Source organism: Atlanticothrix silvestris CENA357 (assembly GCF_016056295.1).
Taxonomy (GTDB): Bacteria; Cyanobacteriota; Cyanobacteriia; order Cyanobacteriales; family Nostocaceae; genus Atlanticothrix; species Atlanticothrix silvestris.
The window spans coordinates 1-42,561 of record NZ_JAECZB010000014.1 but is presented as its reverse complement, the minus strand read 5'-3'; the positions used below and the strand labels follow the sequence as shown (position 1 = coordinate 42,561).

The following is a 42,561-nucleotide window of genomic DNA, read 5'->3' as shown; positions in this document are numbered from 1 at the left end:
TTGGCTAATTCTTGGACTGCTGCACCTCGCACATATTCGTTATCATCCTGGGTAGCACGTTGTTTAAGGATGGATTTAGTTTCGGGATCATTTTTGAAGTTGTTGGCTAATTCTTGGACTGCTGCAAGTCGCACATATTCGTTATCATCCTTGGTAGCGCGTTGTTTAAGGATGGATTTAGTTTCGGGGTCATCTTTGAAGTTGTTGGCTAATTCTTCGACTGCTGCACCTCGCACATATTCGTGATTATCCTGGGTAGCGCGTTGTTTGAGCCAGGTTTTGGTGTCGAGAGATTCTTGCCAGGCCGTTGCAATTGCTCTAACTGCTTGAATGCGAATTTGCTGAACTAGCTTAGTTTCTTCTTCATCCTGATAGAGGACGTAATAGTACCAGAGGTCATATTTAGTTAAGTCTTGTAGCTCGTTAAGTAATTTATTAGCCGTTGACGCAATCACCGAGCGATTTCTCACCTCTACAAGACACTTAGCCGCTAAAAAGAGATTGACAAACTTTTCCTCTTCGCCATCTTGCGCCATTAAATAATCAAGAATCTCGCCAACAAATTTAGGCTCAATCATTCCCGCAATTAGCAGCAAGACCTCATGCCAAGTTTCATCCTGCCAGTGTTTGCCAAAAACTTCATTCTTAAGTTTCTCAATAGTCAGCGTTTGCGTTTCCTTAAACTGCCAGACAAACTCCCAAGCACAGAAATATTCTAAAAATGTCCGATGCACAAAAGCATAATAATCCGCACCCAGGAAACATAACATAAAGTTGCGAGTCCGCAGTTGATTAATCATCACCTGCGCCGCTTGTCTGGGTTTATCAAATTCTATGGTTTTGAGATAATCAGTCAGAACTTTGACTAAATCATTTTCATTAATCAAATTACCTGCCAAACCTTTATCACCAGTTTGCATAAAATAAGCAACCTGACGCATTATCGCTTGTTTATTTTTATGATCAATCGTCTTGGGATCTAATCTCTTATCTTCTATCAAAGCGCGTTCCACATCCCATCGATACAGCAGTAACTGCGATGCTTGATTATAAAGTTCGGCTCTATATCTTGGCAGTTCTTGATTCCAATTCAGAATTGCCATCATCGTCAACAACAGCGGATTTACCGCCAGTTCTGCAATAGCTTTGGAAGCAGCAATTCCTCTTTGCAGCCGTTCCCGTCTTCTCACTTTTTCTGCTTCATTAGGAAAATTTAACTCATGCCAACGGTAGATAAAATCCTGAATTTGTTCTGAGTCTAAATCTTGTAATATAAAGTGGCGAAACTCAGCATTAAGCAATCGTTGCGGTTTATAGCCAATAATCCGAGAAGTGACAATCACCTGCACATCAGGATATTCATTAGTAAAGCGATGAATATCAGTAATTACATCTTCTCGCTGACCTGGATCAAAGACCTCATCTAAACCATCAAACATCACCAATGCATTACCAGCTTTTAATTGTTTATCTAGTTCTAGTTCATTGAGATGCTGAATTGCACCACTACATTGATGAAAAAATTTCAGAAAATTCTTGCAATCTTTATCTTCCCGCTGCCGCATATAAGTGCGTAACTCAATTAGCAACGGAATTGGTAATGAGATAACATTATCCAGTGGTGACTGTGCCCAATTCAAAGCCAGAAATTGCAACAAACTAGACTTACCCGAACCAGGGTCGCCCAAAATGACGATATATTTATAATCTTGTTTTTTATTGACAACATCTAAAACACAAAGTATCGGCTTTTTCAAATAAACTCCTTTGTAGTGTTCTAATTCTTCTAATTCAATTTCTGCTTCTACTTGGTCGCTTTCTCGCAGTCGGCGTAGATGTTCTTTAGGCAGTTCAGGAATTTGTGGGAAAAATTTAACATCAGCTTCCCGCACATTTTGAGCAATAAAAATCCGCCATAATTTGAGTTTGTTATAGGCAGAGCCGCTAGTCTGTAAGCTATCTAATTTGAGATTGCCATAGCGTTCGCGGATACCTTCTTGATATTTAACTAAATTAAAATCTGGAATAACACCAGCAATTTCTTTTGTATTTGTTTCAATATCAGATAATTTTTGTAATTCTAGGATATGGTGTAATTCTTTTGCATCTAAAAGAAGTTCTTGAACTTGTGTTAAATACTGTTCTGTAATTGATTGCCAGTTAAACTTAGATGGCAGGGGTTTTAATTGCAGCTTGTTCCAACTATCTTCTAGGGTTTTAGCGTCTAGAGATTCACAATTAATATCAAAAGCCTGACCAAGAATTTCTGCAACTGACTTATGGCTGATAAATTTCTGGATGTCTTTGGTGTACTCTTGAATCTCAGCTTCAGCAAGTTTGCAACGAACCTTTAACTGCTGCTGCATAAGTTGCAAAAACTCCTTTAAGGCTTTACCAGCAGCAACTTCTATGTCTTCCTTCTTAAGCTTCTGGAAAATCTTGCCAGGGATGCCTTTTAATAAATCTTTAGCCCAATCTTTAGCAGCATCTTTGGCTAAGTCTTCCAGAATGGGTTTAAAAATCAACCCAGCGGTCTGAGTTACACCCCAAATAGCTAACCAGTTCAGCATAATACTCGCTTCTGTTGAGATTTTGATTACGAGTATATCCACTAACTTGGGTAATATTTCCGAATTTCAGTGTGATTGTAGAAACACACTGTTCATGACAAGGTGCAAAGATTTGCAGCACTATATGCAATGCAAGATATACGAAGACTAGTCATGCAGAAAATAAAAAATTTATGAAGTCTGCTATTGACTTAAAAATGTGATGAAGACCACTCAGTAAATCTTGCATACCCTTAAAAGGTTATGTAATTTTGTAGAAGTAAAGGACACGGTATCTACTGAACACTGACAATGATAGTCTTCTACCAAATTGGTTATATTAACCAATCTATTTAACTTATGAACACGGGACATTTTTATGCTCAGTTTACTAGTTTTGTTTTGTGTTCATAACTGATTAAAAATTGCTGAAAAACAAAATAATTCACTCGGTCTCGTAATTATTTATAGGAGCCTTCAATGATAATGACTACTTTTAAATCTAGAGTCTTAAATGCAGCTTTAGCAGCCGTTGCTGGAACATTTACTTTTGCTAATTCTGCCGAAGCAGCCGCGTTAAAGGGTGATTTTCAGTTAGTTAGTGGCTTAACTACCAGTCCTTTTAGCTTTAGCCTTGTTGAATTATCAAAAACATCCCTAACTTTTACTCCTCAGCCAATAACACCTATTGGACTTGCTCACACAACAGGAAGTTTTACATCTTTCAATTCAGGCAATATAGGTAATATCATCCAATTTTCTGCTTTGTCTGCGGATAATCCCTTTATTGACTTTGGCCAACTGACTATACCTGGTGTGATTCAACCTGGAGATAATACTGCCTCGCTAGTTGATAAAATCAATACTTTCACTTTGCAATCTGCTAGTTACTCGATCGCACCAAGCGGTAGCAACGTTAGTATAGATGTTGCACTTAATGGTTTCTTCACTAGTGCCCTTGGGGAGATATTTAAGGGTTCAGGCAACTTAACTTTCCAAGCAAACAGTACAACAGTTGGTAGTGTCAATTCAATTCTCAATAGCGGCGGCTCGCTTAAAAATATGTCTTTTTCTGGTGGTTTGTTTGCTACTGTTCCTGAACCAGCTACAGTGCTGGGTTTAGGGATAGTTGGGGCTGCAATGGTTATGTCTAGTCGCCGCAAAATTAAAGGTATGACAAATCTTTGATTTGACGAGTACTACAGTCTAGAGTATGGGGTATGCGGCATAGGGCATGGGGAATAGGAAAATTCTTACTCCCCTGCTCCTGTGCTTCTTTTTTAAGACTTAAACTGACTGCAAAGAATTTTTGGCTTCATTTGATATAGCTTCTACTTCATCGTTCACCAGAGTTTCTAATACAGATTTGGCATCTGCTCCACCCAAACGAGTCAAAGCTTGGACAACTCTATAACGGATTTGCCAATCTGCATTGGTGGCGTAGGGAGCTAAAAGCGAAACTGCTTGTAAATCTCCTAAATCACCAAGGGAACTAATAGCAGCAGTTTGTACTAATTCATTTTCGGAAGAAAGTGCTTCTTTTAGGAGTTGAAAAGCTCGCGGATCACCTAACTCTCCCAATGTGGCGATGATGCTAAACTGTACCAGCCATTCTGGGCTTGTATGGTATAGGTGTTCTAAGTCTTCAAAAGCAGTATGTAATTTTAAAGCACCTAAACAGTCTGCGGCTGCTGCTTGGACATCAGGTTCAGGGTCATTAATCAAGCGATCGCGTAATATATCCAACGATAAATCTAAATCCTGCGTTCCGAGGGTATCCATTTGACTGACTGCTGAGTATCGTACTCTGGAATTACTATCACCAATGGCAATTTGAACCAGTTCAAAAGCGATCGCAGGTTCTAGATCACGAGCTTGATTCACAGCACGCAAGCGATCGCCCAAATCTTCAGAACTGAGCATTTGCCGCACGGATTCAGGAGTAATACTCATCTATGTATCCCTATTTTTATAAAAAGTGCTAAAAAAAGAGTCAATAATCAACAGATGTTTGACCATTAACCATTGACTACTGACCATTGATTAATCTTAACTGGCTGCCATCGCTCGAATAATATCACCACGAGTGAGGATACCAATTACTTGACCCTCGCTATCAAGTACTGGTAAGCGGTTAACACTGCGATCATGCATAAGTTGCGCTGCTTCTTTAACAGTTTTGTCAGGGGTAATAGTTACGGGGTTTTTGCTCATAACTTCCCCAACAGTCTGCCCTAGTGCCTTGTGTAGGTCACGTTCATAAGTAGCAGGATTTTGTAAATAAATGACGCTATCTAGAAACATGATATAAGCCGGAGGCGTAACACCAGTTTCTTGCCACATCAAGTCTGTTTCTGAGATAACACCCACCAACTTACCGACATCATCCACAACAGGTAGTCCACTGATGCGTCGTTCTGCAATAATTTGGACGGCTTCCTTCAGTGGAGTTTCAGCCCGGACAACAATTGGGCTATGGCTCATCACATCGGCAACGGTTTTAGGCATTTGCTTGCTGACACCCTTAATCAAAGTCTCTGGGATTATTGTAGAAAATTGCGGGACTTAACCTGATTCGGTTAATACATTGTTACTGTATTGGGCATTGGGCTTGGGAAGAAGGGGTAAGGGGGAAGGGGGAAAGGGGAAGGGTTAAAGGGTTGGTTTTTATCATCTTTTACCCTTTACCCTTTAACCTTTTCCCCTCTTGCTGCTCCCCTGCTCCCTTACCTAGCCCCTAGCCCCTTTTTTAAAGCCGTAATAATTTGAGCATTTGCTTGGGGAAAAACAAATTGTTCTAAGTCATCCAAATTTACCCAGCGGATTTCATCACATTCTAGAGGTTGAGGAGTACCTGAAATTAGACGACAGTGATGTACTGTTAGGGTAACACGCAAGTGGGTATAGGCATGGTCGATGGTAATCAAATGGTCTTTGACTTCAATTCCTATTCCCAATTCTTCATAAATTTCCCTTTTAATACATTCTTCAACGGTTTCACCAGGCTCTATCTTGCCACCAGGAAATTCCCATAAGCCACCCATTGCACCTTCAAGACGACGGCGATCAATGAGAATTTGCTCCTGTTCGTTCCAAATTACACCAACACCAATAATTTTATGGGGTGGTAAAGAACTGGTTTCACTCGTCGTTTGTAGCATGGTTTATGTAAGAAGACGCAGGGAATAAACTACTTTGATTATGTCCACACGCCTGATCTTAATCTTAAGAGTGCAGTGAGTACGGACAATGTATTACATACAACAAAGCCCAAGCGATCGCAGCATTTTAGATTTCTCATGAGGATATCGCTAACGCATCGCTGGGGATTTAAGATTAAGGGAAGATAGGTTGTGGGGATTCCGCATGAGACTAACTTTTTGTGATTTATTTCTCTAGAACTGTGAAGAAACATAAATCCAAAAACACATTAAATTTTTCAGTGAAAATTTCAACTCACTAATCAATTTCACTATTATTTTCGGTTCCTTGCAAAGCTGTTTCTAAGTTCATTCTCTGCTCAGCATTACGCAAAAAATATCCACTCATCATTGCAGAAGCCAGCAGCCGACCGAGGCTTTCTCGACTTGTAGTTACGGTTACGCCAAAGTGTTCTGAGGGCAGATTTCCCAAAAGTCCTATAATGTTGCGTTCCATCACTTGAAAGACTTCGGAAGAGGTTGGTTTAGATAGCTGGGTAACTGTCTCTGGACTCATTGATTTAACATATTGCCACAGTAAATCCCCAGTTTCTGACTCACTATTAAAAAATTCTGAGACTCGATTGGATGGGTTACTCACGTTATACCTCCTGTTATTAACACTGCTAGCTACAGTGTTTGTGATTTGAACAACAAACGCCTGTCTTTTATTTGAATTAGCTTGTTATTAAGTGTTCCTGTCAAATAATGTAACAAGGTAATTCTCACATAGAAGTCGGTGTAACCGTACCAAAAGCAGCGTATTTTCTCGCCTTATGAGTCCAAAGTCAAAATTTTATAAAGTTTATACAGTAAGTAATATCTTTTGACCATTGACTCTACCCTACTGGCTCTCGAAACAAGTACAGGCAATGGCGATGAGCCTAACATCGCTACCGACGGCGCTCTAAGCGTATCGCTAAAGCAAAAGCTTTGTTAACGCGGAGCGTCTCGTAGAGAAGCTATGCCAAAGGCTTTAAGTAGTTTCTTAGGTTGAGAAATCCTACCCTTCTTCTAACGGAAACGCTACGCGAATACAGCGCTATCTCACCATTGACAATTGACTAGCTAGCCAAATATTCATCCATGCTAGCTTTAGATTTGCGAAGTTTGGTGAGAGCTTCGCGCTCAATTTGCCTGACTCGTTCACGGCTAATATTTAAGATTTCGCCTATTCTTGCTAGAGTTAGGGCTTGCCCATCAGTTAAACCAAAGCGCAATGTTATGACTTCTCGCTGTTGGGGGGTAAGTTCTTCCATTAAACGATCCAAGTCATAAGATAAGGAAGATTGCATGACAAACTCTTCTGGAGAAGCTCCTGGATCTTCCAGCATTTCTCCAAGTTCGGTATCATAGTTATCTCCAAGCCGTAAATCTAGAGACAGAGGCAACCGGGCTTTTTCTAAGTACTCGCGTACCTGCTTGGGTGTTAATTCTAATTCTTGAGCTAGCTCCGAAGCAGAGGGGGCCCTTCCTAGTCTTTGAGATAAATGGCGCTGTGCTTTTTTGATCTTATTTAATTTCTCGGTAATGTGAATCGGTAAGCGGATAGTGCGAGCTTTTTCGGCGATAGCCCGCGTGATGGCTTGACGAATCCACCAATAGGCGTAAGTAGAAAATCTGTAGCCTTTCGTGGGGTCAAACTTTTCTACGCCCCGCTGCATCCCAATGCTACCTTCTTGGATCAAGTCAAGTAAATCGACGTTGCGCTTAATATATTTTTTGGCGACAGATACAACTAGGCGCAAATTGGCTTCTACCATTTTACGCTTGGCAATTTCACCTTCGGCGATCGCGTCGTTCAACTCTGCTATTTCTAGTTTTGCTGCCGTCGCCCACTCTTCTATATTTGGTTGACGACCCAACTGGGTAGCAAGATTTTCCCTCACTTCATGCAACGTGCTAGAACGTTGCACTTGTTTGCCATAAAAAATTTCCTCCTCGTGGGTTAAGAGTGGCACACGGCCAATCTCACGCAGGTAAGTCCGCACGAGGTCTGTGGCTGTTTGAGCGGTCTTCATGGCGCTACTCTTTGGTAATGATGGATTGTTAGGTAGGGTCATTAATTGATAGATGCTCTTTGAGGGCGCTACCCAGTTGAACTGGGAACCCACGCGATGGTTGGCAATTTGTGCATCCGAGATTCTCGGCTGCTCATAATTCATCAAATTAGACTCTTAACTGCAAGACGTTACAGTTTTTGATTAGCTTTCACAAGTGTCTATGGTTAGATAAAAGGTAATAAGACTGACATTTTTTGTATTTAATCACTATTAATAATTGTAACATTTATGAGAGGATTTGAAATACTTAGTAACTTAGAATTTTGCGGATGTTCTCGTTGATGCATATAGAAAGATGGCAATAGTTGGGTGACTCTCAGCTTTTAACCAAAGGGACTGATGCTTAAGGTTAAGGCAGAAAGTTAACAGGGAAGGGCTTTGGTTTTATTTGTTTTTTGTGGTTGAAACCGTCCTCGTCTTAGGTGAAGTCTAATCTTGCCTTTAGCTTCTAGGTAACTTGAAGCCTGTTTAGATAAATGTTTGGCCAGAGAAAAATAACTTCCTCATATTTGTTAAAATATCTCAACGATAACAATAATGATTCTTCTATAATAATTGCTTAATTTTTCTAGTAAATACGGCTTAATGCAGATTCCAGGAATAGGAGGGGGGAAACAATTCCAAATTTAAAATTGTCTCCACAGTTCCTAACTCCTTGATTAAAAACAACTCGCCCTTACTTTCTAGGTTCAGGGCATCACAAACTTGTTATGCAGTATTCTTGGATGACTTTTACATCCATAGTCGTAGTCTGTAAAGAACGGATAGCGGCAACAGTGGCTTTTGCTCCAGCGATGGTCGTAATAATAGGGATTTTGTAAGCTAGGGCTGTACGACGGATTAATCTAGCATCAGTCTGAGCTTCTTCTCCTGAAGGGGTGTTGATAATAAGTTGGATTTTCTGATTTTTGATGGCATCTAGGACATGGGGACGACCTTCATGGAGCTTTAGTACCAGCTCAACATCTAATCCCTGTTCTTGGAGTACTTGCCTTGTACCAAGGGTAGCCATAACAGTGAAGCCTAGATCAATAAACTCCCTAACGACAGGAACCGCAGCTGTTTTATCGCGATCGCTCATCGACACGAACACAGTTCCTTTAAGAGGTAAACGCTCTCCTGCGCCTAATTCGGCCTTAGCATAGGCGCGTCCAAAGTCACTATCAATCCCCATCACCTCACCAGTAGAGCGCATCTCTGGGCCCAATATTGTATCAGTTCCGGGGAATTTATTAAAGGGCAAAACTGCTTCTTTGACGGCAATATGAGACGGAATCACTTCCTCAGTAAAGCCCAGTTCCTCTAAAGTTTTACCAGACATGATTAAGGATGCAAGTTTTGCTAATTGCACACCCGTAGCCTTGGAAACAAATGGCACTGTACGCGAAGCGCGGGGGTTAGCTTCAAGAATATAAACTTGGGGAGAGTAGCCTTGAGCGCCAACCACGGCAAACTGAATATTCATTAGCCCGATAACTGATAGTGCCTGTGCCAGTTGCACTGTCCAAGTGCGAATTTGATTAAGTACTGCTGGTGATAGAGAAATTGAAGGTAAAGTACAGGCGGAATCTCCAGAGTGAATCCCGGCTTGCTCAATGTGTTCCATGATACCGCCAATCACTACACGTCCTGTGTGATCGGCGATCGCATCTACATCGACTTCAATCGCGTTTTCCAAAAACTTATCAATTAAAATCGGATGTTCTGGTTCCACTAGTACTGCAAAGGTCATGTAGCGTTCTAATTCAGCATCAGAATAAACGATTTCCATCGCCCGTCCTCCCAGCACATAGCTAGGACGCACTACTACTGGATAACCGATGCGTTTGGCCACAATCAGGGCATCTTCATAACTCCGGGCAATACCATTCGGCGGTTGAGCAATATTCAACTGGTTAAGGATCTTTTCGAATCGCTCCCGGTTTTCTGCCATGTCGATAGAATCTGGTGATGTGCCCCAGATCTTTGTGCTGAGCGTTGATTGTTGACTATTGAGTACTTTCTGGAGGGGAACAGCCAACTTCAATGGTGTTTGTCCACCAAACTGGATAATCACGCCTACAGGATTTTCGGCTTCGATAATATTGAGGACATCTTCTTTGGTCAATGGCTCAAAGTAAAGGCGATCGCTGGTGTCATAATCTGTTGACACGGTCTCTGGGTTAGAGTTGACCATGATCGTCTCAAACCCTTCTTTCTTCAGGGCATAAGCTGCATGACAACAACAATAATCAAACTCAATTCCCTGCCCAATTCGGTTAGGGCCACCGCCTAAAATCATTACCCTCGGCTTAGTCGTGGGTAAGACTTCCGTTTCTTCTTCGTAGGTAGAGTAGTAGTAGGGAGTAAACGCTTCAAATTCAGCCGCACAAGTGTCTACAGTTTTGTAAACGGGGATAACTCCTAGTTGTTGGCGGTAGGCGCGGACTTCATCTTCAGTTGTTTTGGTAGCAAAGGCAATCTGGCGATCGCTGTATCCATCCCGTTTAACGTCATATAATTGGGTTTTTGTCAACTGCTTCAGAGGTGTCCGCTTGAGGAATTTCTCTACATCAAGCAGTTGCTGCATTTTATCGAGAAACCAAGGGTCAATACCTGTGAGTTCGTAGATTTCTTCAGTACTTAGTCCCAGTTGCAAAGCATGGCGCACAGCAAAAATGCGATCGGGGTTAGGTGTTCGTAAAAGGGCGCGGATTTGTTCACCACTAGGTAATTTTTCTGGTTGGTCGCAACCCCAACCAGCGCGTCCAGTTTCTAAGGAACGCAGCGCCTTTTGAAAAGATTCATTGAATGTCCGCCCAATTGCCATCGCTTCACCCACCGACTTCATTTGGGTGGTCAGCACTGGGTCTGAACCTGGGAACTTTTCAAAAGCAAAGCGGGGAATTTTGGTAACTACATAGTCAATTGTCGGCTCAAAAGATGCGGGAGTTTTCTTAGTAATGTCATTTTTGATTTCATCTAGGGTGTAGCCCACAGCTAGTTTTGCCGCCATCTTCGCAATGGGGAAACCTGTAGCTTTAGAAGCCAAAGCGGAACTGCGAGAAACACGCGGATTCATCTCAATGACAACCACATCCCCAGTAACAGGATTGACAGCAAACTGGATATTAGAACCACCAGTTTCCACGCCAATCTCACGGATGATTTTAATTGCCATATCCCGCAACCGTTGGTATTCTTTATCGGTGAGGGTTTGGGCAGGAGCCACGGTGATCGAGTCCCCAGTATGAATACCCATTGGATCGAGGTTTTCGATAGAACAGATAATTACAACGTTATCTGCTAAATCGCGCATCACTTCCAATTCATATTCTTTCCAGCCGAGTAGAGACTGATCGATCAAAATTTGCGAAACCGGGCTGGCATCTATACCTACCTGTGCCATTTCTTCAAATTCTTCTTGGTTGTAGGCTATACCGCCGCCAGTACCACCCATTGTAAACGCTGGGCGAATAATTAGCGGATAAGTACCAATTTGGCGGGCGATCGCTTTGGCTTGTTCCAAAGATTCGGCTGTACCACTGGGGCATACAGCTACCCCAATCCTTGCCATTGCTTCACCAAAAAGTTTTCTATCTTCGGCTTTCTCAATGGCTGGTAGTTTAGCGCCAATTAACTCAACGCCGTACTTTTCCAACACCCGATTTTTCGCCAAAGCAACAGCAAGGTTGAGGGCAGTTTGCCCTCCCATCGTTGGTAATAGAGCATCAGGGCGTTCTTTTTCGATGACTTTTTCGACCACTTCTGGTGTTAACGGCTCAATATAGGTGCGATCGGCCGTTTCTGGGTCGGTCATAATTGTTGCAGGGTTAGAGTTGACTAACACTACTTCATAGCCTTCTTCTCGCAACGCTTTACAGGCTTGAGTACCAGAGTAGTCAAACTCACAGGCTTGTCCAATCACAATTGGGCCAGAGCCTAACAGCAGTATTTTCCGGAGGTCTTGACGGCGGGGCATAGTCGTTGGGTTGGAGTACGAGAATACAAATCCTGATTATTTTAAGGGTCTTTACCCTCACTCATGTTGTTTATTATCAAGTTTTCCATGTTTGATAACAGACACTGTAGAAATATAGTCGTAAATATAACCAGATGAAGAAGTTTTTATACAGTTACTCTCCTTGATCTACCTCATCTTCTTTATTATCTCTATATTGGTGTATGTCTAATTTTAGTTAACTCTCAAGAAATAACTTCCCATCTGCTTGCTAATATTTTTTATTTAAACTCATAATTTTTGCAATAATTCAATATTTATTTTCTCCATATATTCCTAACAGTTGCCTTTATCTAATTAACTTAGATAAGATTATTTCCTAATTAGCTTATTGCCAATATTTTTTAATATCTATCCCTTGTCAAAATTACATTCTGTGTTGTTTTATTTACTTAGATTAAAAATGGCAGAGATATGTATCATTTCTCTGCCATTCTTTATATTTTTTTAAGACCTAGGTTCGCTAACATTTTCTTCAGTCTAGAGTAAACCAATCTAGATGATGAGGCTGTTAGTTTTGAGCAGGCTGGACAAATCCCAAGGTTAAACTGTCTTTAGCAAGGAAGTGAGCGAGGTGATAAGCTCTTTCTTCAGTTTTTAACAGAATTTTTTCGTACAAATAGCGTGTACCGCGATCGCCTAAGCTCTCTGCCTGGGCAGCTTGACGGCGAATCACATTGATAATGGCTTGTTCTGCCGCTAAATCATTTTCTACCATCTTGCGGGAAGAAAATACACCATCGGCTTCTGGCTCAAAACAGGTTAATTCTGCTAATTTGCTGAAACTAGCAGCTGGTACACCACCTAGTCCGTTCAAACGCTCACCAATTTCGTGGATATGGTCTTGAACTTCGTCATAGCTTTCGTTGAAGAACTCATGCAGTGAGTAAAATTCTGCACCTTCAACGACAAAATGATGTTTTTGGTACTGCAAATACAGTGCCTGAAAACTAGCTAATACGACATTAAATCCTTCGGTAACTGGAGCGGTTACGCTGTGATCCAGCAAAACAGGATTGTCATATACCTGACCAAAATTTTGTAACAAAGTTTGCGTATCAGACATTATTCTCCTCTCTTTTTAGCAGTTATAGATGCTAACTGCTGAGCCTCTACATATTAACATTTTAAAAAGAAAAGCAAGACTATCCAATATCATAAAATTTTGCATTATTTGTCATTAAAAGTACAAATTTTACTTGTTAGTGAGATGAACACATAGACATCATAGAAAGCAGGAGGCAGAGGAGAAATAATTATTAATGCCCAATAACGGCAGTTGCTACCCTGCGGATTCCACTTTAGCGGTACAAGTCACCAAAAACGCCCACGGCGCTGTCTCCTCGACTTAAAAAACCCCCAAACGCGTAAACTTTCCGCTTTAACGTCTCACCTTAAGAGAAGATCGCACTCCCTGCCCAATGCTCCATTCCCTATTGTTCTTGATCTTTCTTTTCTGCTTTTTTCCTCGACGACAGGGAATTATTACGAATTTTTGATATTTTTTTGCTAAACTAATTGAGAATTGTTTGCACTTAAGCTATCTTTAAAAAAGAAGTTTTACTTCCACAGAATGCTAAACGTCGGGGAGTAAAAGCATATTAGTTAATGCAATTTAGTCGCACTTTGAGGGACAGTCTTTTGAAATCGTTTAGTTCAGAAGTAGAAAATAAGCACGTTGTTCAGGTCAATTGGGCAGACCGTTGGCAAATCTATCAACGCTTACAAGAGCTAGATATTCCTTGTTGGTGTGAGGCTAACCAACCATTGAAAGTGGAAATTAGCAATCCCACGGCAGCTATTCAACTTTGGTACGTAATGCAGCGATTCACAGCTTCTCGTCAAGACTTGATTTGGACTCTTGAACACAGCTGGCACAGTCGAGACCAACAGTTGTAATGGTGGATGGCTGTTCAAAGTATCTTACTTACATGTCTTAGGTTCACCTTAGTAAAAGATTAGGTTAAACAACATGAGTGCATCCTACAGTACAGAAATTTCAGAATTTCGCCTAGAAGGAAGATTTATTGATTTTGTTATTAAAGATGGTTATAAGCTCAAAGGCTTGACATTGGCGACTTATGAAGGTGAGTGCTACGTTAAACTTGCTAAACATTTAAGAGCTACTTTTGACTGGAGATTACCCCCAGGCACTTGGTTACAAGTTGTTGGTCAAAAAAAATACGACAAAAAAAGTGATACAGTGACATTAAAGGCTGAACATGTAATGGCAGCGCGAAGTGATATGGGGAAAGTTCAGACTATCTCCTTAGTAGAGCAACCCCCAATAGTTGATCACGCCAAAGTAAAACCAGCCAAAACTAAAGCCACAATTTTAGTTTGTCAAAAGTCTGATTGTATGAAACACGGTGGTAAAGCCCTTTGTCAGGCATTAGAGGCAAATTTAAGCGATCGCGGTTTAGAAGACCAAGTAAATATTAAAGGTACTGGCTGCATGAAAAACTGCAAAGCTGGCCCCAACTTAGTTATGCCAGACAAAACCCGCTACAGCAAAATTCAAGCCGCACAAGTTCCCGCAATTATGGACAAGCATTTTGCTAATCAAAATATAGAAGAGCAGTCAGACAATTCACGGGAAACAATAATACCTGTGGCAAGCTTTGCTGACGTTTTTAGGTGATTTTCTACTGGATTAATAAAATACGTTTTTTTAATTGTCGCTAAAATTCTTAGTACAAAATCAATCTGTTGTAAAATTACGTATTGTAGCGATGAAGCAGCGTAGTCTTCTCCAACAGGGATAGGCTAGCGCCAAGGGGAATCATTGCGTTAGAAGGGTTCCCCCCAACAAACAACTTCCGTTAGCACACTTGCACTACTTAGAGATTATTTTTACTTTATAAATAACCTCTTAAAATTACAACCTCTTATTTGCACGACAGTCGTTACAAGTCGTGAAGCCCACACAATGCTTTGCCTTAGCATAAAACAAAAAATATTTATTTATGTTGAAAATCCCCTCAGAAAATTTGGCATAACCAAAACAAATCCGAGGGGATAATTTTATCAATAAAAATATCTCCAAAATTTCACACCACTAAAGCCTTGATAAAGGCAAATGATATGCTATAATCATCTGCGTTGATCTATGGTTACTCCTAATGACTTGGTTAAAGGAATTAGTAGTAATCAGGCTGTGCTTCTGTTTGAGTCATGAGAAAATTTGATTCATCGTACAGATAGCGGCTGGCTTCCTCTTCTAGGCGATGAATTAGAAAAGGTTCAATAGCGTTACTCTGACGCAGCGCGGCTAAATATCCATCCAAATACATCCGCATATCATCCATGCGATAACCGCTACTCCATAACCTAGCGAAGGCGTCGGTAATTTTTTGGTAATAGCGAATGGTTTGTGTGTCTTGAAGCATAACTGCTGTATTAATCTCTTTGGAATGAGAATTGTAAATGATTCACGCCCAAATGTGAAGTGTCACTTCTACTCTCGTGGTATTAACTCGAAGCTAAATATATTTATTTTGTTATTATCCTCCAGTAGCTAAGACGTAATTCAATCCTATTCCACAAAACCCGGAATTTTATTATCTGGTAAGCTATTCTTATGATTTCCTCTGTCTACAGCCCGATTTTATTGGCGGATGTTGACATAATGGCATCATTATTTACAATATGAAAGCCCCTGACACTATCAAGCGAAAAGATAGCTCGATTAATAATTACCCTGTTTGGTGGCAGTTCTTTGGTGTATTACATCCCTATGAAAGCAGGATGTTTGATTAAGAGAACCTTTGCTTAGTCTAACAAAAATTTAAGAAAAAATTAAAGAATCAGACTAACTCAGCCTTGGGCAAGGCATAAGTTAAAGATATTTCCACTCTTTGTTTGAGGAAATGTAAAGCCAATTGCAGTTGAAGTAACAAAGACTACAAAACCTTAGGCATAGGCTTGTTACTTTGAAATTCATCGACGCTAAGGGGTCTTACCACTGTGGGTTCGGTTTGTATTGAAATCGTTGAGGGGAATCCCCATCTGAGGTCGTTGCTCGGTTGGCACTTGCAGCAGTTAGAATATAGGGTGCATCAAGCTGCCAGCATTTATCAAGCAAGAGAAGAGTTTTTAGTCCATCAGCCGGCTCTAGTCATTCTAGATGCAGATCTGCCTGATGGTGATGGTATTGAATTTTGCCGTTGGTTACATCGTCAGCAGCAACCTTCAATCTTAATGCTATCTGCGCGTAGTAACGAAGCCGATATCGTTGCAGGTTTGAAGGCGGGAGCAGATGATTACCTAAGTAAACCTTTTGGAATGCAAGAGTTCTTAGCAAGAGTAGAAGCATTAATTCGCCGTAAGCGCACGCCATCTGCGCCAGCTTACCTGGATTATGGCACTTTGCAAATCGATTTAGTCCAGCGCCGCGTCCGATTCCAAGGAGAGTTCATCGACTTAACACCTCAAGAATTCAGTTTGCTGTATGTTTTAGCGCAAGCTGGAGGAGTACCTCTAAGTAGATCGGAATTACTGCGTCGTGCTTGGCCTGACGCTATTGATAACCCTCGTACCATTGATACTCATGTTTTATCGCTACGAAAAAAAGTTGAACTTGATCCGCGCCAACCTAGTTTAATTCAAACTATCAGAAATGTGGGATACAGGTTTAACATGGAAATTTTGAATGCCAATATTCCACAGGTACAAACCAAGTTAGCTAAAGAAAAATTTAGCAACCAACGTTCTACACTGAGTACTCAACGGTCGTAGAGTTGGAAGTTGAAAGTTAAAAGTTAGGAGTTTTTAACTCTTCAGTTGACATTCAAAACAAAGCCGTTTAAATCCATTCTTCAGCAGCTTGAGCTTCTGCTTGCATCAAGCTATTGCGTAAGTTAACCCAGTCGATTTCAGAGGCTGTTTTATCTGTTAATAACTGGCTTTGCTGTAGATGTAACAGCCGGGTGCAAAACATTTGATTTAAGTCCATTTGCTGATTGACCATCAAAATTGTGGTTTGATGAGTTTGATTTAGCTGAGTTAGGACTTGCATCAGATGAGAAGCGGTACCAGCATCTAAAGCAGAGGTTGGCTCATCTAATAGTAAAACTTTTGGCTGGATGATTAAAGCACGAGCGATCGCTACTAGTTGTCGCTGTCCAGCAGCAAGTTGTACTTCAGTTCGTCCTAACCACTCCCTAGGAATGTGCAGTTGTTCTATCCAATGATTGACTCGTTGCTGAATGGTTTGTGCGGGCAAACTACGCAAAAGTAAAGGATAGGCCAAAGCCTGTTGAACTGTCATCCCTAGTAGCTTTGATTCTTGTAATACCAGTGTCACCAATTGGCGTAGCTGTGTTACAGGAATTTGGTGGTACTCTTGATTCTCCAAATAAATTTTACCGTGAGTGGGTTCAATCAGGCGGTTGATTAGACGTAATAATGAAGTTTTACCAGCACCTGATGGGCCCACAATGGTAATGCAGTCTCCTCGGTATACCTCAAAGGAAATATCCTGCAATATGGGGTATCCCTGAAGCTGGTTTTTGAGCTTTGTAAACAGACTAACTTGTTCTAGCCGTAGTTGGGCTGTTTTAGCGACATTCTTCAAGTTCAACCTTGTGGAAATGGGAACTGGGAACTGGGGATTAGGGAAGAATTACCACTCCCTAATTCCTACTTTTTATCTAATTTAATTGTCCGGTAGTTAAAGCGGTGGCGATAGTCCAGCCATCAACTAACAATAGCAGTAGAGTAAATCCTAATAAAATTATATACATCCACGGCTGTGCTAGAGGGCGAACATCTGTAGTGTTAATGCCTGTTTTAGCTTCTACAATTTTTACCAAACGGGCAAATCCAGCTACACGCATGGGGAGTAAATAAGCTTTTCCATCTTGGCTGAGAAAATAATAAACCAATCCTCCTTGACCAGTAGAACGAGGTTTTAATTCTTTGACATCTGACCAAGGTAAAATCCAACCTTTACGAAAAAAGCGCGGAACCCAAGCCGGGTAAGTTACCTGAATTTCTTGGTCATTGACAATTACTCGTTCAGTCAACACCGCATATAGGCCAACTAAGCCTATGCTAATTCCTACCCACAATAATGCTGGCGGTATAGGTGCAGCTGTTACCTGAGATAAAAAGGGTAATGGTGCTGTCAGTGCCACATATAAAGTCAATAGAGTAATTCGAATTAACGGAGACAGGCGAAAAATAGAAGTAGAGGTATTGGCTGAGGTTACTGTCACGGCTTTATCATCATGCTTTTTTTTATTGTAAGTTAAGCGTTTATTTTACTTTGTTTACAAAATTGCTGAGTAAAAATCTTTCTAAAAGGGTATTACTAAATCTTTCTTTAGATAGTAATGAAATTTTTATGACAATAAATCACTGCTTTTTTAAGTAAATTTCATCAAATTTTATTTAATCCTTTTAAAAAAGTTTAATCTTATATTAAATTTAATTTATGATTACTTTAAGTTTAAGTTAAATAGTGATTTCAAGTACTCCATAAGCTTCAGACACAACTACTAAACTGTCACGCATCTAAGTTGCACATCTTTTCGTATGGACTGTTAACGGTCAGCAATTAACAAACTTAGGAAGTAATTGTGTAATTTAAAGTCGTAATAGCTTGCGACAAAGTAGTCAGAGTGGTTTGGGCTGAAGGTTATTAAGGATTTCAGTTCTATGCTAAATAAAAACCTAAGATATTCAGTAAAACTAAATAAAGGTAATTGGATAGTTAAATTGTGTTGCTTGTTTTTGGCAACCGACATTGGTTTTATTCTTCTTCACTTGGTTTATTCGTATAGTGACTTGATTTCTAATGACATTTTTTCTTTAGAAAAAGACAGAGGATATTCAGAAATTTTCCAATATGTAAAAGAGTATTGGTCTGCACTTTTGTTAGGCTTATTAGCAATACAAGGGCGTTCGCTTTTATACTTAAGCTGGTCTGTACTGTTTTTTTATTTGTTACTTGATGATTCAGTTCAGATTCATGAAAACTTGGGAGCTTTAATCAGCAGTAAATTTTCGTTTCCTGCCATATTGAACTTAAGAGCAGTAGATTTAGGAGAGCTTGTTGTGTCTGCTGTAGTAAGTTTATTTTTTCTGATTGCTATTGGTATTAATTATCGCTTGGGCGATCGCTTGTCTAGAGAAGTATCGAAATCTTTAATTATATTGCTGTTTGCTCTGGCTATTTTTGGAGTTTTCATGGACATGCTTCATGTAGTATTAAGTACTCCTTTTTTAGATCCTTTACTTATCCTTGTGGAAGATGGAGGCGAACTTATGATCATGAGCTTGATTGTCTGTTTCGTGTTTTCCTTGCCTTTAAAGTCAAGCAAGCTCATTGAATGAGAAATCATCGTTGGGTTTCTCTAAGTGCAAGAGCATATTCTGATTAAGGCAAATACTTTTGTACTACAATCCAACCAGTAATTGACACCCAAGCAAAACCCCCAAATAGAATAATATTCGCACCTATATGTAAAGGTCTAGCCCAAGGTCGTCTAGGACTAATTAGTGTGGCGCTGAAAGCAGACAGCAAAACTAATCCTACTACTATCAATCCAGCAACTAAGTGTGATGATTGTCCTAAGGAACCAAAGTGTCCCAAAGTACCGACAATGCCAATTGCCAATAGTAGTAGCACTAAACTTACCATAGTGATGCCGATTGTATAGTGGAGCGATCGCGCTTCTGCACGTCCTCCAATAATCGGTAAAAAACCAGGGGGATTTTGCGAAGTTCTGACGCTAAACATCCAAATACCAGTAATCGCTAACAGCAAATACGCCACTATCGATAACCCCATTGACCAGGCGGCTATTTTCCACAGCCAAAGAAAAGAAGGTAGATTCATAATAATAATTTTAGACCGCAGGGGAACAGAGGAGCAGGGGAGCAGGGCATGAACAATCTTGGGAAAAGATTCAAGGATGAAGAAACAAACCCTTTCCCCCTTACCCCTTTCCCTTTACCCTTCTTCCCCATGCCCCACTCAAACAAAAAGAGTTGCTAAATTTAGCAACCCTCAAAATTGAAAAAAATTGTTTTTTTAATCAACGAACACTAAACCACCTACTGTTAAAGGTTTTGTTGTATCTCCGGTTTTTGTATTAATCAATGACACCATTGATTTATTACTGATAGGGTCTATCCCTAGTGAATCTGTATCAAACTCTTTTCTGCTAGGCTGGTCAATTGCCAGGCGATCGCACGGAATATTATCCGATAAAATTGCACTAGCCATCATACCAGTATGAATCTCCATTTGAGCTTCTTGTGGTGCTTCAAACATGAGGCGCTGTCCAGGAAAAACAACCCTTTCAAAGTACCAGTTAGCAATGTTGGAGATGCGAGCCACCTGAATTTTGCTCGTGGCATTAACGTAGCAGCAGAGAATGTTCCCCGATTGCTCAGGTGGTAGTGGATCTAGTATTTGAGCCATAACTGCCGAGGAGCTTTACGCCACAATTTTACATTACATCCGCAAAGCTAACACTTGCTGATCCCCAGATGCTGTAACTCCGACTACCAACTGAAATTTTCTACGCTATTTATATCTAAAGATATGTTCAAGTTATGAAAATTATATAAAAAAATCTATTTTTTTGTAAAGTATACACTACATCTGCTGATATTTTCTTGTTAACAAAGCTCGTATTTCTCTGAGGTAACTGTGAATTAAGCACAATCAAGCGATTATTCCATAGCAACCACTCCAGAATTTATTTTTGGGTTTCATCTATCCCCAGACTTACATCAGGGATCATCGCTTAATGAAGAAACTCAATGTTATGGTAAAGATATATGACAACTTTCTTCATAAAACCTATCTATATTTGTTTGATGTTGAGCAAATTTAGCTATTCCCAAGGTTGCCAATAAAGAGCTATTCTTTATCAAAAATCAGCTTACATGTCAAGCAAAATTTTGATAGAGCCAAGGTGACTAAAACAAACACACTTTAAAACGAGATTTTCTCTCGCTTTTCCTCGAAGAACGGCAAGATGGAAGTTAAAACCCTCATGATGGAAAATCGAATTCTCTACGTTCGCCTTCCCTGTAACCCAATCTTTCCCATTGGGGTTGTTTATCTGTCAGATCATGTCCACAAGCAATTTCCTGCAATCGAACAGCGTATTTTTGATTTAGGAACAGTGCCACCTTTGGACTACGCTTCTGCTCTGGATGATTGTATAGATGAATTTAAACCAACACTGCTAGTATTTTCGTGGCGGGATATTCAAATTTATGCCCCAGTTGGTGGACGCGGTGGGAACCCGCTGCAAAACGCCTTTGAATTTTACTATGCCAGCAATCCCTTGATTAAATTACGGGGGGGCTTAGGAGGTTTGCGAATCTTTATCGCTTACTACGCAGAACTGTGGCGTAACCAGGGACTAATCAAACGCGGTTTAAAACGCGCCCAACAATATCATTCCGATGCTCGTGCAGTTGTTGGTGGCGGTGCAGTCAGCGTATTTTATGAACAGTTGGGTAAAAGCTTACCTCAAGGAACAATTATTTCTATAGGTGAAGGCGAAACTCTACTAGAAAAACTTTTAAGTGGCCGCGAGTTTCAAGATGAACGTTGCTACGTTGTGGGAGAAACTCAACCACGTAACAAGTTAATTCACGAACAACCCACACCCTTAGAAAAAACCGCTTGTAACTACGATTATATAGAAAGCATTTGGCCCGAATTTAACTATTACTTGCAAGAACAAGACTTCTATATCGGTGTCCAAACCAAGCGTGGTTGTCCTCACAACTGTTGTTATTGCGTCTACACCGTCGTCGAAGGCAAACAGGTACGGATCAATCCGGCAGATGAAGTCGTTGCCGAGATGCGCCAATTGTATAATCGCGGTATTCGCAACTTCTGGTTTACCGATGCCCAATTTATCCCCGCACGTAAATTTATCGATGATGCAATAGAACTTTTGCAGAAAATCGTCGATTCTGGCATGACAGACATTAACTGGGCAGCATATATCAGAGCCGACAATCTGACACCCCAGTTGTGCGAATTGATGGCGAAAACTGGGATGAACTACTTTGAAATTGGCATCACTAGCGGTTCTCAAGAACTCGTGCGAAAAATGCGGATGGGGTATAACCTGCGGACTGTTTTACAAAACTGCCGTGACTTAAAAGCCGCTGGGTTTAATGATTTAGTATCCGTCAATTACTCCTTTAATGTCATTGACGAACGCCCCGAAACTATTCGCCAAACTATCGCCTATCATCGCGAACTAGAACGAATTTTCGGTGTTGATAAAGTCGAACCTGCCATTTTCTTTATTGGACTCCAACCCCATACCCATTTAGAAGAATATGCTTTCAAAGAAGGCATCCTCAAACCAGGGTATGATCCCATGAGCTTGATGCCGTGGACAGCCAAGAAATTATTATGGAACCCCGAACCTCTCGGTTCCTTCTTCGGCGAAGTTTGCTTGCAAGCTTGGCGACAAAACCCCAACGACTTCGGACGCGAAGTCATGAAAATCTTAGAAGAAAAGCTGGGTTGTGCCGACTTAGAAGCAGCACTGTCTGCACCAATGGAAACTAAAGACAAACAGTTAGCGAACGTATCATAAAAGACAGGAATTAGGAACTAGGGACTAGTGACTAGAAGTTAATTAAAAAAACCAAAAATACTAGCTCCTACCCTCTAACCCCTAGCCCTTAGCCTCTAGCCCCTAAACTTCTCACCATCTGCGATCATTTCCCACCAAGTTCTATGTTAGAAGGTTCAATTCTCCAACAACTGGAAGCAGCACATCGCCATAGCACTAGACCAATTCGATTAGGGGTGTACTACAAAAATACCCTAGTTTCCCTGTGCCATGCCTTAGAAGACCACATCTTAACTGATAATAGTAAACCTTTAGTAATCGCAGCCTTCCAACAGGGTAAATGGTATCTGCAAGAAGCAGAAAGATATGCAGATATTGCTAAGTGCAGCCGCGAAATTGTCATTATGGCAGCAGCGGATGCAGGCTTTGTGGAACATTCCACAAGTCAATTACCCAATGTGGACTTAGTGGCATTAGATACAGCTGATCCAGTGGCGCAGGAGTGGCACTTGATTATTCTTGCACCCGATTACACAGCAATGGTACTTTGTCAAGAACTATCAGAAGCTGATTATGGTGTGGGAGGACTGCCAGACACAGATTTAGAGCGTAAATTTTATGGCTTGTGGACGTTTGAGCCAGAGCTAGTAAAAGAGACAGTAGAATTAGCGATCGCCCACATTCAAAAATACAACCCAGAACTAGCAAAAAAACTTTTCGCCCATCAAGAATCAATACAGTCTGGTTTAGCCGCACCTAAAAACTTGGGTACAGTTGTCTCCCGCGTAGTTGATTATCTCCAAACCGGACAGGAGAATTTAGCCATCCCCGCAGCGCTGCGCCAACAAGCATTAGATCGCAACTTGGTTTCTAACGAAATCCAGGCATTTTTGCGGATGGCGCAATTAATGGACGTGGCAGATGTCAATAACCCAATGGCCGCAGCGGAAGTAGTAGCACTTTCTGAGACAATGGGGCAGCTTCTAGAACTACCTGCCTGGCAAATTAAAAGATTACGGCTGGCAGGTTTGTTGCACCGCATAGATCCATTACAAAAAGCAGAAAGTGTTCTGACTCCCGGTACATCTACTCGTTACCAAGAAGAACATGCCCCTAGTTGTCCCTTAACTTGCCCTTTAGTACCTGGGGCGCAAGTATTGCGAACAATGCCCCGACTGCGTGCAGTTGCCCAAATTATCACTCACCAAACTGAGTGGTGGGATGGTACAGGAGAACCTGCGGGTTTAGCTGGAGATGAGATTCCCCTAGAGTCCAGAATTGTAGCTTTAGTTGCAGATTTTCAGTGGCGAGTCAATAATATCAAATCTGCCAATAAAACGCGCGAAGAGATATTTACTCAAGCTTTAGATGAATGCAGACAACAACAATCAACCCGCTTTGATCCTAAACTTGTAGATGCTTTAGCTTTGTTAGTTATGGGTTTGCAACAGGGACTCGACTTACCCTTGATGTCGCCTAAAGTCAGCAGTGGTATGTGGTTACTTGATTCCCGGTGGGATAGCCACAGCAAGAGTAGTGAGGAGATTGGTAGTTACCTTAAATGAATATCGAAGATATTAGATCAGGAAAAATTAAGCAGCTCCCAGGAGTAAATTTAGAAGACGAGGAACTCTCTCAACTTGATTTAAACCGCATCAACTTTGCAGGGGCTACCCTTGTGGGCACTGATTTTACAGGTTCCAAACTCGAAGGTGGGCATTTTGAGGGAGCGAACTTGATGGGAGCAAACCTACAAGCCACTGACTTGCGGGCGAATCTCATGGGAGCAAATTTGATGCAAGCAGATTTGACAGGTGCTGATTTGCGGGGTAGCAATTTGCGTGGCGCTAACTTGATGGGAGCAAGACTCAGCGATGTATCTTTAGCTGGTGCTTTTTTGAGTGGCGCTAATTTGATGAACATCAATCTACAAGGCGTTGACTTACGAGGTGCTGACTTACGAGGTGCAAACCTAACTGGGGCTAATCTTAAAGGTGCTGATTTGAGTCGTGCTGATTTGCAAGGGGCGTTGTTGAGTGAGGCAAATCTCGAAGAAGCTGACTTGCGCGATGCTAATTTAGCAGGGGCAAACTTGACGGGTGCAAACTTATTGTGTGCGGAATTAGAAGGTACAAATTTGAGGGGGGTAAATTTAGATAGAGCATGTTTGGTAGGTACGGTGATTGAAACAAATTTAACATCATAAATTTAATATCATCCAGAGATGGCCTTCTACCGTTGCTAACCCTATTTTGCACAGTGAGACTGATGGTGAAAAGGATGACAATACCATCAGTCTGACTTTTCAGGTTATGTGGAAAAGTCCACCAAAAACCTAACCTCCTAACCCCCTTCCCGACGCGGGAAGGGGGAAAATTCAAAGTCTCTTTCTTAAAAGGAGAGAGATTTTCCAGATGCCGTGAAAAGTCAGTACCATCAGTCTCAATACGGTTCGGATAAGCACTATGAACTTTCCTTGTGGCCTGGGAAAAGGTTAAAGGGTAAGGGGTAAAGGATGTATTGAAAACCTTTCTCCTTTCCCCTTTCCCCTTTAACCGAACCGTATTGCCATCAGTCTGATCCTTAAACTACGGAATTTAAATTTTGAAAGTATTAATTGATATAAAGAGAAATTACTTAATAAAGTAAAAAATTACTCTTGCTATCGATTCCATATAAGTTTTTACTGGTAAATGTATATGCCAGACACTAGTGAACTTACTGGGGTGTAAGTTTGTACAACTCAACCTATCCCATAAGCATCTCAAGTGTTTTTGGCAAACATTTAAGCTTAATACCGGAAAACCATGAACACAACTTGGCCAGGAATAACCCAGTTGATAGACATTGGTTTATCGATGAGGGTACAGCAATTTTTGGCACAATCGCCAAGTTTGCAACTGGATCAATCAAGAGCAAACCAAGGAATCGATTATGTACAAGGAACCATCCAACAAATAATTCTGTTTATGCCCCGTTTACTAGGGGCTGTAGCAATTTTATTAGTTGGTTGGTTAGTAGCAGCGATCGCAGCCGCAGTCACACGGGGTATTCTAAATCGCACTAACATAGATAACCGGATTGCCGCCGGCATAACCGGCCGCGGCAGCACTGGGGAACTTCCCCAGGTGGAGAAACTAATCTCCGGCTTAGTTTTTTGGATTATTATTCTGTTGACGGTTGTAGCCGTTTTACAGACACTACAACTGGAAGTAGCCTCTCGACCCCTAAATAATTTTCTCGATCAACTTGTTGGTTTCTTGCCTAAGTTGGTAGGTGCAGCAATTTGGTTGGGAGTAGCTTGGTTATTAGCAACTATCGTCAAGCTGATTACTATCAGCGGTCTCAGAGCAGTTAGATTAGATGAGCGTCTTAATCAAGAAACACAAGATGATGCTTCTAACTCTAACCAGTTGCCTTTGAGCGAGACAATTGGTAATGCCTTGTATTGGTTTATCTTTTTACTGTTTCTGATCCCGATATTAGACACTTTAGGATTACAACAGGCATTACTACCAGTACAAGTTCTAATTACACAGATTCTCTCAATTCTGCCTAACATTATAGCGGCGACGCTAATTGCTACAGTCGGCTGGTTTATAGCTACTGTGGTACGGCGGATTGTCACTAATTTATTAGCGACAACTGGAGTTGACCATTTAGGAAGCCGTCTGGGACTTTCCTCGTCTGCTGGAGTGCAATCTTTATCGAACATTATAGGCACAATTGTCTATATTTTGATTTTGATTCCGATCGCGATCGCCGCCCTCAATGCCTTGAGAATTGAGGCAATTTCAGTGCCTGCGATCGCCATGTTGCAGCAGATTCTCAACGCCCTACCTGCTATCTTTACAGCCATAGCGATTTTAATCGTGGCTTATTTCTTAGGTCGGTTTGTGGCGGATTTAGTAACTAGTATCCTCACTAGTATAGGCTTCAACAATATTTTCTCTGCTTTAGGGCTGCCAACGCCCACTAGACGAATTGTCATTCCAGCAGAACCAACACCATCTGCGCCGCCAAGCCGGACTCCATCGGAAATTGCTGGCATTATTGTCTTAGTAGGTATCATGTTGTTTGCAGCCTTGGCTGCGGTTGATATTCTCAATATTCCAGCCTTAACAACACTGGTGGCTGGCATTCTAGTCATCTTGGGACGAATTTTGGCAGGACTTGTAGTTTTTGCCGTTGGTTTGTTCCTGGCTAATCTTGCCTTTAATGTGATTACCAGTTCTGGTAATCCCCAAGCCAGAATTTTAGGTCAAGTAGCACGGGTGGCAATTATTGCCTTAGTCTCAGCAATGGCATTGCAACAGATTGGTGTGGCTAGTGATATTGTGAATTTAGCTTTTGGACTTTTACTAGGTGCGATCGCTGTTGCTATTGCCCTAGCTTTTGGTCTAGGCGGACGCGATATTGCCCACGAGCAAGTTAGAGAGTGGCTAAACTCCTTTAAAAGCAGAGGGTAAAATTTGATGTTTTGTGACGCATGTTGATCTGTCAATCTCCACAAATGCAGTCGCAAGCATCAGGAGTATGCAAAATATCTCCAAATTTCTGCTTGAAAGGTTAAAAGTTAGAGCTTAGAAGCTGGAAGTTTGAGTGTAGAACTGGAAATCTTTAGTTCTAATCTCGAAGTTCCGACTTCTAAGCTCTATCTGTCAAGGTTGAAACTTGAAGTTCTAAGTCTTGTACAGTAGTTTTCAAGTAATTTTCTAAGATGTTGGTAATACAAGGGTTGAAGCCTTAAACGCAAATGACGTTTTTTATCCTCTGCTCACAACTCTGGCGCTCCCCTGCTTTTTCATGCTGCCATTTATAATTGATTAAAGCGCTTGTGGAGTAAGATATTATGCTGCAAGGACAACGGAAGACCACTTTACCAAGTAGCGCTGAACTGCCTTGTTCTGACGATATTCCTGTGGATAACGAAGATCAGAATTTTATTCCGAATTTTTTACTATTTTTACTTGAATTTATTTGGGGAAATCGGAATGACTGGTTTTTCGGTGTGGATATGGGCGTGTACCATACTACAGGAGTTAATCCTAGAGTTCCTGTTGTTCCTGATGGATTTTTAGCTTTGGGAGTCCCTCGTAGGCGAAAAAATACTTCCAGACTAAGTTATGTAGTTTGGGAAGAAAATGATGTTTCCCCAATCTTTGTTTTGGAGGTTGTCTCTCAAACCTATGGAGGAGAATATGATTCCAAAATAGAAATTTATGCCAATCTAGGGGTATTGTACTATGTAGTTTACAACCCAAATTTCTGGAAACGTGACCAACACCAACCTTTTGAAGTTTACCGCTTAGTTGATGGAAAATATCAGATCCAAATCGGTGAACCCTTCTGGATGCCAGAAGTGGGTTTAGGAGTTGGCAGATATCTTACACAAACTGGTGGTCTTCAGCGAGAAGTGTTGTATTGGTACAATCAAGCAGGAGTTAGATATCAAACCCCTGAAGAGTTGTTAGAAAGTTATCGAAATCGCTTTGGTGATTTAAATCAGTAATCGTGGCAAGGTATTTACTATTACAATCCCAACTCTTCTGGGAAGCCCAGCATAATATTAAGGTTTTGTACAGCGGCTCCCGATGCGCCTTTGCCCAAGTTATCAAGGCGAGCAACTAATAATGCTTCTTTTGTAGTGTCATTAGCGAAGACAAAAACCTGAACAATATTAGTATTATTTACTGCGATCACATCAAGAAAAGTTCCATCTCGCAACACAGTAGCATCTCGAAAAGGAGCTACCTGCACAAATTTTTCACCTTGAAAGTAGTTAGCGATCGCATCATAAATTACTTCACCTGAGGGTGGATTATCCAAAGTCCACAATGGTAAAGGCACTTGTACCAGCATCCCCTGCTCAAAATCTCCTACAGCTGGTACAAACAGCGGTGGCGATGCTAACCCAGAGTACTTTTGCATTTCTTGAACGTGCTTATGCCCAAACTGCAAACCATAAATGCCGTAGGGATAAAGTGAAGTTTCTGTAGTTTGCTTTTCGTGGAAGGTATCGTACTTTTGGATGAGATTTTTTCCACCACCAGAGTAGCCCGATACTGCATTTATAGTGACAGGAAAGTTGTGAGGAAGAATACCCTTAGCTATTAATGGACGAATACAAGCCAAAAATCCTGTAGGATAACAGCCTGGATTGCTGACAAACTGAGCGCTAGCGATTTGCTCTCGCTGTCCTGGATTGATCTCAGGAAAGCCATATACCCAACCCTGAGCCGTGCGATAAGCAGTACTAGCGTCAAGAATTTTAACTTTAGGATTTGTGACAAAACTGACTGCTTCACGCGCCCCATCATCAGGTAAGCACAGAATAGCAACATCAACAGCATTAATCAGTTTCCTTCGCTCAGTTGCATCCTTACGCTGAGATGACTCAATACTAACTAACTCGATGTCATCACGTTGGTTGAGACGTGAGTAAATCTGTAAACCTGTGGTTCCTGCTTCCCCATCAATGAAAATCTTCGGTTTAGTCATCATGCGTTCAGGATCTATCAATAACTGACTTGGCTGGCTTACTTTTTGAATTTTACCTTGTGAAGCAATTCATCTTTAATGCGATTGAGAATTGAAGTCTCATCAAGATTTGACAAAATCCGACTGATTACTGCTTTTGGCCCTTCGGGGCCCCAAGTTGCCCCATTCGCTAAATAAGCCTTAGTGACTTGTCCAATTCCGTAAGAAGATACACCCGCTACACTTGCTTGCGTTATCGCCACAGTTATGTATGGGCCTAAAGAAGCGCCACCAGTCACTGGTGCAGAGATGCCTAGTAAGGTTTTTAATCCACTTAAGCCCAAATTTGCCAGTAATTCACTTGCACCAATACCGCCCATACTCAGGGCAATTTTTTGTAATAGTTGTACAGCACCGCTTTCGCTCATCGGGATGCCATAGAGTTTAGATAAACCCAAAATTAAAGCAATATCAATGACAACACTACTAACAATATCTACTACAGTGACAGGATTAAGAGCGATCGCTAATGCTTTAGTCATCACAGCCTTCCAAATCAACTGATTGGCATTCTGTTCGCGAATCATCAGTTTTCGCTCTACCAATTGCTCATTCACAGTGTCAGCATAAAGCATGGTGTTAAGGGCAACCAAAGCTTTGCCTTCACGGTGCAGAATCTCTAAAATTTTTAATTTCAGCTCCTCAATTTGGGCAGTACCTGTACGCAACTGCAATCCTCTACTACCATCAGAGCGCATAACTGCCGTTTTCACTAGTGGTGATGCTGCGGACATGACAATTTCTAAGGGTGTCAGTAGCTCTCGTACCCTTTCATCCCGAATTTTTTGATAAATTGCCATCCGGTCTGCTTCTGGATACTGGTCTACCTTGTTAAACACCAAAATGATCGGTTTACCTGCTTCCCGTAACTGAGACAAAGCTTCATGTTCTATCTTCGTCATGTCACCTGCAATCACAAACAGAATTAGATCCGCCTGTTTTGCCACCTGTTCAGCTAACGCCGCACGAGTATCACCATCTACTTCGTCTAACCCAGGAGTGTCAATTAATTCGACTTGAGATTGACCAACCGCTGGGAGAGTAACTCGCAAAGCCCGTTCAGTTTTTCCAATCGTCTCTTCACTAATACTCCAGTTAACTCTTTGTGCTGCACGGGTAACACCATGCAACGGCCCAGTTTCAAATACTGTTTGCCCAACTAAGGCATTTAGTAGCGAAGACTTACCGCGTCCCACCATACCAAAAGCAGCAATCTGCACCACCATGCGATCTAATTTTCCTAGCATGGTTTCCAAATCAGCAATTTCCGCCTCCAAACCGGATTTTTCTTGGGGAGTGAGGTCGAGATTGGTGACTAAGTTTCGCAGCGCCGTTTGTGCTTGTTTATAGTTGAGTTCCTTCTGAATGTCTTCAAAGTTGAAAATGGCGCTATCTAGTTCTTCCTCCCAGCTGAGAGAATTGGCATCAGTGTCGCCTGGATTGCTTTGATGAGGATCTGGCAATGTGGAAGTCATATCAATTTAAACTTTGGCATTTGGGATTTTTAATTCATCCCATTTCTTATCCTAGTTATTTTTAACAAGGTATTGGGGTTATTTGGTGTTTAAATAAATTTATACAAGCACTTAAATGGACAAACCTTAGTATCATCAATGATTACACCTGAAACTTTGAACAATGTACGGAGGAAACTTGAAGAGAGAGCGATCGCAGATAAAAGTGTAATAGAAGAACTACGCAGCGATATTCAACCATTGAGTAGTGAAGTGCGTCGTATTAATCCTCGAACAACTACATCTATTTCTCTTGTTGCGGCTGATGGTGGAAACAATAAGGTTAATTTTGATCCATACTTATTTCAATTAGTTAGGGTTGTAGACTCTTATGGGAGAGAATTGTTACTAGATTTAGCTTCCCCCACAACAGACACTGAGCAATTATCAATCACTCACCTAGATAAAGATAGTACTCCTAAATCAGCTTTGGGACTAATGATGAAAGATTTGGGAGTAAAAAATCTTTGGGAACTTAGCCCAATGATGCCTAAGCCTGATGAGCAAAATCCAAATCCTTCATGGGTTTTAGTGTATCGTGATTTGGCAGAATGGGCTGCTTTATATCAGATGCTTCAGGAAGGAGGGTTTAATACGGATACTTTAATTGTTCGTGATGGTCTCCTACGAAGCAAAATTTTCACTCAAAAACTATTCAAGGATCTTTTAGAAAAAATTGATGATGCTATCAAAGAAATTTATCGTAGTACTAAAAGACGTATTTATATTGTTGGTTTTTCCAAAAAGAGCAAAGTACTTACACGATATAGATTAGCATTTGCACTAGAAGAAATTTTAACTCAAGGTTATCCCTGCTATGTAGAAATACCGCCAGATATTCAGAAAAAAGCTTACATTTGGGAAGAGTATGCTACAGGAAGTGAAGCTGAAAAGTTTGTAGGTGGTCGTTTATTCATGGTGAGATTTGGTAGTCGCCTAAATGATCCTATCTGGCCAGTTGATATTTTTCTACCTCAACTTAACCAAGCTTCCCAAGTCATGGGATATTTGCTAGCAGATGCTAATGATGGTTTCCCAGTTCCTTTCTATCCTCGATGCTTGCAGAAAGCTCATGAAGAAGCTGCCTTAGTGGGTTTTGACATGGAAGTGATGGAAGATTTGATTGTAAATGCCGTCCGTAAATCATTTAGTCATTCCGAACAAGACGTTGTAGATCGGGTTAGACTTCAATCTGATGTGAGTATGCTGCGATATGAATAATACACCTTTATTCCCTAAAGAAAATATATCAGGTATTTTTCGAGGTTTCAGCGAAGGAGGGCTTGAATTTCATGCAGATATTGTGTTGCCTTACCGCAATGATTTTCAAAGCATTCCTATGCATGGACAGTTCCTTCTAGTACAACTGGCTAGTGAAGATGAAGCAGTTTTAGGAAGAATTACATCTTTCTACTCAGATGGAAAACTTACTAGAGAACATGGTGAAGATTTCAGCCTAAGAACGATGGCGGAAGATCGAGAAATTCCAGAAGATCTGCGTGAGCAATACGTAAAATATCGAGTTAATATACGAGTCCTCGGAGTAATACGTCATTCAAATGGAAAATTTGTGTTTGTAGCATCTCACCGCCGCCTTCCTCATGTCGGTAGTAAGGTTGCTTTCCCAAGTAGTGAAATTCTAAGAGAAATAACAGGACACAATGCTCCAGGAGCAGACCTTGGGTTTTTTGCACTAGGAGAATTTATTTACGCTGGTACTGATTCACGGCTGGGTAAGGCTGACTGGATGCAGGTTAAGTCCCCAGAGATTGTTACCCATTTTCCAGTGGAGAATTTAGTTTCACGAAGATCACTTGTATTTGCACGAGCAGGCTATGGAAAATCTAACTTAATCAAGTTATTGTTCAGCGAACTATATAAAACGACACCTACTAAAAAGAAACGCGATCAAGATGTCCCAGTTGGAACCATCATATTTGATCCAGAAGGAGAATATTTCTGGCCAGATGACAATGGAAGACCGGGTTTTACTGATGTCCCACATTTACAAGATAAACTCGTAATTTTTACTCGTCGTCAGGCTCCTAGCGCCTTTTATGGTTCCTTCGTTGCAGGTGGTGTCAAACTTGATATTCGCCGCTTACCGCCTGCCAGTATTATTGGTATTGCATTATCACCAGAGCGACAAGAACAACAAAATGTTCGTAAACTTAGGGGATTATCCTTTGAAAATTGGAGAAAACTTGTTGATTTGGCTTACAAAGATGGCTATAGCGCAGATATAAACAAGGTTAAGAGGTTGCTAAATATCAGTAATGAATCCGATGCAGAAGCTGGAGCAGCTTTAAGCAACATAGTTTATATTGTTAGAACCTTGCACGATCCTAACAGTCGGCTTATGGATTTTTTGTTCAAAAGCTTAACAGAAGGTAAGCTCTGTATAGTAGATATTTCACAGATGCGTGGAGACCAAGGGCTAATTCTATCAAGCCTGATTCTCCAGGAAATATTTAATCACAACCAAGATAAGTTTACTGAAAAAGATGCCAAAACCATTCCTACTATTGCTGTTTTAGAAGAAGCACAAAGTGTACTAAGTAAAGGAAGTGGTTCAAGTAATGGGCCTTTTGTAGATTGGTTCAAAGAAGGACGAAAATATGATTTGGGTGCTGTGATGATTACTCAGCAACCTGGTAGTATTCCTGTTGAATTACTTAGCCAAGGTGATAACTGGTTTGTGTTTCACCTACTTTCTGCTTCTGACTTAACTAGTTTACAAAGGGCTAATTCTCATTTCAGTGATGATCTACTTGGTGGCCTTTTGAATGAACCATTACCTGGTCAAGGAGTAATGTGGAGTAGTGTGAGTGCTAATCCTTATCCTGTTTCCTTTCGTGCGCTCTCGTTTGAGCGAATATATCAACAACCGCTAGATCCTAAATATCATAAAAAATTTATTGAGACTTTTGTTACTAAACTCAAAGCAGATTTAAATGGAAAAGTGCCTAATATATCTAATCTAGATGCTCAAGATTTAGAAGAAACTGATGAAATTTTAGAACCAAAACCCAGTGATTCTGTATTACCAGAAAAAGGTGATTTTTATGTGGACAGTATCAATTCCGCCATTCAAAAACTTAAACAACACGATGAATTTAAACAGAAAGTAATTAATGGTAACGGCTTGCCTTGGGGTGTGATGATGGGTTTCATTAAAAATTTTCTTCCAGATGATTTACAAAACGATAATAATACAATAAATAGCTGTATAAAACAAACATTAATTGAAACATTGGGTGAAGAAGGAAATTCATGGAAATCAGAAAGACGACCAAAAAAAGGAGGAAATGGAGATATGGTTTGGGTAGTTCGCATAACTGAATAGCTTACATATAAAATGTAAAATAGATCCAATTCACTTTGTACTACCAAAAGCATTTGAACGCAGAAAGTAAATTTTAATTGGATCTATTGATAACTAACTTAATCTTATATAAGATAGCGTTCTTTAAAGTTAGAATTTTTAATCGGAAAATTAGCAATAATTAATTCCGCACCTCTTCTAGATTTTTGTCCATTGAAATTAGTCATACCATAGGCTTTTTCCCATTCTAATTGCTCATCAGCCCAATGATATAATTCTTTAATTTCTGGAGAGTTATCAATTGTCATCAACCAATTATGCCTGCAATCTTTTAATATTGTTGATAAACGTACATGATCAAAAGTTCTATGTAAATCTCCATTCTTTCCATACAAGCCTGAAGATTTAGCGGACAAATAAGGTGGATCTAAAAAAATAAATACATCTTCTCCTGGTGCTTTTATAACTTCCTCATAATCTAAATTAGTAAGATAGACATCTTTGAGAACAGTTGTTAAATTTTTTAGAGTTTTAATACTAGATAATGTAAAACGTTCACAATAAGCAGCTTGAGTCATTCCTCCGCATTCTGTAGAACCACCAGATGTACTACGATTTAAAATAAAAAATTTAGCTGCTTTGTGTAGTCGATTATCAGTAGGTAATTTGTTAAGCTTCAATATAAACTTTTTACGAAATACTTGCCATGTTTTACAGTTTGCTTGTTCTCCTCCATATTCTTCTCTAAGCGATAAAACTAAATTTGCAAGTTCATTCGCATCAATTTTTACTTGTTCCCAAAAATTGAATACAGATGTATTTAAATCATTTCCCCAATATTTATCAGCTAGAGAATTTTCCAAAGCGTAAATCAGTATATTAGCCCCTCCTAGAAAAGGATCTCTAAATTCTTTACAAGGGCGTAAAAACTCCGATAAACGGGGAATATCTTTCTGTTTTCCTCCAGGGTAACGAAGAGGTGATCTATAAATACGTTTAAACTTCATTCATCTCCTATAAATATCTCCTCTGCAAGATTTAATACTTCTTCCCATTTTTCATTTAATGGTAGAGGAGTATAACCAAACTTGTTCATAATAAAAACATGAAATTGAGATAACACGGAAATAGGAAATTCCCCAAACCCCGCCTTGCACAAACCTTCTAGAAACATATAACTTTGATTGCTTAAATCATTATTATGAATTTTATTTTTCATGATTTTTTGGTTTATAAAAAAAATACTTTAATTAATTAAGTTTATATCCTTATAATTTAGTCATTTTACATATTTGATGCTAATCTTCGCCAGAATATTCTATTTTGTCAATGACTTGACCTATTTCCCCAGTGGTGTTCCAAGTACGCTTGTCCCATTTTCCCAAATCTCCCATAGGCGATCACATCCTTCATGCATACGGGAAGTTGTACGCTAGTGAGAACATGAATCACTGCCCAAGCGCCATTTAAACTCTTGATAGGCGAGGAGTGTCATAAAAAGTAGTAGAGTAAAAAATGCATCTAGTAGCGTTAAGAACTTGACTAAATCACCTGTGCGGAAAATCGTTATTGCCGGTAACTGGAAAATGTTCAAAACCCAGGCAGAAACCCAAGAGTTTCTACGAGGATTTCTGCCCCACTTGGAGGAAACGCCCCAAGAGCGAGAAGTGGTATTGTGCCCTCCTTTCACTGATTTAAATCTTTTATCCAAGAGTTTGCATGGAAGCCTCATACAACTAGGGGCACAAAATATCCATTGGGAAGAAAATGGAGCCTACACGGGTGAAATTTCTGGCCCCATGCTGACAGAAAGTGGTGTACGTTACGTAATTGTCGGTCATAGCGAACGTCGACAATACTTTGGCGAAACGGACGCAACTGTCAATCTGCGCCTGAAAGCTGCTCAAAGGTATGGTCTGACTCCGATTTTATGTGTTGGCGAAACCAAGCAACAACGAGATGCTGGGGAAACTGAATCACTGATTATTAGTCAGCTAGACAAAGGTCTGATCGATGTTGATCAGGATAATTTAGTAATTGCCTACGAACCAATTTGGGCGATTGGCACTGGCGACACTTGCGAAGCCAAAGAAGCAAATCGAGTCATTGGTCTAATTCGTAGCCAGTTGAGTAATCCTAATGTTTCAATTCAATACGGTGGCTCAGTGAAGCCCAATAATATTGATGAAATCATGGCTCAACCTGAAATTGATGGCGCTCTTGTGGGAGGAGCGAGTCTGGAACCTGAAAGTTTTGCTCGGATTGTCAACTATCAGTAAAATCGGGCATTGGGCATGGGGCATCCCTTCGGCTACGCTCAGGGCAAGTGGGCATTGGGCAATTGTACTGAGCGTAGCCGAAGTATTGGTCTGGTCGATAATAATTTTTTTTCTTGGCTTTTCCAACTTTCCTAGTGCCCTTAGCTCCTTCTATTCCTAAGCGGAGTTGAGCAACCTAGAAGCTGCTTTATGTTAAATAAATTAATAATTCGCGATCGCTGTTTCGATTGGGGACAGCGTACTTATCTCATGGGCGTTTTGAATGTCACACCTGATAGTTTTAGTGATGGCGGTGAGTTTAATAATACCTCTACGGCTTTAGCTCAGGCACAAGCAATGGTGGCGGCGGGTGCTGACATTATTGATGTGGGTGGTCAATCAACTCGACCAGGGGCAGAACAAATAACTCTGGCAGAAGAGCTAAATCGAGTATTGACAGTGTTGCATGTATTACGAGAAAAAATTTCAGTGCCCATTTCAGTAGATACAACCAGGGCATCTGTTGCTAAAGCTTCTGTGGAATTTGGAGCAGATATCATCAATGATATTTCTGGCGGTACGTTTGATTCAGATATGTTGCCAACGGTAGCCAGTTTAGATGTGCCAATAGTGTTGATGCATACACGGGGAACACCGCAGACAATGCAGCAAATGACTAATTATCAAGATGTGGTGCAGGAGATTATTAGTTTTTTAGCCCAACAAATTGCGATCGCTACTACTACGGGTATTAACCCAAATAAAATTATTATTGATCCTGGTATTGGCTTTGCTAAAAACTATGAGCAAAATTTAGAAATTTTCCGCCGCCTGAATTTATTAAAAGCACTAAATAGCCCTATTTTGGTAGGAGCATCTCGTAAAAGCTTCATTGGTCGGATTTTAAATCAACCAGAGCCAAAAGCACGAGTCTGGGGAACGGCAGCAGCATGTTGCGCTGCTATTTTTAATGGCGCGGATATACTACGAGTACACGATGTTAAAGAAATAGGCGAGGTGTCGTTGGTTGCAGATGCGCTATTTCGTCAGTCTTTATAATCAAACTGAAATTTAGTTTTAACTAAAGAGAATTTTTTTCAGACCCATTATTGTTACCTTCATGAGTTCCTGTTTCTCCAATCATTTGATCTAATGCTCCCTCTGTTAATGCCGGGTTGAGAAAGACAATCTTAGCATTGGTACTTGCACCCAGTTTTTGGCTAGCTTCTACTTGTTCTTGAGCCATCAGATATCTCAAAATTTCCTTCGTTTCCGCTTTAGAACTTATAGCTTCAGAAAGTATCCGAATTGATTCTTTAGTTGCCTCTGCTCTCTTAATCGCAGCTTGCCTCTCTCCCTCTGCTGTGCTAATCGTTGCCTGTTTTCTAATTTCAGCAGCTTGTTGCTCTGCCATAGATTTCTGTACGCTCTCAGGTGGTGTAATGCTTTGAATATCTACTCGCAGAATTCTAACTCCCCATTCTGCACTGATTTGGTTCAAAACTTGCAACAAGGATTGATTCATTTCATTTCTAGAAGAAATAGTTTCCGATAAAGACCTATCAGCAATGTATGCACGGAGTTCCACTGTTGACAAGTTGGCCAGCGCAATTTGGATATCCTCAATTTTATAAAAAGTTTTCTCCATATTGGTGATCTGCCAAGAGACAACGCCATCAACTTCCAGGTAGACATTATCTCTAGTAATCACTTTCTGAGGCTTAATATCTAAAATCTGCTCTCGTGTAGTATCTTCCATGACAATGGAATCAACTAAGGGAACGATGAAGTTTAGACCTGGTGTCAGTTTGCGATGATATCGCCCTAAACGTTCAACTAGAGCTTCATTCCCTTCATTAATAATTTTTGCAGATCCTAAGGCATAGCCCATAAGTGCTAAGACTATCGCAATGAGTGGCTCCATAGATGCTCCTATTTAGTTAGCTTTTAAGGGAATTTTAGTTTAAAGGACATAGTACTACCTTGTCCTACTTTTAAGTCTAATGTCTTGAAACTGTAATTTTACGAACATAGTAGCAATGTCTCGTGACTAATCGCCATCTGTCTTGTGTATCTTGTACAGTCAAGACTAGGGGAAAGAACGCAATCGTTATTAAAGCATCTAGATTAGATACTGGCAAGGATTAATTTCGTAATAAAAATTACTTAGGCTACCTGTTTAGTGTAACTGGTGGCAATACTGTTGAGTTAAGCCAAAAAGTCTCATGTAGAGACGCGATAAATCGCGTTTAAATTAAGACTAAAAAATTAATAAGTATATTATTATAAATTATAAAATAAAAAAATAATGTATATTTTAATACTTAAGATTGAAATTATTTTTATTTAAGCCCAGTCAAGATAAAACCGAGCAGATGGTAATTAAATTTCATTGTGAGTTTGAAGTTGCGATCGCTATTCAAATCAAATCAACTTCAAACTCATCATTTAATTCTTATCTAAAAGAAACCAAACAAAGCTCTGATAATTCCTAAGAAACCACCTAGAGGATTAACCACAGCACCAACACTATCCCCAGTCTCAGCTAAACCTGAACGGTTGACCACTACAACATCATTGTTGCGAAGTATAGGATTTGTTTGTTCATTAATACCTTGAGAGAAATCCACTTTGACTTCACGTTTGGTAACAGAACCATCCGGGTTGAGCCTAATCAAATCAACTGTAGACCTTCTAGCTCTAGAATCGTTGAATCCGCCAGCCGCAAGCAATGCCTGATTCAAAGAGCTATTAGGACGAACTTCTATAGCTCCTGGTCTTTTAACCTCGCCTACTACACCAATTTGAATAGCATTAGGAGACAAAGTAGTGGTAGCTAATTGAGTAGCTTCTGCTGCATTGACATCGGTTGCTGTAGGAATAACAATCGTGTCTCCATCTTGAACAATTATGTCTTGATTGACATCACCACTCTGTAACAACTGCCAAAGATTAATATCTACAGTTTGTTCTGTGCCAGTTCTTGTCGGTCGGCGTAACTTGAGATTACGAACATCTGCTTGTGAGGTAATCCCTCCAGCTAGTTGAATTGCCCGCGTTATCGTTGGCAGTCCACCTCCTGTTGCTGTGGCTCCACCTGACTGTCCTTCTGCACCATTTGCACCAACAAGATATGAACCGGGACGATTAACTTCACCAATAATTGCTACTGTACGGGGTGTGGTTTGACTAGCAGCAAAGTTAGCTGCAAATAAGTTGCGTGCTTCTGCCACGTTGAAAGTCGTTGCAGTTGGCACAATAATCGTGTCTCCATCCCTTAAGGTAATATCCTGTCCTGTATCACCTGTTTGGATAATATCTTTTAAATTGATAGTAACAATTTGATCAGAGGAGCGACCTGTTTTACGCTTTAACTTAACTTGAGATACATCTGCTGCTAAGGTAACTCCTTGAGCTGTCGTCAGCGCAGCTAATACAGTTGGGTATTGTACGCCTGGATTATTCCCTGCGCCTCCTTGCAAGCTGAGAGTGTAGGCTCCTGGACGTGTCACCTCTCCAGCAACCAAAATATTGATAGGGCGAGGCGATAAAAGGTTAACTGAGATCAAAGGGCGCTTGAGAAAGCGCGAGTATCTTCTGGCAATTTCATCAGCAGCTTGTTCTGTTGTTAGCCCCAAGACAGGTACACTGCCAATTAAAGGTAAGTTAATCGCTCCGCCTGGGGGAATTTGATACTCACCTGTATATTCTGGTACTTCAAATACGTTGACACGAACAAGATCACCGCCTCCAAGTAGATAACTTGTATCTACTTGGGTTTGGACACTTGGTGATGCTGGTTGTGTACTAGGAAATACGGGTTGCGTACTAGGAAATACAGGTTGCCTCGTTGGTACTACTGGTTGTCCCTGAGCTAGGCTGGCAGAAGGAACGGCAGCATTAAAAGCTGTTAATAAAGCCACACCCACAACTGGTTGGGTAAAAAATTTTAGTAAACCTTTGTTAAGCATATTTACCTGAGGCTCTGAGACTAAGATTGGTAAAGTATTGTCTAAACATTTTTATCTTGACTATACTTAAGTATTCAAGTTCCCCGACATTCTTATTTTCCTAGAAAACTCTGATTTTCCGGAGGCATATTGTTTATTAAGTTTGAATTTTTAGTAAAGTTAACTTAAAGTTTATCTAGCTACAAATATAAACAGCATTTTTTGTTTTAATTGTTGCATTAATTACCTTAATAATGTTTCTTCTGACACAAACAAAAAGCAGCAAAAAAACTCTATTTTGGATATATATCCGAAAAATATATCATATAAATCAAAAAATATTTATTTGCAATTATAAATCTTCCTTTTAAAGCTTTGATCCAGTATATAAAAATTTGGTTTGATTCCTGAATTTATTCGTAGAGCTTAGAAAATAGGCAAAAGGTGAGCTAGCGCGGTCAATCCAGTGCTGTAGGGGAGTTAGCCCGACCCAGGCAAATGGGGTTAGTGAAGCACACAAATTTATCCGATTATTATATGTAAACTCACTTAAATTCTGGCTAAGTTTTAGAGTTTTCTGATTTCCTAGTATTAACAAATACGTGAGCTTGTAGATTTTTGTATAAATTAATCATGAATTTATTGGTTAAATTTATACTAATTTTCTTTGAAGCTGCACATTTTATTTCCTTCATCGAGCATAGGCTTCAAGTATTTAGTAATGTGCAATTCTACGGAATATTGGTATTACAAAATAAGCATCTAGGAGGAATATTTAGGTAGCTGAGTTATTTTGTTGTTGTATTTTTTGGATAAAAAACTCTTCTAAAGAGTGATGAGATAAGTTCATAGAAATGATATGCCCTCCCATCAAGCGGAGACTTGCAAGAAAATCATAGCAGTCCTCTTGTAGTGTACCTTGCCAAGTACCATCAGGTTCAAACATTAGACTAGGTATCCATTTTTTAAGAATTTCCCAATCACCGCCTTGACCTTTGACTTGGTATGTATCTCCTCTACCTAATAATTCATCGAGAGATCCAACGCAAATTAATACACCTTGAGAAAGGATAGCAACGCGATCGCAAATTTGCTCTACTTCACTGAGAACATGGCTGTTGAAGAAAATCGTCTTGCCTGCGGCTTTTAGAGATAAAATAATTTTCCGCATTTGGTAGCGTCCTAGCGGATCTAGACCAGACATTGGCTCATCTAAAAATATCAAGTCTGGATCGTTAATTAATGCTTGTGCCATACCAACACGCTGTAGCATACCTTTAGAATAGCGACGCATCTGCTTTTTGCGAGCATCAGCTAGAGATAAACCTACTAATTCCAGTAGTTGAGGAATGCGTTGACGTTGTAAACTTTGGGGAATTTGGAATAGACCAGCAGCTAACTGCAAAAATTCCCAGCCTGTGAGATAGTCATACAAGTAGGGATTTTCGCTGAGGTAGCCAATGTGTTGTTTTATATGGCGATCGTCCAGCGGTTTACCAAACAGCAATCCCCGTCCTGATGTGGGGCGAATAATCCCCAATAACAATTTTAACAGCGTTGTTTTACCAGCACCATTAGGCCCTAGTAAACCAAAAGTTTCCCCTTTATAAACCGTTAAAGAACAGCTTTTAAGGGATACCACTTTTTGATTTAGCCAAAAGCCAGTATGGTAGACCTTTCGCAACTCAGAAGTGAGGACTACTGGTGGAGTGTCTATAGTATGGGGGTGAGAATCAGGGGTGTCTGCAACAGACTTCATCTCGGTTTAATTACCAAAATTACATTTGTGATTGCAATTAATATTTAATTGCTAGATGCCTAATGGTCTAATAAGAGCGATCGCCACTAGGTTTGTCAATTATGGCAAACCTAGTTGCTAATTGGCACTCTCAGTATGACCTTTACCACGTAATTTTGACTATATTTATAAAACACCCTTAGAACTGGGAATCATACCACCACGGCGGGGATCAACTTCCACCGCCATCCGCGTTGCTCTAGCAAAAGCTTTAAATGTTGCTTCAATGATGTGATGGGAATTAATGCCATCCAGTTGGCGAATGTGCAGGGTCATTTGACTATGATTGACCAGCGCCACAAAAAATTCACGCACCAGTTGGGTATCATAAGTTCCCACCCGTTGAGTAGGAATTTCCAAGCCGTAGCTGAGGTGAGGACGACCAGAAAAGTCTAGTGCTACCTGAACTAAAGCTTCATCCAACGGTGCAAGAAAATTTCCAAAACGGACAATACCCTTTCTATCACCTAATGCTTTACTCAAAGCTTGTCCTAAGGTAATGCCTACATCTTCGTTGGTATGGTGATCATCAATTTCCCAGTCTCCTGTAGCTCTGACATCCAAGTCAATTAGCCCGTGGGAGGCAATCTGATGCAACATGTGATCTAAAAACGGAATGCCAGTGACTGCTGTACAAGTACCTGTACCATCGAGGTTGATGGTAACTTGGACATCAGTTTCACCAGTAGCACGATGAACAGTGGCAATCCGAGAAGTTTGAATAATTTGGCGTTCGGTTGTTTGCATAAATAATGGGGCATTGGGCATGGGGCATGGGGCATTGGGCATGGGGCATGGG

Annotated in this window: 35 protein-coding genes; 14 read left to right on the top strand and 21 right to left on the bottom strand. The window is 40.5% G+C overall.

Annotated features, from left to right (window positions below):
* Window positions 1–2,570, bottom strand: a 2,570-nt coding sequence (locus tag I8751_RS08535; protein WP_214438745.1) for an NACHT domain-containing protein, incomplete at its 3' end; no start/stop codon positions are given.
* 465 nt (window positions 2,571–3,035) lie between these two features.
* On the opposite strand from I8751_RS08535, the gene I8751_RS08530 reads away from it, so the two are divergent.
* The gene (locus tag I8751_RS08530; protein ID WP_214438744.1) at window positions 3,036–3,737 is read left to right on the top strand and encodes a PEP-CTERM sorting domain-containing protein; all 702 of its coding nucleotides are present in this window, start codon (window positions 3,036–3,038) and stop codon (window positions 3,735–3,737) included.
* A 99-nt stretch (window positions 3,738–3,836) separates the two neighbouring features.
* On the opposite strand, the gene nblB is transcribed toward I8751_RS08530, so the two are convergent.
* From nblB to I8751_RS08495, 7 genes are all read right to left on the bottom strand, one after another.
* Complete coding sequence (gene nblB / locus I8751_RS08525; RefSeq protein ID WP_214438743.1) at window positions 3,837–4,502, bottom strand: phycobilisome degradation protein NblB; 666 nt, start codon at window positions 4,500–4,502, stop codon at window positions 3,837–3,839.
* Window positions 4,503–4,598: 96 nt separating this feature from the next.
* The gene (locus I8751_RS08520) at window positions 4,599–5,057 is read right to left on the bottom strand and encodes a CBS domain-containing protein (RefSeq protein WP_214438742.1); all 459 of its coding nucleotides are present in this window, start codon (window positions 5,055–5,057) and stop codon (window positions 4,599–4,601) included.
* Window positions 5,058–5,275: 218 nt separating this feature from the next.
* Window positions 5,276–5,710: an 8-oxo-dGTP diphosphatase MutT gene (gene mutT / locus I8751_RS08515; RefSeq protein WP_214438741.1), complete on the bottom strand. Its 435-nt coding sequence runs from the start codon at window positions 5,708–5,710 to the stop codon at window positions 5,276–5,278.
* A gap of 298 nt (window positions 5,711–6,008) precedes the next feature.
* Window positions 6,009–6,350: a DUF760 domain-containing protein gene (locus I8751_RS08510; protein ID WP_214438740.1), complete on the bottom strand. Its 342-nt coding sequence runs from the start codon at window positions 6,348–6,350 to the stop codon at window positions 6,009–6,011.
* A 463-nt stretch (window positions 6,351–6,813) separates the two neighbouring features.
* Complete coding sequence (locus tag I8751_RS08505; protein ID WP_214438739.1) at window positions 6,814–7,770, bottom strand: RNA polymerase sigma factor, RpoD/SigA family; 957 nt, start codon at window positions 7,768–7,770, stop codon at window positions 6,814–6,816.
* A 739-nt stretch (window positions 7,771–8,509) separates the two neighbouring features.
* Window positions 8,510–11,773, bottom strand: coding sequence for a carbamoyl-phosphate synthase large subunit (gene carB / locus I8751_RS08500; protein WP_214438738.1), 3,264 nt, complete (start codon window positions 11,771–11,773; stop codon window positions 8,510–8,512).
* Window positions 11,774–12,323: 550 nt separating this feature from the next.
* Window positions 12,324–12,878, bottom strand: a complete 555-nt coding sequence (locus I8751_RS08495) for a DNA starvation/stress protection protein DpsA (protein ID WP_214438737.1) — start codon at window positions 12,876–12,878, stop codon at window positions 12,324–12,326.
* A gap of 575 nt (window positions 12,879–13,453) precedes the next feature.
* Between I8751_RS08495 and I8751_RS08490 the strand changes: the two genes are divergently transcribed.
* Both I8751_RS08490 and I8751_RS08485 read left to right on the top strand, forming a co-directional pair.
* Complete coding sequence (locus tag I8751_RS08490; RefSeq protein WP_214438736.1) at window positions 13,454–13,711, top strand: Asr1405/Asl0597 family protein; 258 nt, start codon at window positions 13,454–13,456, stop codon at window positions 13,709–13,711.
* Between the two features lie 73 nt (window positions 13,712–13,784).
* The gene (locus tag I8751_RS08485) at window positions 13,785–14,453 is read left to right on the top strand and encodes a (2Fe-2S) ferredoxin domain-containing protein (protein ID WP_214438735.1); all 669 of its coding nucleotides are present in this window, start codon (window positions 13,785–13,787) and stop codon (window positions 14,451–14,453) included.
* Window positions 14,454–14,952: 499 nt separating this feature from the next.
* Here the strand turns inward: I8751_RS08485 and I8751_RS08480 are convergent, their stop codons facing one another.
* Window positions 14,953–15,201, bottom strand: a complete 249-nt coding sequence (locus I8751_RS08480) for a DUF6761 family protein (RefSeq protein WP_214438734.1) — start codon at window positions 15,199–15,201, stop codon at window positions 14,953–14,955.
* A 577-nt stretch (window positions 15,202–15,778) separates the two neighbouring features.
* Here I8751_RS08480 and I8751_RS08475 point away from each other — a divergent pair.
* On the top strand, window positions 15,779–16,549 hold the full coding sequence (locus tag I8751_RS08475; protein ID WP_214438733.1) for a response regulator transcription factor: 771 nt from the start codon (window positions 15,779–15,781) through the stop codon (window positions 16,547–16,549).
* 67 nt (window positions 16,550–16,616) lie between these two features.
* Here the strand turns inward: I8751_RS08475 and I8751_RS08470 are convergent, their stop codons facing one another.
* Window positions 16,617–17,387: an ABC transporter ATP-binding protein gene (locus I8751_RS08470; RefSeq protein ID WP_214438732.1), complete on the bottom strand. Its 771-nt coding sequence runs from the start codon at window positions 17,385–17,387 to the stop codon at window positions 16,617–16,619.
* Between the two features lie 76 nt (window positions 17,388–17,463).
* Complete coding sequence (locus tag I8751_RS08465; protein ID WP_214438731.1) at window positions 17,464–18,030, bottom strand: hypothetical protein; 567 nt, start codon at window positions 18,028–18,030, stop codon at window positions 17,464–17,466.
* A 517-nt stretch (window positions 18,031–18,547) separates the two neighbouring features.
* Between I8751_RS08465 and I8751_RS08460 the strand changes: the two genes are divergently transcribed.
* On the top strand, window positions 18,548–19,150 hold the full coding sequence (locus I8751_RS08460) for a hypothetical protein (RefSeq protein ID WP_214438730.1): 603 nt from the start codon (window positions 18,548–18,550) through the stop codon (window positions 19,148–19,150).
* Between the two features lie 43 nt (window positions 19,151–19,193).
* Here the strand turns inward: I8751_RS08460 and I8751_RS08455 are convergent, their stop codons facing one another.
* Both I8751_RS08455 and I8751_RS08450 read right to left on the bottom strand, forming a co-directional pair.
* The gene (locus I8751_RS08455) at window positions 19,194–19,655 is read right to left on the bottom strand and encodes a DUF4079 domain-containing protein (protein ID WP_214438729.1); all 462 of its coding nucleotides are present in this window, start codon (window positions 19,653–19,655) and stop codon (window positions 19,194–19,196) included.
* A gap of 195 nt (window positions 19,656–19,850) precedes the next feature.
* Window positions 19,851–20,243, bottom strand: coding sequence for a DUF1830 domain-containing protein (locus tag I8751_RS08450; protein WP_214438728.1), 393 nt, complete (start codon window positions 20,241–20,243; stop codon window positions 19,851–19,853).
* A gap of 562 nt (window positions 20,244–20,805) precedes the next feature.
* Between I8751_RS08450 and I8751_RS08445 the strand changes: the two genes are divergently transcribed.
* From I8751_RS08445 to I8751_RS08425, 5 genes are all read left to right on the top strand, one after another.
* Window positions 20,806–22,398, top strand: a complete 1,593-nt coding sequence (locus I8751_RS08445) for a photosystem II high light acclimation radical SAM protein (RefSeq protein WP_214438727.1) — start codon at window positions 20,806–20,808, stop codon at window positions 22,396–22,398.
* Between the two features lie 143 nt (window positions 22,399–22,541).
* The gene (locus I8751_RS08440) at window positions 22,542–23,942 is read left to right on the top strand and encodes a DICT sensory domain-containing protein (RefSeq protein ID WP_214438726.1); all 1,401 of its coding nucleotides are present in this window, start codon (window positions 22,542–22,544) and stop codon (window positions 23,940–23,942) included.
* Window positions 23,939–24,583, top strand: coding sequence for a pentapeptide repeat-containing protein (locus tag I8751_RS08435; protein ID WP_214438725.1), 645 nt, complete (start codon window positions 23,939–23,941; stop codon window positions 24,581–24,583). The genes I8751_RS08440 and I8751_RS08435 overlap by 4 nt, the downstream gene beginning before the upstream one ends.
* Before the next feature lie 601 nt (window positions 24,584–25,184).
* Window positions 25,185–26,846 (top strand): mechanosensitive ion channel, encoded by a 1,662-nt coding sequence (locus I8751_RS08430; protein WP_214438724.1) that lies wholly within the window; start codon window positions 25,185–25,187, stop codon window positions 26,844–26,846.
* A gap of 383 nt (window positions 26,847–27,229) precedes the next feature.
* Window positions 27,230–27,889, top strand: a complete 660-nt coding sequence (locus tag I8751_RS08425) for a Uma2 family endonuclease (protein WP_214438723.1) — start codon at window positions 27,230–27,232, stop codon at window positions 27,887–27,889.
* 20 nt (window positions 27,890–27,909) lie between these two features.
* On the opposite strand, the gene argC is transcribed toward I8751_RS08425, so the two are convergent.
* Entirely contained in the window at window positions 27,910–28,878 is a 969-nt protein-coding gene (argC, locus tag I8751_RS08420) for an N-acetyl-gamma-glutamyl-phosphate reductase (RefSeq protein ID WP_214438807.1), read from the bottom strand.
* 38 nt (window positions 28,879–28,916) lie between these two features.
* Window positions 28,917–30,392 carry a GTP-binding protein gene (locus I8751_RS08415; RefSeq protein WP_214438722.1) on the bottom strand — a complete coding sequence of 492 codons (1,476 nt, stop codon included), beginning with the start codon at window positions 30,390–30,392 and terminating at the stop codon, window positions 28,917–28,919.
* A 138-nt stretch (window positions 30,393–30,530) separates the two neighbouring features.
* Here I8751_RS08415 and I8751_RS08410 point away from each other — a divergent pair, with 138 nt between their 5' ends.
* Both I8751_RS08410 and I8751_RS08405 read left to right on the top strand, forming a co-directional pair.
* Window positions 30,531–31,652 (top strand): hypothetical protein, encoded by a 1,122-nt coding sequence (locus tag I8751_RS08410; protein WP_214438721.1) that lies wholly within the window; start codon window positions 30,531–30,533, stop codon window positions 31,650–31,652.
* Window positions 31,645–33,777, top strand: a complete 2,133-nt coding sequence (locus tag I8751_RS08405; RefSeq protein WP_214438720.1) for an ATP-binding protein — start codon at window positions 31,645–31,647, stop codon at window positions 33,775–33,777. The genes I8751_RS08410 and I8751_RS08405 overlap by 8 nt, the downstream gene beginning before the upstream one ends.
* 104 nt (window positions 33,778–33,881) lie before the next feature.
* Here I8751_RS08405 and I8751_RS08400 read toward each other — a convergent pair whose 3' ends face one another.
* A complete protein-coding gene (locus tag I8751_RS08400) occupies window positions 33,882–34,763 on the bottom strand; it encodes a DNA adenine methylase (RefSeq protein ID WP_214438719.1) in 882 nt (293 codons plus the stop codon).
* The gene (locus I8751_RS08395) at window positions 34,760–34,975 is read right to left on the bottom strand and encodes a hypothetical protein (protein ID WP_214438718.1); all 216 of its coding nucleotides are present in this window, start codon (window positions 34,973–34,975) and stop codon (window positions 34,760–34,762) included. Before I8751_RS08395 ends, I8751_RS08400 begins: the two co-directional genes overlap by 4 nt.
* Window positions 34,976–35,309: 334 nt before the next feature.
* Between I8751_RS08395 and tpiA the strand changes: the two genes are divergently transcribed.
* Complete coding sequence (tpiA, locus tag I8751_RS08390) at window positions 35,310–36,035, top strand: triose-phosphate isomerase (protein ID WP_214438806.1); 726 nt, start codon at window positions 35,310–35,312, stop codon at window positions 36,033–36,035.
* Window positions 36,036–36,224: 189 nt separating this feature from the next.
* Entirely contained in the window at window positions 36,225–37,073 is an 849-nt protein-coding gene (folP, locus tag I8751_RS08385; protein ID WP_214438717.1) for a dihydropteroate synthase, read from the top strand.
* A 22-nt stretch (window positions 37,074–37,095) separates the two neighbouring features.
* Here folP and I8751_RS08380 read toward each other — a convergent pair whose 3' ends face one another.
* The 4 genes from I8751_RS08380 to hisB form a co-directional block, all read right to left on the bottom strand.
* Window positions 37,096–37,938: an SPFH domain-containing protein gene (locus I8751_RS08380; protein WP_214438716.1), complete on the bottom strand. Its 843-nt coding sequence runs from the start codon at window positions 37,936–37,938 to the stop codon at window positions 37,096–37,098.
* A gap of 535 nt (window positions 37,939–38,473) precedes the next feature.
* Window positions 38,474–39,985, bottom strand: a complete 1,512-nt coding sequence (locus I8751_RS08375; protein ID WP_214438715.1) for a polysaccharide biosynthesis/export family protein — start codon at window positions 39,983–39,985, stop codon at window positions 38,474–38,476.
* 754 nt (window positions 39,986–40,739) lie between these two features.
* Window positions 40,740–41,723 carry an ABC transporter ATP-binding protein gene (locus I8751_RS08370; RefSeq protein WP_214438714.1) on the bottom strand — a complete coding sequence of 328 codons (984 nt, stop codon included), beginning with the start codon at window positions 41,721–41,723 and terminating at the stop codon, window positions 40,740–40,742.
* A 165-nt stretch (window positions 41,724–41,888) separates the two neighbouring features.
* A complete protein-coding gene (hisB, locus tag I8751_RS08365) occupies window positions 41,889–42,509 on the bottom strand; it encodes an imidazoleglycerol-phosphate dehydratase HisB (protein WP_214438805.1) in 621 nt (206 codons plus the stop codon).
* Between the last annotated feature and the right edge of the window lie 52 nt (window positions 42,510–42,561).

What these genes read in the sequence shown, in the direction of transcription:
- I8751_RS08480 (WP_214438734.1), bottom strand. Translation starts at nt 15,201, where the DNA reads ATGCTTCAAGACACACAAACCATTCGCTATTACCAAAAAATTACCGAC.
- I8751_RS08530 (WP_214438744.1), top strand. Translation starts at nt 3,036, where the DNA reads ATGACTACTTTTAAATCTAGAGTCTTAAATGCAGCTTTAGCAGCCGTT.
- I8751_RS08520 (WP_214438742.1), bottom strand. Translation starts at nt 5,057, where the DNA reads ATGCCTAAAACCGTTGCCGATGTGATGAGCCATAGCCCAATTGTTGTC.
- I8751_RS08370 (WP_214438714.1), bottom strand. Translation starts at nt 41,723, where the DNA reads ATGAAGTCTGTTGCAGACACCCCTGATTCTCACCCCCATACTATAGAC.
- I8751_RS08410 (WP_214438721.1), top strand. Translation starts at nt 30,531, where the DNA reads ATGATTACACCTGAAACTTTGAACAATGTACGGAGGAAACTTGAAGAG.
- I8751_RS08430 (WP_214438724.1), top strand. Translation starts at nt 25,185, where the DNA reads ATGAACACAACTTGGCCAGGAATAACCCAGTTGATAGACATTGGTTTA.
- nblB (WP_214438743.1), bottom strand. Translation starts at nt 4,502, where the DNA reads ATGAGTATTACTCCTGAATCCGTGCGGCAAATGCTCAGTTCTGAAGAT.
- hisB (WP_214438805.1), bottom strand. Translation starts at nt 42,509, where the DNA reads ATGCAAACAACCGAACGCCAAATTATTCAAACTTCTCGGATTGCCACT.
- I8751_RS08405 (WP_214438720.1), top strand. Translation starts at nt 31,645, where the DNA reads ATGAATAATACACCTTTATTCCCTAAAGAAAATATATCAGGTATTTTT.
- I8751_RS08450 (WP_214438728.1), bottom strand. Translation starts at nt 20,243, where the DNA reads ATGGCTCAAATACTAGATCCACTACCACCTGAGCAATCGGGGAACATT.
- I8751_RS08425 (WP_214438723.1), top strand. Translation starts at nt 27,230, where the DNA reads ATGCTGCAAGGACAACGGAAGACCACTTTACCAAGTAGCGCTGAACTG.
- I8751_RS08485 (WP_214438735.1), top strand. Translation starts at nt 13,785, where the DNA reads ATGAGTGCATCCTACAGTACAGAAATTTCAGAATTTCGCCTAGAAGGA.
- I8751_RS08395 (WP_214438718.1), bottom strand. Translation starts at nt 34,975, where the DNA reads ATGAAAAATAAAATTCATAATAATGATTTAAGCAATCAAAGTTATATG.
- I8751_RS08440 (WP_214438726.1), top strand. Translation starts at nt 22,542, where the DNA reads ATGTTAGAAGGTTCAATTCTCCAACAACTGGAAGCAGCACATCGCCAT.
- I8751_RS08495 (WP_214438737.1), bottom strand. Translation starts at nt 12,878, where the DNA reads ATGTCTGATACGCAAACTTTGTTACAAAATTTTGGTCAGGTATATGAC.
- I8751_RS08400 (WP_214438719.1), bottom strand. Translation starts at nt 34,763, where the DNA reads ATGAAGTTTAAACGTATTTATAGATCACCTCTTCGTTACCCTGGAGGA.
- folP (WP_214438717.1), top strand. Translation starts at nt 36,225, where the DNA reads ATGTTAAATAAATTAATAATTCGCGATCGCTGTTTCGATTGGGGACAG.
- argC (WP_214438807.1), bottom strand. Translation starts at nt 28,878, where the DNA reads ATGACTAAACCGAAGATTTTCATTGATGGGGAAGCAGGAACCACAGGT.
- carB (WP_214438738.1), bottom strand. Translation starts at nt 11,773, where the DNA reads ATGCCCCGCCGTCAAGACCTCCGGAAAATACTGCTGTTAGGCTCTGGC.
- I8751_RS08445 (WP_214438727.1), top strand. Translation starts at nt 20,806, where the DNA reads ATGGAAGTTAAAACCCTCATGATGGAAAATCGAATTCTCTACGTTCGC.
- I8751_RS08505 (WP_214438739.1), bottom strand. Translation starts at nt 7,770, where the DNA reads ATGAAGACCGCTCAAACAGCCACAGACCTCGTGCGGACTTACCTGCGT.
- I8751_RS08435 (WP_214438725.1), top strand. Translation starts at nt 23,939, where the DNA reads ATGAATATCGAAGATATTAGATCAGGAAAAATTAAGCAGCTCCCAGGA.
- I8751_RS08455 (WP_214438729.1), bottom strand. Translation starts at nt 19,655, where the DNA reads ATGAATCTACCTTCTTTTCTTTGGCTGTGGAAAATAGCCGCCTGGTCA.
- I8751_RS08380 (WP_214438716.1), bottom strand. Translation starts at nt 37,938, where the DNA reads ATGGAGCCACTCATTGCGATAGTCTTAGCACTTATGGGCTATGCCTTA.
- I8751_RS08415 (WP_214438722.1), bottom strand. Translation starts at nt 30,392, where the DNA reads ATGACTTCCACATTGCCAGATCCTCATCAAAGCAATCCAGGCGACACT.
- mutT (WP_214438741.1), bottom strand. Translation starts at nt 5,710, where the DNA reads ATGCTACAAACGACGAGTGAAACCAGTTCTTTACCACCCCATAAAATT.
- I8751_RS08375 (WP_214438715.1), bottom strand. Translation starts at nt 39,985, where the DNA reads ATGCTTAACAAAGGTTTACTAAAATTTTTTACCCAACCAGTTGTGGGT.